The sequence below is a fragment of the Streptomyces physcomitrii genome, assembly GCF_012273655.1.
Taxonomy (GTDB): Bacteria; Actinomycetota; Actinomycetes; order Streptomycetales; family Streptomycetaceae; genus Streptomyces; species Streptomyces physcomitrii.
In genome coordinates this window covers 342,471-400,141 of sequence record NZ_JAAWWP010000001.1, presented here as the reverse complement: position 1 = coordinate 400,141, position 57,671 = coordinate 342,471, and the positions used below count along the sequence as shown (strand labels likewise).

Genomic DNA, 57,671 nt, shown 5'->3' with positions numbered 1-57,671 from the left:
CCACGGGGCGTCGCCCTCCTCCGGGCGGGCGTGCACGGTGAGTCCGCGCCGCCCGTCCTCGCCGGGTGCGCCGACCCTGACCTGCAACTGGAGCGCGCCCGCGGCGGGCAGCAACAGCGGTTCCTGGACGGTGAGTTCGTCGAGCGCGGTGCAGCCCAGCTCGTCACCGGCCCGGATCGCCAGCTCGGCGAGGACGGAGTGCGGCACCGGGGAGTCCGGCCCGCTCGCGCCCAGCCAGGGGTGGGTGCGCGGGGAGAGCCGTCCGGTCAGCAGGGCCTCGTCGCCGTCGCCGAGCAGCAGCGCGGTGCCGAGCAGCGGGTGTCCGGCCTCGGTGAGCCCGAGCCCGGCGGCGTCGGGCGCCGTGGTGGCGGCCGGGTCCACCCAGTACCGCGTGCGCTGGAAGGCGTAGGTGGGCAGTGGGACCTGACGGGCCCCGGTACCGGCGAAGAAGCGCGCCCAGTCCACCCGTACGCCCTTGTGGTGCAGTGCGGTGAGTCCTTCGACCAGGGTGGCGGCCTCGGGTCGGCCGCGCCGCTGGAGCGCGAGGTGGGTGTTGACCGGGCGTCCGGCGAGCACCGCGCGGGCGAGGGCGGTCAGGGTGCTGTCCGGGCCGATCTCGACGAAGTCGCGTACGCCCTGCTCGTACAGGCCGGTGACCGCGTCGGCGAAGCGGACCGGCTGCCGGATCTGCCGCACCCAGTAGTCCGCCGACCTCAGCTCCTCGCCTTCGGCGAGCCGTCCGGTCACCGTCGACACCACCGGCACACCCACCGACCCGTACGACACCCCCTTCGCCACCGAACGGAACTCCTCCAACACCGGCTCCATCAACGGCGAATGGAAAGCGTGCGAGACCGACAACCGCTTGGTCCGGTGGCCCGACTCGGCGAGCGCGTCGGTGAGTTGGAGGACGGCCGCCTCCTCACCGGAGACCACCACCGACTCGGGCCCGTTCACGGCCGCGATGTCCACCCGGCCCTCGAACTCCCCCATACGGGAACGGACTTCGGCCTCACCCGCGCCGACCGACACCATCGCGCCGCCGGCGGGCAGGGACTGCATCAACGCCCCTCGCGCCACCACCAACCGCGCCGCATCCTCCAGACTCAACACACCCGACACATACGCCGCCACCAACTCCCCCACCGAATGCCCCGCCACAAACCCCGGCACCACACCCCACGACTCCACCAACCGGAACAACGCCACCTCGAACACGAACAACCCCGGCTGCACGAACTCCGTCGCATCCACCAACTCCGCACCCACCGAACCCACTTCGGCCCACACCACCTCCCCCAACGACCGACCCAACAACGGATCCACCACCGCACACACCTCATCCCACGCAGCAGCGAACACCGGATACGAGACATACAACTCACGCCCCATCCCCAACCGCTGCGCCCCCTGACCCGAGAACACCAACCCCACCGAACCCACCGACCGCACACCGCCGGCCACACCGATCGGCGACTCGGCGGCAGCCAGCGCCGCCAAGCCCTCGGCCAACTCCGCGCCCGAACCGCCCGAGACCACACCCCGTACCTCGAACACCCCGCGCCCCGACAGCAGCGAGTAGGCGACATCGGCGGGGTCCAGCCCGGGACGGGCGGCGAGGTGGTCGAGCAGCCGCCGGGCCTGTGCACGCAACGCCTCCTCGCCCCGGGCGGAGAGGAACCAGGGGATGACCGGGAGCGCGCCGGTCCCGGCCGCGTCCCGGGTGTCCGAGGTGGCGGGAGCCGGGGTGCCTGCCGTGGCGAGGGCTGGGGTGCCCGACGTGGCGGGAGCCGAGGCATCCGCCAGGACAGGGGCTGGGGTCTCCTCGGGTGCTTCGAGGACGACATGGGCGTTGGTGCCGCTCACGCCGAAGGCGGAGACGGCGGCGCGGCGCGGGCCCGAGGGGCGCTCGGGCCAGGGGCGGGCCTCGGTCAGCAGTTCCACCGCGCCCGCCGACCAGTCCACCATCGGCGTCGGCTCGTCCACATGCAACGTCCTCGGCAGTACGCCGTGCCGCATCGCCTGCACCATCTTGATGACGCCGCCCACCCCGGCGGCGGCGACGGTGTGCCCGATGTTGGACTTCAACGAGCCCAGCCACAGGGGCTGTTCACGCTCCTGGCCGTACGTCGCCAGCAAGGCCTGCGCCTCGATGGGGTCACCCAGCTTCGTACCGGTGCCATGCGCCTCCACCGCGTCCACATCCGCCGCCGACAGCTCCGCAGCAGCCAACGCCTGCTGGATGACGCGCTCTTGAGCCGGACCGTTCGGCGCCGTCAGACCATTGCTCGCACCGTCCTGGTTCACCGCACTGCCCCGCACCACCGCCAGCACCCGATGCCCATGACGCCGCGCATCCGACAACCGCTCCACCAGCAGCAACCCCACACCCTCCGACCACGACGTACCGTCGGCGGCCGCCGCGAAGGACTTGATGCGGCCGTCGGGGGCCAGGCCCTTCTGGCGGGAGAAGTCCACGAAACCGCCGGGGGTGGCGGTGACGGTGGCGCCGCCCGCGAGCGCGAGGTCGCACTCGCCGCCCCGCAGCGCGTTCACCGCGAGGTGCAGGGCGACCAGGGAGGAGGAGCAGGCCGTGTCGACGGAGACCGCGGGGCCTTCGAGACCGAGGGTGTAGGCGATACGGCCGGAGGCGACGCTGCTGAGCTTGCCGGTCATCAGATAGCCCTCGAACTCCTCGGGGCCTTCGAGACCGAGGTAGCTCTGCTCCACGACCCCGGCGAAGACACCCGTACGGCTGCCCTTGAGGGTGGCCGGGTCGAGCCCCGCGTCCTCCAGGGCCTCCCAGGCGGTCTCCAGGAGGACGCGCTGCTGCGGGTCCATGGCCTGGGCCTCGCGGGGCGAGATGCCGAAGAAGTCGGCGTCGAAGAGGGCCGCGTCGTGGAGGAAGCCGCCCTCGCGGGTGTAGGAGGTGCCCGGGTCGGCGGGGTCGGAGCTGTAGAGCGCGTCGAGGTCCCAGCCGCGGTCGGTGGGGAAGGGGGTGATGGCGTCCCGGCCGTCCGCGACGAGCTGCCACAGGTCGTCCGGGGAGGCGACCCCGCCGGGGAAGCGGCAGGCCATGCCCACGATCGCGATCGGCTCGCCACCGGCCGACTCCAGCTCGCCGATGCGGGCGCGCGCCTTCTGCAGGTCCTCGGTCACCCACTTCAGATAGTCGACCAGCTTCTGTTCCCGGGACTGGGCCGGCTGCTGCGCGGAAGAAGTCTCAGCGGACATGCGGAATCAGTCTCTCCTCAGAGCGAAGGGGCCCGGTGGCGGAAGGTGCGGCGGGCAGGAGGTGCGGCGGGCAGGGACACACCGGGCGGGGCCTCGGGGGCTCCCGCCCGGCGCCGGGCCGGACGGGTCAGTCGGCGGTCCGGCCGAGCTGGGTGTCGATGAAGTCGAAGATCTCGTCGGCCGAGGTGGACGCGTCGAACTCCGTGACCTGCGGCGGCACTTGGGTCCCGTCGTCGGCCCCGGGGGTCCGCCGGGCGGGCCCGGCCAGCTCGGTCAGTTGCGCGAGGAGCCCGGCGAGGCGGGCCGAGTCGGCGCTGCCCGGTTCCCGTCCGGCCCAGAGCGCGGTGAGGGAGGCGGCGGAGGACTCCAGGCGGTCGAGTTCGGCGCGCCAGGAGTCGTCGGCCCCGGCTGCCCGCGCCGGGAAGGCGGCGGAGTGCACATACGCGGCGAGAGCGGCCGGCGTCGGATGGTCGAAGACGACGGTGGCGGGCAGCGGACTGCCCACCGCGGCGACCAGGCGGTTGCGGAGTTCGACGCCGGTCAGTGAGGTCAAACCCAGCTCCTGGAAGGGGCGTTCGGGCTCGACCTCCTCCTCTTCGGCGTGCCCGAGGACCTCGGCGACCAGGGCGGTCACCTCGGCGAGCAGCCGCTGCTCCCGCCGGGCGGGGGTGAGCGGGGCGAGCAGCTCGGCCAGCGGCCGCACCGCGGGGCTCTCCTCCTCGGGCTCCTCGGCGCTCGCCGCGGTGCGCGCGTTTCCGCCCCCTGCCGCGCCCTCGGCGGCCGGGTCGAGCCAGTAGCGCTTGCGCTGGAAGGCGTAGGTGGGCAGCGGGACCTGACGGGCCCCGGTACCGGCGAAGAAGCGCTCCCAGTCGACCGGCACGCCACGGCTGTGCAGTTCGCCCAGGGCGGCGACGAGCGCCTCGGCTTCGGTACGGTCCTCGCGGCCCGCGGGGACGACGGCGACCGCGTCCGGGTCGCGCAGGGCGCTCGCGGCGACGGCGGTGAGCACGCCCCGGGGCCCGATCTCCAGGAGCGCGGTGACACCCGCGGCCTCCATGGTGGCGACCGCGTCGGCGAAGCGGACCGGCTGCCGGATCTGCCGCACCCAGTAGTCCGCCGACCTCAACTCCTCCCCCTCGGCGAGCCGTCCGGTCACCGTCGACACCACCGGCACACCCACCGACCCGTACGACACCCCCTTCGCCACCGAACGGAACTCCTCCAACACCGGCTCCATCAACGGCGAATGGAAGGCATGCGAGACCGACAACCGCCGCACCCGGCGCCCTTGGGCCACGAAGCGCTCCACCACCTCCTCCACCGCGGCCCGCTCGCCCGAAACCACCACCGAGGACGCCCCGTTGACCGCCGCCACCCCCACCAGGCCCTCGCCGTCACCCAGGGACTCCGCGACCTCCGCCTCCGACGCCTCCACCGCGACCATCACCCCGCCCGCGGGCAGGGACTGCATCAACGCCCCGCGCGCCACCACCAACCGCGCCGCATCCTCCAGACTCAGCACACCCGACACATACGCCGCCACCAACTCCCCCACCGAATGCCCCGCCACCAACCCCGGCACCACACCCCACGACTCCACCAACCGGAACAACGCCACCTCGAACACGAACAACCCCGGCTGCACGAACTCCGTCTCATCCACCAACCCCGCACCCACCGACCCCACTTCGGCCCACACCACCTCCCCCAACGACCGACCCAACAACGGATCCACCACCGCACACACCTCATCCCACGCAGCCGCGAACACCGGATACGAGGCATACAACTCCCGCCCCATCCCCAACCGCTGCGCCCCCTGACCCGAGAACACCAACCCCACCGAACCCACCGACCGCACACCGGCACCCGCGGAACCACCCGCCAGGGCTCCCAGCCCGGCGACCAACTCCTCACGCGAACCTCCCGAGACCGCACCCCGCACCTCGAACACCCCGCGCCCCGAGGCCAGCGAGTAGGCGATGTCGAGGGGATCGGGGGCGTCCTCGGCGGCGGCGTAGGCGGCGAGGCGTTCGGCCTGGGCGGCGAGAGCGGCACGGGTGCGTCCGGAGAGCACCCAGGGCAGCACCGGGTGGGTCACCCCGGCGGCGGTGGCCGCCCCGGCGCCGGGCTCGGTGGTGTCCCGCGCGGGGTCCTCGGCGGGCTCGGGATCCTCGGTGGGCAGGGGCGGTTCCTCGACGATCACATGGGCGTTGGTGCCGCCGAAGCCGAAGGAGGAGACACCGGCACGGCGCGGGCGCTCACCCCGCGTCCACTCCCGCTCCTCGGTCAGCAGTTCCACCGCGCCCGCCGACCAGTCCACATGCGGCGAGCGCTCCCGCGCGTGCAGTGTCCGCGGCAGTACGCCGTGCTTCATGGCCTGCACCATCTTGATGACACCGCCGACACCCGCCGCCGCCTGCGCATGACCGATGTTCGACTTCAACGAGCCCAGCCACAGCGGCTGTTCACGCTCCTGGCCATACGTCGCAAGCAGCGCCTGCGCCTCGATCGGATCGCCCAGCTTCGTACCGGTGCCATGCGCCTCCACCGCGTCCACATCCGCCGCCGACAGCCCCGCGGTCGCCAACGCCTGCCGGATCACCCGCTCTTGAGCCGGACCGTTCGGCGCCGTCAGACCATTGCTCGCACCGTCCTGGTTCACCGCACTGCCCCGCACCACCGCCAGCACCCGATGCCCATGACGCCGCGCATCCGACAACCGCTCCACCAACAGCAGCCCCACACCCTCCGACCAGGACGTACCGTCCGCACCCGCCCCGAACGACTTGCAGCGGCCGTCCTCGGCGAGACCCCGCTGCCGCGAGAACTCGATGAAGGCGACGGGGGTGGACATCACGGTGACGCCGCCCGCGAGGGCGAGGTCGCACTCGCCGCCCCGCAGCGCGTTCACCGCCAGGTGCAGGGCGACCAGGGAGGAGGAGCAGGCGGTGTCGACGGTGACGGCCGGGCCCTCGAAGCCGTACGTGTAGGAGAGCCGCCCGGAGGCCACGCTTCCCGCGCTGCCGCTGAAGAGGAAACCCTCGGGTTCCGGGGGGAGTTGGGGGCGGGAGCCGTAGTCGTTGTACATGGCGCCGGTGAAGACGCCCGTACGTGAACCGCGCAGCCCGGCCGGGTCCATCCCGGCACTCTCGAAGGCCTCCCACGCCGTCTCCAGAAGAAGACGCTGCTGCGGATCGATCGCCATCGCCTCACGCGGCGAAATACCGAAGAACCCCGGATCGAAACGGTCCGCCTCGTGCAGGAAACCACCCTCCCGCACATACGAGGTCCCCGCCCGCGAAGGATCCGGATCGTACAGAGCCTCCAGATCCCACCCCCGATTCACCGGAAAACCACTGATCGCATCACGACCCTCCGCCACCAACCCCCACAACTCCTCCGGCGAGGACACACCCCCGGGATAGCGGCAGGCCATCCCCACGATCGCGATCGGCTCGCGTCGCTTCTCCTGGATCTCGCGCAGTTGCCGGCGTGCCTCCCGGGCGTCCGTGACCGCCTTCTTGAGGTAATCGCGCAGCTTGTCCTCGCCCGCCATGGTGGTGTCAACTCCTGGATGTCGTGTGGTGACGGCCTCGACGGCCGAGGTCGGCCGGGACGGGCCGGATCAGTCGAATTCGTCGACGAGGGCGAAGAGTTCCTCGTCGGTGGCGGCGGTCAGGTCCTCCGCCTCCTCCTCCGTGCCGGGGACACCGGCCGCCTCCTCGGCGGCGGTGAGGAGTTCCTGGAGCCGGGCGGCGATCCGTCCGCGGGAGTCCTCCTCCGCGGACCGGGCCACGATGTCCGCCTTGAGCCGGGCGAGTTCGGCGAGGAGCTGCTCGTCGGGGTCCCTCTCCTCGACGCTGAGGTGCTCCGAGAGATAGGCGGCGAGCGCCACCGGTGTCGGATGGTCGAAGACCAGGGTGGTCGGCAGCCGCAGTCCGGTGCCGGTGCCGAGCTGGTTGCGGAGTTCGACCGCGGTGAGCGAGTCGAAGCCGAGTTCCTGCAACGGCCGCCCCGCGTCGATCGCGGTGTGGTCGGCGTGGCCGAGGACGACGGCGACCCGGGCGCGTACGAAGTCGACCAGGAAGGTGCCGCGTTCGGCCGCGGAGAGCGGGGCGAGGCGTTCGGCGAGACCGGGGCCGCTCTCCCGGCGGGCGCGGAGCGGTTCGCGCCGCCGGGTGCCGCCCGGCGCCAAGGCCCGTAGCAGGGGCGGCACTTGAGCCTCGGGAGAGCGGAGCGCGCGCAGGTCGAGCCGGGTCACGGCGAGCACGCTCTCGGCCGCGCCGAGGGCGGCGTCGAAGAGCCCCATGGCGTCCCCGGTGGCGAGCGGGAGCAGTCCGGAGCGGGCGAGCCGCCGCAGATCCGTCTCGTCCAGCCGCGCGGAGAGGGTGCTCGCCTGCTCCCAGAGTCCCCAGGCGAGGGAGAGCCCGGGCAGACCCTCCGCCCGGCGATGCGCGGCCAAAGCGTCCAAGAACGCATTGCCCGCCGCGTAGTTGCCCTGCCCCGCCGTACCCAGCAGACCCGCCACCGACGAATACAACACAAACGCCTTCAGACCGAGATCACGCGTCAACTCATGCAGATACCAGGCCGCATCCACCTTCGGACGCAACACTCCCGCAAGACGCTCCTCCGACAGCCCCTCCACCGTCGCGTCGTCCAGCACACCCGCCGTATGCACCACACCCGACAGGGGCCGCTCCAACCGGCCCAGCAACGCGGCCAGTTCACCCCGATCCGCGACATCACAGGCCTCCACCCATACCGTGGCGCCCAACTCCTCCAACTCCCCACGCAACTCCTGAGCACCAGGCGCCTGTTCACCCCGCCGACTCACCAACACCAGACCCCGCACCCCGTGCTCCACCACCAGATGCCGCGCGAGCACGGCACCCAGGGCGCCGGTGGCTCCGGTGAGGAGCACGGCGCCGTCGCCCCACTGCCGCTCACCGCCGGGCAAGGGCTCCTCGGAGGGGCGATGGGAGGCCAGCCGGGGCACGAGGAGTGCCGACTCCCGTACCGCTGACTGGGGTTCACCGCTGTCCACGGCGCGGGCAAGGAGCGGTAGGGGGGTGCCGGAGAGGGAATTCCCGGACGGGGTAAGGGAGTTCACGCCGGGATCGGTGCCGCCAACCGCATCCGCATGCGGGGCCGCAGCTGTACCCGCCCCCGCGCCCGTATACGTGCCGGTGTCGATGTCCGTGCCGGTGTCGGTGTCGGTGTCGGTATCGATGTCCGCGTCGGTGTCGGTGTCCACGAGGACAAGGCGCCCCGGGTTCTCGGTCTGTGCCGAGCGCAGCAGTCCCCACAGCGCCGCCTGGGCGAGGCCGGGTACGTCCTCGTCCGGGGCCGTGGCGACGGCCCGCCGGGTGAGGGCGACCAGACGGGTGTCCGCCAGGCGTTCCTCGGCCAGCCAGAACTGAACGTCCGCGAGAGCCCGGCCCAGTGCGGTGTGCGCCGCCTCCGGGGTGCCGGCGCCGGGCAGCCCGTCGTCGAGGTGGCCGTACGGGACGAGCAGCACCCGCGGCGGTGCCTCGCCCGCGTCGAGGGCCCGGGTCAGGGCGGCCGGGTCCGCGTACGCCGGGAGGTGCGCCCCGAGGGGACCCGGTTCGGGGGCGCCCAGGAGGGCCCAGCCGGTGAGGTCGGCGGCGGTCTCCTCCTCGGGCAGCGCGGTCCAGTCGACGCGCAGCAGCCCGTCCGTGCTCTCGCCCCCGGCGGCGCGCAGGGCCGCGGCGGACATCGGCCGCAGGGCCAGTTCCGCCACCGAGGCGACGGGTGCGCCGGTGCTGTCGGCCACGGTCAGCGAGACCGCGGGGGCGTCCGGCTGGGTCCCGGTGACCGAGAGCCGCACCCGCAGGGCGCCCACGCCGGGGGTGCGCACCGTGGCGCCGGACCAGGAGAAGGGGAGCACCGCGGGGCCGCTCCCGTCGAGGAGGGGGTGCAGCAGCGGGTGCAGGGCGGCGTCGAGCAGCGCCGGGTGCAGGGCGAACTGGCCTGCCTGGGCGCGTAGTTCCTCGGGCAGCGACACCTCGGCCCAGATGTCACGGCCGGCGGTCCACATCCGGCGCAGACCGCGGAACCGGGGACCGTAGTCGTAGCCCTCCTCGGCCAACCGCTCGTAGAAACCGGTCAGTTCGGTCTCGGTCGCGGCGGGCGGCCAGACGGTGAGGTCGCCGCCCGCCGGGTCGCCGTCGTCCTCACGCAGCGTGCCGTGGGCGTGCAGGGTCCACTCCCCGGTGTCCTCCGGGCCGTGCCCGGCGCGGGAGTGGATCCGCAGGGTGCGCGTGCCGTCCTCGCCGGGGCCGACGGCGACCTGTAGCTGCCGGCTGCCCCCTTCCGGCAGGACCAGAGGCGCGGCGAGGGTGAGGTCGGCGACCTCGGTGGCGCCGAGCTCCCGGCCCGCGCGCAGGGCGAGTTCGAGCATGCCGGTGCCGGGCAGCAGGACGGTGTCCGCGACGGTGTGGTCCTCGATCCAGGGGTGGCTGCGGCGGCCGATCCGCCCGGTGAACACCTGCTCGTCCCGATCGGCCAGGCTGACCGCGGCGCCGAGCAGCGGATGGTCCGCGGCGGCCAGGCCGAAGCCCGCGGCGTCCCCGACGGTGGCCGGTCCCTCCAGCCAGTAGCCCTGCCGCTGGAAGGCGTAGGTGGGCAGGTCGGTCCTGCGGCCGCCGGGGAAGAAGGTCTCCCAGCGCAGTGCCGCGCCACGGGCGCCGAGCAGGCCGAGGGCGGCGGTGAAGCTCTGGGCCTCCGGGCGGTTTCCGCGCAGCGCGGGGACGACGAGCCCGGCGTCTTCGGTGAGGGACTCCCGGACCAGCGCGGTCAGCACCCCGTCGGGGCCGAACTCCACCCATTCGGTGACGCCCCGGGCCTCCAGGAGCCGTACCCCGTCGAGGAAGCGGACGGCCTCCCGGATGTGCGAGGCCCAGTAGGCGGGCGAGGCGAGTTCGCCGGGGGTCGCCAGCTCGCCGGTGAGGTTGGAGACCACCGGGATCCGCGGTGCGTGGTAGGTGAGTTCGGCGGCGAGGGCCTGGAACTCCTCCAGAACCTCTTCCATGTGCGGGGAGTGGAAGGCGTGGCTGACCGGCAGCCGCTTGGTCCTGCGCCCGCGTTCGCGCCAGTGCACGCCGAGAGCGTCGACGACCTCCGCGTCGCCCGAAATGACTGTGGAGCGGGGGCCGTTGACCCCGGCGACGCCCACCCGGTCGAGGTGGTCGGCGAGGCTTTCACGGACCTCGTCCTCGGTGGCCTCGATGGCCGCCATCGCGCCGTTCTCCCGGGCGGACTGCATCAGCCGTCCGCGTTCGGCGACCAGGACGCAGGCGTCCGGCAGGTCGAGCACCCCGGAGAGATGGGCCGCGGTGACCTCGCCGATGGAGTGGCCGAGGAGGTAGTCGGGGGTGAAGCCGTGGTGCTCGGCGAGGCGGAACAGCGCGGTCTCCAGGGCGAAGAGCGCCGCCTGGGTGAAGGCCGTCTGGTCGATCAGCGCCGAGTCGGCGGAGCCCTCGGGGGCGCAGAGGATGGTCTTGAGGGGGCGGACGAGTTCACGGTCCAGGTGGGTGCAGACCTCGTCGAGCGCGGCGGCGAAGACCGGTGAACTCCCGTACAGCTCACGGCCCATGCCGAGCCGCTGCGAGCCCTGACCGGTGAGCAGTACGGCGCTCTTGCCGCGCGGCGCGGGTCCCGCCGGGAACACCGCGGGCGCCGGTTCGCCGTCGGCCAGGGCCGCGAGGGATGCCAGGAGTGCCGGGCGGTCCTCGGCCACCAGGACGGCGCGGTGGTCGTGCCGGGCCCGGGTGGTCGCCAGTGACCAGCCGGTGTCGGTGAGGCTCTGCTCGGGATGGGCGTTCAGGTGCGCGTGCAGTCTCCCGGCCTGGTCGCGCAGGGCGTCCTCATCGGCGGCGGAGAGTACCCACGGCGCCGGACCGGTCAACTCGGCCTCGGTGGACGGCTGTTCCTCCGACTCGCCCTCCTCGATGATCACGTGCGCGTTCGTCCCGCTGATCCCGAAGGAAGAGACACCGGCACGGCGCGGACGCTCACCCCGCGCCCACTCCCGCTCCTGAATCAGCAACTCCACCGCACCCGCCGACCAGTCCACCATCGGCGTCGGCTCATCCACATGCAACGTCCTCGGCAACACACCGTGCCGCATCGCCTGCACCATCTTGATGACACCGCCGACACCCGCCGCCGCCTGCGCATGCCCGATGTTCGACTTCAACGAGCCGAGCCACAGCGGCTGTTCACGCTCCTGGCCATACGTCGCAAGCAGCGCCTGCGCCTCGATCGGATCGCCCAGCTTCGTACCGGTGCCATGCGCCTCCACCGCGTCCACCTCGGAGGGGGACAGGCCCGCGGTCGCCAACGCCTGCCGGATCACCCGCTCTTGAGCCGGACCGTTCGGCGCCGTCAGACCATTGCTCGCACCGTCCTGGTTCACCGCGCTGCCGCGTACCACCGCGAGCACCCGGTGCCCATGACGCCGCGCGTCCGACAACCGCTCCACCAGCAGCAGCCCCGCGCCCTCCGACCAGGACGTACCGTCCGCACCCGCTCCGAAGGACTTGATCCGCCCGTCGGGAGCGAGACCCCGCTGCCGCGAGAACTCCACGAAGACATGGGGTCCGGCCATCACGGCGACGCCACCGGCCAGGGCGAGGTCGCACTCGCCGCCCCGCAGCGCGTTCGCCGCCAGGTGCAGGGCGACCAGGGAGGAGGAGCAGGCGGTGTCGACGGTGACGGCCGGGCCTTCGAAGCCGTATGTGTAGGAGAGCCGCCCGGAGACGACGCTGGAGAGGTTGCCCGCGAGCAGCATGCCCTCGTACTCCTCGGGGCTGGCCGCCAGCCGGGAGACATAGTCGTCGTACATGGCGCCGGTGAAGACACCCGTACGCGAGCCGCGCAGCCCGGCCGGGTCCATCCCGGCACTCTCGAAAGCCTCCCACGCCGTCTCCAGAAGAAGACGCTGCTGCGGATCGATCGCCATCGCCTCACGCGGCGAAATACCGAAGAACCCCGGATCGAAACGGTCCGCCTCATGCAGGAAACCCCCCTCCCGCACATACGACGTCCCCGCCCGCGAAGGATCCGGATCGTACAGAGCCTCCAGATCCCACCCCCGATTCACCGGAAAACCACTGATCGCATCACGACCCTCCGACACCAACCCCCACAACTCCTCCGGCGAGGACACACCCCCCGGATAGCGGCAAGCCATCCCCACGATCGCGATCGGCTCGTCGGGGGCGACGGTGACCCGGGTGCCCTCGGTCCTGGCGGTGGCCGGGGCCAGCCGGGAGAGCAGGTACTCGGCGACGGCGACGGGCGAGGGGTGGTCGAAGACCACGGTGGTCGGCAGGCGCAGGCCGGTGGCCGCGTTGAGGCGGTTGCGCAGTTCGACCCCGGCCAGGGAGTCGAAGCCGATCTCCTTGAAGGCGCGGGCGGGGTCGAGGCGGTGGGGGTCGGCGTGGCCGAGCACCGAGGCGACCGTGGTGCGCACCAGGCCGACCACCGTCTCGCGGCGCTCCTCCGCGGGCAGTTCGGCGGTCCGCTGCGCCCACCCGGTGCCACCGTCCGCGGTGCGCGCGGCGCCGCCGGCGGCTCGCCGGGCGCGGGGCCTGACCAGTCCGCGCAGCAGGGCGTGCGGGTCGCGGTCGGCGGCGCGCAGGGACGGCAGGTCGAAGGCGGCGGGGACGCTCAACTCGGCTTCGGCGGCCAGCGCGGTGTCGAAGAGGGCGAGTCCCTGGGCGGGGGTGAGCGGCCGGAGTCCGGCCCGGGCCCAGCGGGCGAGGTCGGTGTCGCCGAGGGTGCCGCCCATGCCGTGGGTCGCGTCCCAGAGTCCCCAGGCGAGGGAGAGCCCGGGCAGACCCTCCGCCCGACGATGCGCGGCCAAAGCGTCCAAGAAGGCGTTGCCCGCCGCGTAGTTGCCCTGCCCCGCCGTACCCAGCAGACCCGCCACCGACGAATACAACACAAAGGCTTTCAGGCCGAGATCACGCGTCAACTCATGCAGATACCAGGCCGCATCCACCTTCGGACGCAACACTTCCGCAAGGCGCTCCTCCGAGAGCCCCTCCACCGTCGCGTCGTCCAGCACACCCGCCGTATGCACCACACCCGACAGGGGCTGCTCCAACCGGCCCAGGAGCGCGGCCAGTTCACCCCGGTCCGCGACATCACAGGCCTCCACCCACACCGTGGCGCCCAACTCCTCCAACTCCCCACGCAACTCCTGGGCACCAGGCGCCTGTTCACCCCGCCGGCTCACCAGCACCAGACCCCGCACCCCGTGCTCCACCACCAGATGCCGCGCGAAGAGCGCGCCGAGTCCGCCGGTGCCGCCGGTGATCAGTACGGATGCGTTCTCGCCGGTGAAGGGGCTCGGGGCGGTGTCCTCCGCCGTCTCCCCCTCCGTCTCCCCCGCCGTCCTCTCGGCCGTCTTCTCGACCGGCACCGCGCGCGCCAGCCGGGGGGCGCTGAACTGGCCTTCCCGTAAGGCGAGTTGGGGCTCGCCCAGGGCGAGGGCGGTGGTGAGCAGGGCGGTGCCGGGCTCCGTGGTGGCGTCCGGCTCCCCACCCGGGTCGGACCCGGCGACGTCGAGCAGGACCAGGCGCCCGGGGTGCTCGGACTGCACGGTCCGGGCGAGGCCGAGCAGCGGGGCGGTCTCGGGCGAGGGCAGTGCCTGTCCGGGCACGGTGGCCACGGCGCCCCGGGTGAGCAGCAGCAGCCGGGTCCCGGCGAAGCGCTCCTCGGCCAGGAAGCGCTGGACGAGGCCGAGGAAGGCGGCGGCTGCGGCGTGGGCGCGGGTCACCACGTCATCGGTACCGGTGGCGGTCTCCACCCCGGTCACGGCCGCGGTACCGGCGGCTGTCCCCTGCGGACTGCCGACCGCTGCCGCGCCCCCGGCCGCCGCCTCGGTCCCCGCCGCCTCTGTCCCGGCCGCCGCGTCGATCCCGGCCGCCGTCCCGCTCGTACTCCCGGCCAGCAGCTCCGCCCGTACGAGGACCGCGTCAAAATCCCCCTCCAGGCCTTCGCCCAGCGGGAGTTGGCCGTCCACGGCCTCCGCGATACGGGCCGGGGCGGCAGCCCCCGGAGCAGCCGGAACCGGCGTCCACTCCACCGTGTACAGGTGCTGCGGATGGCCCCCGGCAGGCGGGGCGAGCCGGTCCGCGGCGACCGGGCGCAGGGTGAGCGCGTCCACCTGGACGACCGTCTCGCCGCCCGGGTCCACGGCGGTCAGGCTGAACGTGTCCTCACCCGTGGCCGCGATGCGCACCCGCAGCGAGGTCGCGCCCCGGGCGTGCAGGGAGAGGCCGCCCCAGGCGAACGGGAGCCGGATGACCTCCCCGGCGGGCTCCTCCCCGGCGGGCTCCTCCCCGGCGGCCTCCGCCGCGGCGGCGTGCAGCACCACCGGGTGCAGCAGCGCGTCGAAGAGCGCGGGGTGCAGGCCGAATCCGGCGGCCTCGGTGGCCAGGGCCTCGGGCAGCGCGACCTCGGCATACAGGTCGCCGTCCTGTCGCCAGAGCCCGGTCAGGGCGCGGAAGGCCGGGCCGTACTGGTAGCCGAGGGCGGCGAGCCGCTCGTACACCCCGTCGAGGGACTGGGGCTCGGCCCCGGTGGGGGGCCACTGCCGGGGCACGGACAGGTCCGCGCCGGTGGGCACGGCGGCGCCGGAGAGGACGCCGGAGGCATGCCGGGTCCAGGTCTCCTCCTGGCCGTCCTCCTCGGGGCGGGCGTGGATACCGAAGCTCCGGGAACCGTCGGCCTCCGGCGCCCCCACGGCCACCTGCACCCGCACCGCGCGCTCCTCCGGCAGCACCAGCGGCGCCTCCAGGGTGAGTTCCTCGACCGCGGTACCGCCGAAGTGGGCTCCGGCGGTGAGCGCCAGCTCCAGGAAGGCGGTGGCGGGGACGAGGACGGTGCCGCCGATGGCGTGGTCGGCCAGCCACGGGTGCCCGGCCAGGGAGAGACGCCCGGTGAGCACCAGGTCCTCGCGCCCGGCCAGCTCCACCGTCGTGCCGAGCAGTGGGTGCCCGGCCGGGTCGAGACCGAGGCCCTGGGCGTCCAGCGGGCGGGCCGGGGACAGCCAGTAGTGCTCACGCTGGAAGGCGTACGGGGGCAGGGTGATCCGGCGCCCGCCGGGGTGGAAGGAGGCGGCGGCGAGGGCGGCGCCGTGGGCCAGCGCCGCGGCCAGCTGGGCGGTGAGCGTCTCGGCCTCGGGGCGGCCGGCCCGCAGCAGTGGTACGGCGGCGAGGTCCTCGCCGAGCGCGGCGCGGGCCAGCGCGGTCAGCACCGCGTCCGGGCCGAGTTCGACCAGGACGGTGGCACCGTGCCGTGCCAGGGTCCGGGCGGCGTCGAGGAAGCGGACCGTCGCCCTGATCTGCCCCACCCAGTAGTCCGGGGAGGTGAGTTCGGCGGTGGTGGCCGCTTCGCCGGTGACCGTGGAGACGAGGGGGATGCGCGGGGCGTGGTAGGTGAGCGAGGCCGCGACGGCACGGAAGTCGTCCAGGACGTCGTCCATGTGCGGGGAGTGGAAGGCGTGGCTGACCTGGAGCCGCCGGGTGCGCCGCCCGCGTTCCCGCCAGCGTCCGGCGAGTTCCTCGGCGGCGTCCGCGTCCCCGGAGAGCACCACCGAGGTGGGCCCGTTGACCGCGGCGAGCGACAACCGGCCCTCGTACGCGTTGAGTTCGGCGGTCAGCTCGGACTCCTCCGCCTCCACCGCGATCATCGCGCCGCCGTCCCGGGCGGACTCCATCAGCCGTCCGCGGGCGGCGACCAGCCGGGCCGCGTCGTCCAGCGAGAGCACCCCCGCCGCGTGGGCGGCGGACAGCTCGCCGATGGAGTGCCCGGCCAGCAACTCCGGTGCCGCGCCGTGGTGTTCGAGCAGCCGGAAGAGCGCGGTCTCCAGGGCGAAGAGGGCGGGCTGGGTGTAGGCGGTACGGTGCAGCAGCCGCCCGTCCTCACTGTCCTCGGCGGCGAACAGGACGGTGCGCAGCGGGCGTTCGAGGTGCGGGTCGAGGGCGGCGCAGACCTCGTCGAGCGCGGCGGCGAAGACCGGTGAACTCCCGTACAGCTCACGGCCCATGCCGGAGCGCTGGGCCCCCTGCCCGGTGAACAGGAAGGCGGTCCGTCCGCCCGCGGGGGCGCGTCCGGTGGTCAGGTGCGGGGCCGCTTCGCCGCGGGCGAGCGCGTCGAGCCCGGTGCGCAGGTCCTCGGTGGTAGTACCGGTGACCACGGCGCGGTGGCCGAGTCCGGTACGGGCGGCGAGGGAGACCCCGACATCGGCGGGGTGCGCCCCGGTGTCCGCGAGGAACCGGCGCAGCCGCTCGGCCTGGTCGCGCAGGGCGCCCTCGTCGGCGGCAGAGACGACCCACGGCGCCGGACCCGTCAACTCGCCATCCGGGGCGGGCAGTTCTTCCGGCTCGCCCTCCTCGATGATCACGTGCGCGTTCGTCCCGCTGATCCCGAACGAGGACACACCCGCACGGCGCGGACGCTCACCCCGCACCCACTCCCGCTCCTCAATCAGCAACTCCACCGCGCCCGCCGACCAATCCACCATCGGCGTCGGCTCATCCACATGCAACGTCCGCGGCAACACACCGTGCCTCATGGCCTGCACCATCTTGATGACACCACCGACACCCGCGGCCGCCTGCGCATGACCGATGTTCGACTTCAACGAGCCCAGCCACAAAGGCCGTTCACGCTCCTGGCCATACGTCGCAAGCAGCGCCTGCGCCTCGATCGGATCGCCCAGCTTCGTACCGGTGCCGTGCGCCTCCACCGCGTCCACCTCGGAGGGGGACAGCCCCGCGGTCGCCAACGCCTGCCGGATCACCCGCTCTTGAGCCGGACCGTTCGGCGCCGTCAGACCGTTCGACGCACCGTCCTGGTTGATCGCGCTGCCGCGTACCACCGCCAGCACCCGGTGCCCACGACGCCGCGCGTCCGACAACCGCTCCACCAACAGCAGCCCCACACCCTCCGACCACGACGTACCGTCCGCACCCGCCCCGAAGGACTTGATCCGCCCGTCGGGAGCGAGACCCCGCTGCCGCGAGAACTCCACGAACATGCCGGGCGAGGACATCACGGTGGCGCCGCCCGCGAGGGCGAGGGTGGTCTCGCCGGAGCGCAGCGACTGGACCGCGAGGTGCAGGGCGACCAGGGAGGAGGAGCAGGCCGTGTCGACGGAGACCGCGGGGCCCATCAGGCCCAGCTGGTAGGCGATCCGGCCGGAGAGGACGCTCGGGGTGGTGCCCGTGAGGACGTGTCCCTCGACGCTGTCGGGGGCCTCGTGCATCCGGGGCCCGTAGTCGAGGGTGGTGGCTCCGACGAAGACGCCGGTGCGGGTGCCCTTGAGTTCGCTCACGCTCAGCCCGGCGTCCTCCACGGCCTCCCAGGCGGTCTCCAGGAGCAGCCGCTGCTGCGGATCCATGGCGAGCGCCTCGCGCGGCGAGATGCCGAAGAAGCCGTTGTCGAAGAGGGCGGCGCCGGTGAGGAACCCGCCCTCGCGGACCGCGCTGCGACCGCTGCTCGCGGGGTCGCTGTCGAAGAGGTCGAGGTCCCAGCCGCGGTCGGCGGGGAAGCCGGAGATGGCGTCGGTGCCCTCGGCGACCAGCCGCCACAGCTCCTCGGGGGTGTCGGCCCGGCCGGGGTAGCGGCAGGCCATGCCCACGATCGCGATCGGCTCGTCCGGCTCCGCGCGGCGCACGTCCGCCCCGGGCGTCTCCTGGCTCCCGCCCGGGGAGCCCGCGAGCAGGGAGTCGAGGTGGTCCCGCAGGGCGGCCGGGGTCGGGTGGTCGAAGAGCAGCCCGCCGGCGAGCCGCAGACCGGTGGCCTCGGCGAGGGTGTTGCGCAGTTCGACCGACATCAGGGAGTCGTAGCCGAGGTCCTTGAAGGTGGCGTGCGGTTCCACCCGGTGGGCGCCGTCGAGCCCCAGTACGGCGGCGACGCTGTCCAGGACGAGGGCGGTGGTGTCGCCGCCGGCGGTCGGCAGGGGCGCCGGGGGCGCGGCGTCGGTGTCCCGCGCGAGGGGGGCCGCGGTGCGGGCGGTGCCGCCGATCCAGTGGCGCTCGCGCTGGAAGGCGTAGGTCGGCAGCGGGATCCGCGCACCCCCGCGCCCGGCGTGCACGGCCGCCCAGTCGAGGTCCGTGCCGCGGACGAAGACGGTGGCGAGGGAGGCGAGCAGCCGGGCGGTCTCCGGGCGGTCGGCCCGCAGCGAGGCCAGCGGCAGCAGGGCCTCGGGGTCGCGCAGGCAGTCGGCGGCCATGGCGGCGCAGACGCCGTCGGGGCCGAGTTCCCAAAGGGTGGTGGTGCCCTGGGCCTCCAGGGCGCGTACGGCGTCCAGGAACCGGACGGGGCGGCGGACCTGCTCCACCCAGTACTCGGGCGAGGACCACTGGTCGTCGGCGACCGGCTCACCGGTCACCGTGGAGACCGCGGCGATCGTCGGCTCGGCGAAGCGCAGTTCGGCCAGGACCGCGCGGAAGTCCGCGAGCATCGGGTCCATCAGCGGGGAGTGGAAGGCGTGCGAGACGGTGAGGCGGCGGGTCTTGCGGCCCCGCTCGGCGAACTGCCCGGCGAGCGCGGCGACTTCGGCCTCCGCGCCGGAGACCACGGTCGCCCGGGGCCCGTTGACCGCCGCGATCGCGACCCGGCCGGTGCCGCCGAGCAGGGCGAGCACCTCCTCCTCGGCCGCCTCCACGGCGAACATCGCGCCGCCGGAGGGGAGTTGCTGCATCAGCCGCCCCCGGGCCGCGACCAGCCGGGCGGCGTCCGGGAGGGAGAGCACACCCGCGACATGGGCGGCGGCGATCTCCCCGATGGAGTGCCCGCCGACCCGGTCGGCCACCACGCCCCAGGAGGTGACGAGGCGGTACAGCGCCACCTCCACCGCGAACAGGGCGGGTTGGGTGTACGCGGTCTCGTCCAGGCCCTCCCCGGAGTCGATCACCTCGCTCAGCGGGCGGTCGAGGAGCGGGTCGAGGTGGGCGCAGACCTCGGCGAAGGCCTGGGCGAACACCGGGAAGTCCGCGCGGAGTCCGCGTCCCATGGCGATCCGCTGCGCGCCCTGGCCGGTGAAGAAGAGGGCGAGCCGCGCGGGGCGCGCCACTCCGGTGACCAGGCCCCCGGCGCGCTCGCCCCGGGCCAGGGCGCCGAGCCCGGCGACCATGGCCTCCCGGTCCTCGGCGAGGACCACGGCCCGGTGCGGGAAGACGGTACGGGTGGTGGCCAGCGAGAAGCCGACGTCCTGCGCGCGGGGAGTTCGGGCGGCCGTCGCGCCGTGCGGTGCCGCCGCCGGGTCCGCGTCCGCCTCGGGTCCCGCGTCCGGGTCGGCCTCGGGTCCCGCGTCCGGGTCGGCCTTGGGTCCCGCGTCCGCGTCCGGGTCGTCCGCGTCCGCCGTGAGGGCCGTGTGCAGCCGCGCCGCCTGGGCCCGTAGCGCCTGGGCGCCGTGGCCGGAGACCACCCAGGGCATCAGGGGGCCCCGGTCCGCCGTGCCGTCCTGGCCGGGCGCCGCCTGCCGCGCCTCCTCCCCGGTGGCCGCCGGGCCCTCGGCGAGGACGATATGGGCGTTGGTGCCGCCCATGCCGAAGGAGGAGACCCCGGCGAGCAGTCCGCGGTCCGGCTCGGGCCAGTCGGTGAGCTCCCGCTGCACCTCAAGTCCCAGCTCGGCCAGGGGGATTGCGGGCCCCGCCGCGCTGAAGTTGAGGGTCGCCGGTATCCGGCGGTGCCACAGTGCGAGCAGGGTCTTGAGGAGGCCGACGACACCGGCCGCGCCCTCCAGGTGGCCCACGTTGGTCTTCGCCGAGCCGACCCGCAGCGGGCGTCCCCCGGCCCGGGCCGCCCCGAGCACGGCACCGAGCGCCGCCGCCTCGACGGGGTCGCCGACGGGCGTACCGGTGCCGTGCAGTTCCACGTACTGCACCGCCTCGGGGGCGACCCCGGCCTTCTCGTACGCCTCCCTGAGGACCCGCTCCTGGGAGTCCCGGCCGGGGACGGTGAGGGAGGGGGTGGCGCCGTCGTTGTTCACGGCGCTGCCGCGGATCACCCCGTAGACGCGGTCGCCGTCGGCCCGGGCGTACGACAGGGGCTTGAGGAGGAGGGCGACGCCGCCCTCGCCGCGTACGAAGCCGTTGGCGCGGGCGTCGAAGGCGTAGGTGGTGCCGTCCGGTGACAGGCCCCCGAAGCGCTCCTCGGTGACGGCCCCCTCGGCGAGGATGTTCAGGTTGACGCCCGCCACGATCGCGGAGCGGGACTCCCCGGTGCGCAGCGATTCGCAGGCGAGGTGGACGGCCACCAGGGAGGACGACTGGGCGGAGTCCACCGTCAGGCTCGGCCCGTGCAGGCCCAGGTGGTAGGAGACCCGGTTCGCCAGCACACCCCGGTTGAGCCCGGCCATGGTGTGCTGGGTGACGGCCGCGGCGCCGTGCTGGTAGAGCAGCGCGGTGTAGTCGTCGCGCAGGGCGCCCACGAAGACGGCGGTGGAGCTGCCGCGCAGGGCGGCGGGCAGGGTACCGGCGTCCTCCAGGGCCTCCCAGGCGAGTTCGAGCACCAGCCGCTGCTGCGGGTCCATGGTCTGGGCCTCGCGCGGTGAGATGCCGAAGAAGGCGGCGTCGAAGGTGTCGACCCGGTCGAGGAAGCCGCCGCGGCGCATGCCCGGCTCGGCGCTCCCGGGCAGCGGCTCACCGCTCGCGGGCTCCCAACGCCCCCGCGGCACACCGGTGATCGCGTCCTTCCCGGTGCGCAGCAGCTCCCAGAACGCGGCCGGACCGTCCGCGCCCGGCAGCCGGCAGGACATCCCGACGACCGCGATCGCCTCGTGGTGACCGTCGTGCGTCACGGCTTCCTCGGACTGGTTCTGATTCGTCATCGCGCTCGAGTGCCTTTCCGGCCGAATTACCCAAGACTCCTGAGTATTTGGGCGAACCTGTGCCCCGATAGTAGGCAGGCGTTTCTCTTGCACACCCCAGCGTCCGGCCTTTGAACGGTAATTGGAGAGCACTCTCCGCGGAGAGCATCCAATTACCGTGCGATGGATGGGGTGTTGCACCGCACCGAATAGCGTTCGCCTCGGAATTCCGACCGACACCAGAGCAGCAGAAGGCAGGTTGAGGCCACCCATGTCACAGCTCATCGAGAGCCTTGAAAAGCACACCGATCTTTATGTCGAGGCGTTCAACGCGGGCGACTTCGACGCACTCGACGCCTTCTACACCGAAGAGGCGGTCGCCGTCTGGGAGCCGGGCAAGCCGCTCACCGGCGAGGCCCGCCGGGAGTACCAGCGGGCCTTCCTGGCGAGCAAGCCGAAGATCACCGCCAAGCAGCGCCAGCGGTTCGTCACCGGTGACACCGCGCTGCTGATCGTCGACTGGGTGATCGACACCGTCGACGAGCAGGGCGAGCCCGAGCGACTGGAGGGCATCGGCGTCGACGTACTGCGCCTGGGCGAGGACGGCATCTGGCGCTACGCCGTCGACGACCCGTACGGCCAGAAGGACTGAGCGGCCCGGCCGCCCACCCCGCGCATCCCCCTCCCCCACAGTCACCCGTCGTCGCAGAGATCCGGAAGAAGCACATGAACACCCAGCACGGCACGCACCCGGAGGCGGTGGGGACCCGTCGGCCCAGCCGGCGGACCCTGCTCAAGGCGGCGGGTGCCACGGCGCTGGCCGCGGGACCGGCGGCGGCCGGGAGCGCGGCGGCCGCGGCACCGGCCGGGGACCGCGGCGCCGAGGAGGAGTACGACGTCCTCGTCGTCGGCGCCGGTTATACGGGCGTCACGGCGGCGCGGGAACTGCGCGCCCGGGGCAAGCGGGTCCTCGTCCTGGAGGCCCGCGACCGGATCGGCGGCCGCACCTGGGGGACCGCTTTCGCCGGGCACCAGGTGGAGATGGGCGGCACCTGGGTCGAGCCCGCGCAGCCGCACATCGGCGCGGAGCTGAAGCGCTACGGCATCGCCCTGGAGGAGGAGCAGCCGGTCGACCGGGTGTTCCTGCCGACCCCCGAGGGCCCGCGGGAGTTCACTCCCGAGGACGGCTTCGGACGGATCGGCACCCTCCTTGAGCGGCTGTTCGAAGGGTCCGAGGAATACTTCCCCAAGCCCTTCGAGCCGCTGCACCGCGCGGATCTGCTCCAGCACCTCGACACCCTGTCGCTGCGCGACCGGCTGGACGGACTCGGCCTGACCGAGGCCGAGGAGCTGCTGATCAACGGGCAGACCTCGGTCTACTCGGGCGGCTCCAGCAGCCGGGGCGCCCTGACCATGCTGGCGCACTGGTGGTCGCTGGCCGGCTGGAGCAACGAGGGGTGGAACGACACCCAGCGCTACCGCATGAAGACCGGCACGGCCGGCCTGCTGCACCGCATGCTCGACGAGGCGCAGCCCACCGTGCGTCTGAACTCCCCGGTCACCTCGGTCACCGACACCGGGACCGGGGTGCATGTCACCCTGCGCACGGGCGAGCGGTTCAGCGCCCCGCACGCGGTGGTGACGGTGCCGGTCAACGTCCTGTCCACCATCGCCTTCTCACCCGCGCTGCCCGCCGCGCTCACCACGGCGGCGAGCCAGGGCATCGCCGTCCCGAACGCCACCAAGCTCTACATCCACGCCCGGGGGAGCGCCGCCGGCCGCTTCTACGGGCAGGGCGCCGAGGGCGGCACCGCGATACCGATGATGATGCCGTTCGAGGAGACCCCCGAGGGCCTGCTCTACATGGCCTTCAGCACCGACACCGCCCTCGATCCGACCGACCCGGCGCAGGTCGCCCAGGCCGTGCGCGCACTCGGCGCGGAGCTGGACGTCCTCGGTGTGCACGCGCACGACTGGGGCCGGGACCCGTACGCGCGCGGCGGCTGGGCCTTCCGGCGGCCGCGCCAGCTCACCTCGCTGTACCCGGCCGTCCACGAGCCCAGCGGGCGGCTGTTCTTCGCCAGCGGCGATCTCGCCGACGGCTGGTCCGGCTTCCTCGACGGAGCGGTCGAGTCCGGGCTGCGCGCGGCCGCACAGGTCGCCGCGGCACGGTGAGCGGCCCCCTCTCCCCTGCCGGCGGCAGCACTTCCTGACGCACCTCCCAACCGACAAGTCCTCTTCACGGAAAGGCGGGCCGGATCACCATGGCCTACAACTTCAGCGTCGACTTCGACCCGGCGAAGCCGGACCTCACCGACGACACCGAGATCCAGAACGAGGTCTTCCTGCAGGCCTTCAACACCGGCGACGGCGCGGTGTTCGACAGCCTCTACCGGGAGGACTCCATCTCGAACTTCTCCGGTGAGCCGCTGACCGGCGCCGACCGGCTGACCTTCTTCAAGGAGTTCCTGAGCGCCAAGCCCTCGCTGCACGCCGCCGTGACGCACTCCTATGTCGCCGGTGACGTGGCCCTGGTCGGCGTCGAGTACTCCATCGACACCACGGGGCCCGACGGGGAGCCGGTCCACCTCGAAGGCGTCTGCACGGATGTGCTGCGGCGCGGCGACGACGGCCGGTGGCTGATGGCGATCGATCGTCCGGTGGCCTCCTCGGGTCTCGTGGCCGACTGATCGCGGCCGGGTGCGGGAGATCCCGGGAGCGGGGTCTCCCGCACCCTCCGGCGACCGCTTCGGCGGCCTTCCGGAATGCGGCGCCAACTCGGCAGTAATTCCCCGGTAATCACCGGGGAACCGTCCCGATGACCGGCGGGAGAACACGGGTTTCCCGGGGTTGAATTACGGACCGCAGCGCAGGACATGAGCGCGGTTTCGCACGCGAGGAAAGAGAAGGTTCATGGCCACCCGAGAAGAGCTTGACGCGGTACTGGACGGCGTACGGAGTGCCGTTCCCGTACTGCGCCGCAATGGAAAGCAGAGCGAGGAGCGGCGCTGGATCGTCGAGGAGAACATCCAGCTCCTGGAGAAGGCGGGCGTGTTCCGTGCGGCCGTGCCGCGCAAGTACGGCGGGCTCGACCTGGACGCCGCCCAGCAGGCGGAGGTGATCTCCGAGGTGGCCCGCGGCTGCCCCTCCACGGGCTGGCTGACCATGGTGTGGCTGACCAGCGCCTGGGCCGGGACCCTCTACCCGGACGAGACCCAGGACGAGCTGTTCGCCTCGGGCTCCACCCGGGTGTCGATCGTCTTCGCGCCGACGGGCACCCTGAAGCGGGTCGGCGGCGGCTACCGGCTCAACGGCACCTGGCGCTTCAACTCCGGTGTCCGCGGCGCCGATTGGGACATGCTCGCGGCGGCCGTGGAGCGGGAGGACGGCGAGCACGAGGAGCTGGTCGCCCTGGTGCCCACCACCGACCTCGCCGTCGCGGACGACTGGCATGTCTCCGCGGGGGCCGGCACCGGCAGCTCCACGGTCACCGCCACCGATCTGTTCGTCCCCGCCCACCGCACCGTCGCCCTGGAGGAGGCGATGGTCAGCGGCACCGGCCGACGCTCCAACACCGGTGCCACCGGCCGTAATTACGGCCTGCTCGGCTACATCCTGTCCTCGGTGGCCGCGGCGCTGACCGGCATCGCCCGGGGCGCCCACGAACTGTTTCTGGAGCGGCTGCCGGGACGCGGCATCACCTACACGGACTGGACCGAGCAGCGGCTGCACCCGGTCACCCAGCAGCATGTCGCCACGGCCGCCAACAAGATCGACGCGGCGATCGCCCTGTCGGGGCAGTGGCTGGAGGTCCTGCAGCGGGCCGCGGACGCCGGTGAGCAGCCGACCGACGAGCAGAAGGCGGTCATCCGCGGCCAGACGGCCTACGCGGGGCAGCTCGCCAAGGAGGCCGTCGAGCTGCTCTACAGCGAGAGCGGCGGCTCGGTCATCCGCTCCGATGTGGACCTGCAGCGCTTCCACCGCGACATCCAGGGCTTCTCGCTGCACGCGCTGGTCCAGCTCGGCGCCAACCTGGAGGTGCAGGGCCGCGTCCTGATGGGCCTGGAGCCGGGCACGTACTTCCTCTGAACTCCCCGCCGCAGGGGGCGTGTTCAGAGTCCCCTCGCGCGGACGCCGGGCCCGGACCGTGAGACGGTCCGGGCCCGGCGCGTGGGTGCGGCGGCGGCGCGGGGGCTACTTCCGCGGGGTGCGGAACAGCTCGCTCATGCTGGCGTAGCTGTTCTGGCCGAAGCCCTCGGCGACGGTGCGCTCCATGAGTCCGTGCACAAAGCGCGGCAGTTCGGCGTTGACGCCCTGGGCCTCGCTCTCGTGGAGCAGGTGCTGTACGGCGCCCAGGTGCACCTCCATGGTGGCGTCGTTGGCCGGGAAGGCACCGTCCTTCCGGTCGATCTGGGCCGCGTAGTCGGTGGCGAACAGCTTGACCGTGTCGATCCACCTGAGCGCCAGCGGCAGGAAGTCGGCGGCCTTGACCTCGGCGGTGGACAGCAGCGCGGCGCCCTGGAGGAAGCTGTTCAGGGTGCCCCACATGACGCCGAGCAGCGAGACGTCGTAGAGGGCGGACAGGGCGTGGTCCTCACCGAGGTGGGTGGTGCCGCCGCCGAGCAGGCGCAGGGTGTCGCCGTGCCGGTCGTAGGCCTCCCGGGGCCCGCTGTAGAAGACCACCGACTCGGGGGCGCCGACGGCCGCGGGCACCGTCATGATGGCGGCGTCCAGATAGCTGAAGCCCACCTCCTCGGCCCAGGCGGCGTTCTCCCTGGCCTGGTCCGAGGAGCCGGAGGTCAGATTGGCCACCACCCGGCCCGCGAGGGAGCCGGCGACCGGGTCGAGCACGGCGTGCACCGCGTCGTTGTCGAGCAGGCAGACCACGAGCAGCTCGCTCGCGGCCACCGCCTCGGCCGGGGTGTCCGCGAGCACCGCGCCCTGCTCCACCACGGCGGCGGCCTTGTCCGCCGAACGGTTCCAGACGGTGGTCGGATGCCCCGCCGCGACGAACGCGGAGGCAAGTGCCTGTCCCATCAGCCCCAGGCCGATGACTGTTACCGGGGTACGGTCGGTGCCCGCCATGGAAACTCCATTTGCTCTCGCTTCTCGGTCTGGCAGAGCCCATTAGACCAAGCGGCACCGCGATCGCTCCGCAGCCGCGGAATCCGCCGGTAATCGACGGGTAATCACCGGGTCACCCCCGGGGAACCTCCGGCTTTCCGAACTTGCCGTCGACAAAGAGCAGACCACTTCCGGCCGGGTTCCGGTGCGCCCCGATCACGGTGCCGATGAAGATGGTGTGATCGCCGAAGGAATGGGCGGCCGACAGTTCGCATTCCAGCCAGCCGAGCGAGCCGCCGAGCAGCGGGGCGCCGGTCAGCTCGCCCGGCCGCCAGGCGACCTGCTCGAACTGCGCGGCCCCGAGAACGCGCTTCTTGTCTGCGAAATGGCGTGCGAGCGACTCCTGTTCGGTGCCGAGTATGTTGACGGCGAAGCGTCCGGCCGAGGTCAGCGCCCCGTGCATGACGGCGGAGTGACCGACGCCGCACAGCACCGAGGCCGGCTCCAGGGAGACCGAGCTGAAGGCGTTGGCGGTCATGGCGTGCGGGTGCTCCCCGCCGACCGTGAGCACCGTGACGCCGGTGGCGAAGCGGGCCATCACCTCCCTCAGTTCGGCGGGCTTCACCGGCTCGCGCGCGGCGGCGTTCGCGGAGTCGGAATCGATTTCAGCGGGCGCGGAATTCATGCGGAATTCTCCGATCTATTTCGCGGGCGCGCGCTCAGAGGTGCCAGCCGCGCGGAAGAGCGATCTTCCTCAACCTACCGCCGCCTTTCCGGGCCCTACCCATCTTCCGGTAACCGCCTTTTCCCGCGTACGGGCCCTTCGCCCATGAACCTCCAGTGACCCGGTATTGACCACGGTGCAGCAATCTGTGCGCCATGGAGACCAAGAACTCTGCATCTGACGCACCGGAACTCGCCGAGCCGTACCTCCGCGCCGTCCTGGACACCGCGGGACTCGCCGTCGAGTACGTACGCGCCGAGGGCAACACCCTGTTCCAGCGAGGCGAGGACGGCGGCGAAATCCCGGTCGCCGACTTCGCCGGGGGCTACGGTTCCGTGCTGCTCGGGCACAACCACCCCGCGATCGTCGCCCGGGCCCGGGAACTGCTCGCCGCGGGCTCCCCCGTGCACGCGCAGTTCTCCCGGCACCCGTACGCCAATGAACTGGCGGCAGAGCTCAACCGGATCATCCACCGTGAACTCGGCGACCAGGAGCCCTATTTCGCGATCTTCGCGAACACCGGGGCGGAGGCCGTCGAGGCCGCGATCAAACACGCCGAGCTGGACCGGGGCATGCGCGTGGCCGCGCTCGGCGCGCGGGTGGCCGAGGAGATCGGGGCGGCGCGCGCGGCCGTGGCCGAGGGAACGGCGGCCCTCTCCGCGCGGACCCGGGCGCGGTTCGGCGCGGCGGCCGGGGAGGGGCGGCCCGCGGCCCTGGAGGCCGTGCTGGCCGGGCTGGAGCGCGCCAACGCCGGACAGCTCGAACGGCCCCCGCTCTTCCTCGCCCTGGAGCGGGGCTTCCACGGCAAGCTCGGCACCAGCGTGCAGCTCACCCACAACGAGCACTACCGCACGCCCTTCAAGTCCCTCGGCGCCCAGGCCCGGTTCGTCCCGCACGGCAGGCCGGACGTGCTCAAGGAGGTCTACGCGCAGGAGCGGGGCGTACTGCTCTCCCTGGAGCTGACGGACGGTCAGGTCGAGGTGGTGGAGCGCGAGTTCCCGGTCTTCTGCGCCTTCCTCGTCGAGCCGGTGCAGGGCGAGGGCGGGATCCATGTGCTCGGCGCGGAGTTCGCGCAGGAGATCCAGCGGTTCTGCGCGGAGATCGACTGCCCGGTCGTCGTCGACGAGATCCAGAGCGGCATGGGCCGCACCGGCGCGCTGCTCTCCTCCTCCCAGGTGGGACTGCGCGGCGACTACTACACCCTGGCCAAGGCGCTGGGCGGCGGGATCGCGAAGACCTCGGTGATGCTGGTGCGCGAGGCGCGCTACCGCCGCGAGTTCGAGATCGTGCACAGCTCCACCTTCGCCAAGGACAGCTTCTCCTGCGAGATCGCGCGCACCGTCCTCGCGCTCCTGGAGGCGGACGGCCAGGCGGCCTACCGCCGGGCCACCGAACGCGGCCGGGCGCTGCGGGCCGAACTGGAGTCCGTACAGGCGGAGTTCCCGGACCAGGTCCTCGCCGTACGCGGCAGGGGGCTGATGCTCGGCATGGAGTTCCGGGACCAGTCCCAGGCGGATTCGGAGATCCTGCGGGAGCTCGCCACCAGCGGACTCTTCGGCTACTTCCTGGCCGGACTGCTGCTGCGCGAGTACCGGGTACGGACCTTCCCGACCGCCAGCGCGGTGAACACCCTGCGGTTCGAACCCTCGCTCCAGCTCGCCGACGACGAGATCGCCCTGCTCGGGGCGGGACTGCGCGAACTGTGCCGGGTGCTGCGCGCCCAGGACGGAGCGCGGCTCACCGTCCCGGCCGCCCCCTGACCCCACCCCGGCCGGCACGTCCCCGTCCTCCCCGTCCGCCGCCCGCTTGTTCCGTACCGCCTGCTCTACGCGCGTTTCCCCCGCACGCGCCCCCCGGGGCGGCTCCGGCCGCCCCGGGGATGTCACACCGCTCGAACCGCGGCCCTCGGGGCGCGGGTCCTGGCAACCGTCACACGTGGTCAGCGAACTGGCCGAAGCCGATGCGGGGGGATACATGGAATTCCGGCTCCTGGGACCACTGGAAGTGGAGGACGGGCGCGGCCTGGTGACGCTCGGCGGCACCCGGCAGCGCGCCGCCCTGGCCTTCCTGCTGCTGCACACCAACCAGGTGGTGCCGACCAGCCAGCTCCTGAACGCCATGTATCCCGTCGACGGGGTGCCGCTGACCGCGCGCAAGATCCTGCAGAACGCCGTCTGGCGGCTGCGCAGGATGCTCGGCCGCAGGACCGGCACCGGCGAGGCCGCCGAGCTGCTGACCCGGCCGCCCGGCTACATGGTGCGGGTGCCCGCCGAACACGTGGACCTGCTCCGCTTCCAGCAGTTGGCCTCCCGCGGCCGGGCCGCCCTCTCGGCGGGTGACGCGCGCGCGGCGGGGGCGATCCTGCGCGAGGCGCTCGGCATGTGGCGCGGGCCCGCCCTCGCCGATCTCGCCGAAGAGGGCCTGCTCTGGCCGGAGTTGACCGCCCTGGAGCAGAAGCGCCTGGACCTGACGGAGGATCACTTCGAGGCCGAACTCGTCTGCGGGGCACACCAGTCGGCGCTGCGGGACCTGGAGGCCTTCGTCGCCGCCGAGCCGCTGCGCGAACGGGCCGCCCAGCAGCTGATGCTCGCCCTCTACCGCTCCGGGCGCCAGGCCGACGCGCTCGGGGTCTATGCGCGTACCCGTGCGGCCCTGGTGGAGGGGCTAGGCCTGGAGCCCGGCCGCCAGATGCAGCGCTTGCAGCAGTCCATCCTCGGCCACGACCCGGACCTCGACCTCGCCCCGGAGCCCGCCCCGGCGGCGGAGACCCCCCTCTGGCAGGGCCTGCCCGCCCCGGCACCGGCGGCGTCCCGCGCCTGGTCCCCCACGCCTCAGAACCAAGTCCCGCCAGCCGCACGGGAGTTCACGGCACCGGAACCGCCCGCGCCGCACGGGCGGGTCACCGGGGCGGCCGGGGAACCCCGGGAGAGCGGGGCCCCGGCCCCGCAGGTCCAGGCGAACCGGCACAGCAGCGTGCTGATGCTGCGCTTCGGTCTCGGCCCCGAGTTCGACGACCTCCCGGCCGAGGACATCGACCGGGCGCTCGACACCGTCTGCGAGCTCGCCCGCGAGGAGATCACCCGGGCGGGCGGCCAGGCCGCGGCCTCGGTCGGCTCGGTCCTGCTCGGCCTCTTCGAGCCCGACCCCTCGCGGCCGGACAGCGCGGACCGAGCGGTGCGCACCGGCGCCGCCGTACGCGACTGCCTCACCATCCCCGCGGGGCCGCTCACCCCGCCGGCACCGGCGGTCGGCGGACTCTCCGTGCACGCCGCGGTGGCCACCGGGGCCGAGGTGGTCTGCCACTGGCCCGACGCGCGGTCCGGCTCCTGCGGGCAGCCCTGGATAGGCGGCGAGACGGTGGACCTCTGCGAGACCATGCTCCTCGGGACGCCGCCCGGGGAGATCCACGTCTGCGACGAGACCCGCCGCCGCACCGAGTGCCGCATCACCTACCACCGGCTCCCGGGCGCCCCCGCGAAGTGGCAGGTCCGTACGGTCCCCGAGCGGGCGGAGGGCTGCGCCTCGGCCGCCGACGAGCGGGAGTGCGAACTCGCCCTGATGACCGCCCTCCTGGGCCGCACGGCGAGCCGCTCGGCCGCCCATATGATCACCGTCCTCGGCGACTCCGGGCTCGGCAGGACCCGGCTGCTCATGGAGTTCCAGCGGCGGATCACGGCCGGGGGCCCGGACGGGCTCAAGGTGCTCACGGGCGCCGTCTCCGGCTCCGGCGACCCGCTCTCCGCACCGGCCGAGATGCTCGCCGGGTACTGCGGGGTCACCGACCAGGACAGCGCGGACGGCGCGTACCGCAAGGTCGCCGGATCGCTGACGGAGCTGACCGGACAGGCGCGCGGAGCCGGTCCCGACCCGCTGCTGGCCGCGCTCGGCCCGCTGGTGACCGGCGGGCGCCCGCCGAGGACGGCCGCGGAGACCCGCCGGATCCTCGCCGCCTGGCGGGAGTTCGTGACCCGGGCCGCGCACGCCCAGCCCCTCGTCCTGGTCTGGGACGACCTGCACCGGGCCGAGGAGGCGCTGCTGGACACCGTCGAGCAGCTCCCCGGTTCCTGCTCCGGCGCGCCCTTCCTCAACGTGGTCGGCGCCCATCTCGCCCTGGTCAGCCGCCGGCCCGCCTGGTCCGGCGGCCACCAGCACGCCATGACCCTGCGGCTCACACCGAGGACCGGGGACGCCCTCGACCAGCTCCTGCGGGACCTGTTCACACCGCAGGGCAGGCCGGTCTGAGCACTGGGGCCTTCCTCTCGGATCGGGATCGGGTTCCTCGGACCGGGATCGGGTCCCTCGGATCGGGATCGGGTCGGGCTGGATCGGGGAGTCAAGCTCGACCCAGTCCGGCCCAGCCCGATCCGGTCGGGCCCAGTCCGGCCCAGTCCGATCCAGCCCGATCCGGCAGAAGGCCTGGCCGTCAGACGCCCTGCTGGACCAGCAGATGGGCCCGCAGTGCTCGGGTCGCCTCGGTCAGGGCGCGCAGGGCCTCGGCACCGGCCGGGTGGCCCGGCGGCAGGGTGGCGACCGCCGTTTCGAGGAGCCTGCTGGAGGCGACGATCTGCTCGTAGGCGGGCTCCGCGGCGGTGCGCGCGGGGCCGGGACCGGTCTGCCGCGGGGCCGCCGCCGGGAGCCGGGGCCCGGCCGCCGGGTCTGCGGGCCGGGCGGCCGGGCGGAATCCGGTGAGCACCGAGCGCCGCAGTCCGGCGTCCAGGGCCTCGGCGAACCTTCTGCCGACCAGTTCGGTGTAGGTGAGCGCGGATTCGGGAGTGACCTGCGAACCCGGGTCCGGTACGAGAGCGGGAGAGTCATCCATACCGGACAGCGAACCAAGTCCCTCACTCAGCCGCGCCATTCGGCGGTCACTGCCGGACCGGTCCGCGGTCATCACCGGGCCGGACCCGCGTCCGCACCCGCACCCGCACCCGCACCCGCCCGACGCCTGCCTCTGCCCCTGCCCAGCCCGGACCCGTTGCCGCTCTCCCGGCGGATCCCCGCCCCGGCACAGCGGGACGGGGGCCGCCGTCTCACGGCAGCCCCCGTCCTGGGCCAGGTGCGGAGCCGCAGGGCCTCGGCGGGCGCCCCGAGTCCCCTTGCGGGCGCCGCTCTCAGGCCCGGGTGACCTCCGGGTCCCGGGCGGTCAGGGTCAGTTCCCCGTCGGGCCCCCGGCCCCGGGCGGGCTCCAGGGTCAGGGTGACGCCGTGCCGCAGCCCGCAGCCCCACAGGGGGCGCCGCTCCAAGAGCTCGGGGCGGGCCGAGACGACCAGGAACAGCGGTACGTCCCGGGCCGTCGCCGCCAGCCGCTCCACGCTGTCCAGGACGGCGTCGGGCACCCCATGCGCGTCGTCCAGGAAGACCACCACCGGCTGCTCCCGGGCGAGCAGCAGCAGCGAACCGCACCAGGCGTCCACGAGTTCGCGGGAGATGCCGCCGCGGGCGCCGGTACCGCCGTACGGGAAACGCAGTCGCGTCAGCAGCCGCTCGGCGGTCTCGCCCCGGCCCGCGACCCGCCGTACGGCCTCGTGCAGCCGGTAGTCGGAGGAGCCGTCGGGGGCCGGGGCGAGGACGGCGCCGCTGTCCCCCGCGCGGGCGCCCGGGGCGGTGGGGCCGAGGCGGACCACGAGCAGCGGCTCGGCGGCGATGCTCTGCGCCAGCTCCACGAGGAACCGGGTCTTGCCGGCGCCCGGGTCGCCGAGCAGGGTGACCAGATGCGGCGCCGCGTGGCGGCGTGAACGCTCCAACAGGCTCTGGAGCAGGGTGAGTTCGAAGGAGTGCCGGGAGGGCTCGGCGCGCCGCGGCGCCGGCATGCCGCCCAGCGGATACATGCCGTCGAGGCGCAGCACCCCGTCCCGCCCCACCGGGTGCGTGAGCACGGTGTGCCGGGTCGGCCCGAGCGCGGCGCGGGCCGCCTCCCCGCAGAGATGGATCTCGCCCTGCGGCACCTCGGTGAGCAGTGCGCGGGCCTGGTCGACCAGGCGCCCCGAGACGGAGGCGCCCCGCGCCGGGTGCCGGGCGTCGATCCGGACCACCGCGTCCCCCGCGGTCACCACCAGGTGGCAGGTGGCACCGGGGAAGGCCGCGAGCCGCTCCCGTACGGCGAGCGAGGCGCGGAGGGCGTCCAGCGAGGAGGCGGCCCGGTCCGGGCCGAAGAGGGCCACGCAGACATGGCCGACCGAGCCCGCCATGGTGCCGCCGAACTCCCGTACGCAGGAGGCGACCGCGCGTACCGTCTCGTGCGGCGAGAGCGGCCCCGCCGCCTCCCCCGGCGACTTCGCCGGGACGGCGGCGGCCCGCGCCCGCACCAACAGCACCGCGACCGCGCGCCGTTCGGCCGCCGGTCCCCGGGCGCCCTCCCCGGCCGCGGCCCCGGCGGGCACGCTCCCCCGGGCCGTGGGCGGCCGGTCCCGCAGGGCGGCGGACGGGCCCGGGAGGCTCCCGGGACGCGCGGCCGACTGCGGGCCGGTCTCCTGCCGCGGGCCGGTCCCCTGCTGCCCGGCCACCGTGCGGGCGGCCACCGTGCCGGAGGCGCCCCCCTCGGCTCGGGCACCGGTCGTCGGAGCGCCTTCGCCACGGGAATCCGCAGGGAAGTCTTCGGTACGGGAACCCGCAAGGAAGTCTTCCGTACGGGAACCCGCGGGTAAGTCTTCCGTACGAGAATCGGCGGGGGCGGCGCCGATACGGGAATCCGCGGGAGCACTCCCCGTACGGAAGCCCTCGGGGCCGCCCTCGTCGTGGAAACCTGCCTGAGCCCGCTCGGTACGGAGATCCACCGGAGCCCGCTCGGCGCGGGGATCCACCGCGGCCCCCTCGGCGCGGGGATCCACCGGAGCACTCTCCGCACGGGGACCCACCGGACCCCCCTCCGCGCGGAAACCCGCCCGCGCGCCCCCGGCGCGCGAATCCGCCGCCTCGGCACGGAAACCCGCCGCGGCGCCCGCCGTTCGGAAACCGGCCAAGGCTCCTTCGGCACCCGCCCCGCCCGGGCCGTCCTCCGGCGGCCCCGCCTGAGCGGCGGCCCGTCCGGTGCCGTTCACCCGCTCCTCCCGGGCCGGAGCCTGCGAGGTCCCGCCGCCCTGCGGCTGCGAGGTCCCGGCGCTCGCGGGCGCGGGCGGCGACGGGGGCACCCCGGGGGCGAGCGAGGCGTCGTGGGTGAGGATGTTCTGCTGGAGCAGCTGCAGCTCGCGCGAGGGCTCCAGGCCGTACTCCTCGACGAGGGCCTGCCGCACCCGGCTGAAGACGCTCAGCGCCTCGGCCTGCCGCCCGCAGCGGTACAGGGCCAGCATCAGCTGGCCGCACAGCCGCTCGCGCAGCGGCTCCTCGTCGGCCAGCGAGACGAGTTCGCCGAGGATCGAATGGTGCTGCCCGCTGCGGAGTTCGGCCTCGAAGCGGTCCTCCAGCACGTCCAGGCGCAGCTGGCGCAGGGCGGTCAGCTCCGGCCAGTCGATGCCCTCCTCCGCGAGGTCGGAGAGGGCGGGGCCGTGCCACTCGCCGAGCGCCTGCGCCAGGAACCGGGCGGCCTCGCCGAAGTCGCCGGCGCCGATCCGGCGGCGGCCCTCGGCCACCCGCCGGTGGAAGCGGTGCACATCGATCCGGTCGGGGTCCACCCGCAGCACGTATCCCGGTGTCTGGGTGAGCAGTTCGGCCGCCGCGGGACCCTGGGCCGGGCCCGCGAGCAGTGCCCGCAGGCCCCAGACCGCGTTCTGCACGATCTTCCGCGCGGTGGCCGGGCGCTGCTCCTCGGGCCACAGGGCGGTCAGCAGCTCGCTCGTCGCCACCACCCGGTTCGCGCGGAGCAGCAGGAGGCCGAGTACGGCGCGCTGCTTGAATCCCCCCAGCGGCAGGCTGCGTCCCCCCGCGGTAGCGGCCAGCGGACCAAGAACTCTGAATTCCACGTCATCCCCCATGAAGTGTCTCAGCCGGACGAGGCCCTCGCGCCCGGACGGGGCGAGTGCCGATGGTCGGTTGGTGCGCTTTCGGGTACGTGCCGGACGGCGTCGTCCGGCGCGGTGGACCGCTCCCTTCGGTCGGGCGACCGGGACTCGCGCGGCAGGCCGCCGCCCGGCGCGGGAGCGGGACCGCCGCCGGACGCCGCGGGAGGGGGCCGGGCCCCGTTCCCGCCGCCGGAGGTGCCGGGGAGTGCCCGCGGCTCCGGTGCGCTCTTCTCGCCGGGCGTGCGGGGTGCCCGCGCCTCAGCCGGGTCCGGCGTGCTCCGCGGACCCGGTGGCGGCACCTCGGTCAGCCGCTCCCCCGGTCGCCCGGGGCCATGGTCCCGGCGGCCGTGCCCCGGGGCGGCCGGGCGCTCGGCGGAACGGCGGCCGTACACCCGGGCAGACGCGGGTGGATCCCCAGGGCGCTGGTCGTGGCGGCAGTTGGCGTGGACAAGCTCTCAGTCCTCCAATCCGGAGTGCTTCGTGCTCTCGTACGGTTCGCGTGCGCGTGCCTCCCGCAGGGCGCGGGCCCACCAGCCGAGCCGGTCCAGCATGTGCAGGGCGCCCTCGCGGCCCTCGGCGGGGTCGAGGGCCTGTCCGCCCGCGTGGTCCTCGCCCGGACACTCCGGGAAGCTGACCGTCTCCCGCACCGTCACGGCGTCCACCTCGGCGAAGACCTGCCGCAACTGGGAGACCGCGCAGTGCCCGCCCGAGGCGCCCCCGAAGGACAGGAAGGCGACGGGTTTCGCCTGCCACTCCCGGTCGTACCAGTCGATCGTGTTCTTCAGCGAGGCCGGATAGCTGTGCCGGTACTCCGTCGTCACCACGGCGAAGGCGTCCGCGGCGTCCAGCCAGGGTGCGAGGTCGCGCACCGCGGAGGGCCGGGAGACGACCGTGTCCGCGGTCGCCAGATCCGGCAGCCAGGCCGTGGCGAGGTCGATCACGTCGACCTCGAAGTCCGCCCCGGAACGGGCGTGCGCGGCCAGCCACTCCGCGGCGGTCAGGCCGAAGCGCCCCTGCCTGGTGGCGCCGACGAGGATCACCAGGCGCAGCCGGTCGCGGTCGTCCATCGATCCTCCTCGGGGCCTGCCGTCACCAGTGGGCCCACAGGGACACCGATCACTGTGCGGTATGCCCCTTCGGAAGCGCTTCGGGAATCTTTAGGGTCTGCTTCAGAAGGATCTCGGCGGGACACAAGGGCCTGCTCACGGGCGCGCGCACGCCGAAGGGCCCGTGGCAGGCGGATGCCTTCCACGGGCCCTTCGGGGCGGGCGGGGGCCCGTTCAGCCCTGGGACTTACCGGTCTCCTGGCCCTCGGCGGCGGCCTGGTGGGCCTCCTCCAGGGCGGCCAGCGCCGGGTCCATGACGATCTCCTTGTCCCGCTCGACCGTGGGGTCCTCGGGGAAATGGCAGGCCGTCAGGTGGCCCTGGCGGTTGCCCTCGATGTGCACCAGCGGGGGCTCCTCGGTCGCGCACTTGTCCTGGGCCTTCCAGCAGCGGGTGCGGAAGCGGCAGCCGGACGGCGGCGAGATCGGCGAGGGCACGTCGCCCTCCAGGCGGATGCGCTCCTTCTTGTCCGCGTCGATGTCCGCGTCCGGCACGGCCGAGAGCAGCGCGTGCGTGTACGGGTGGCGCGGGCGGGTGTAGAGCGAGTCCCGGTCGGCGATCTCCACGATCTTGCCCAGGTACATCACCGCGACGCGCTGCGAGAAGTGGCGTACCACCGCGAGGTCGTGGGCGATGAAGACGAAGGCGATGCCCATCTCCCGCTGGACCTCCTGGAGCAGGTTCACGACCTGCGCCTGGATGGAGACGTCCAGCGCGGACACCGGCTCGTCCGCGATGATCAGCTTCGGCTGGAGGGCGACCGCGCGGGCCACCCCGATGCGCTGGCGCTGACCGCCGGAGAACTCGTGCGGGAAGCGGTTGTAGTGCTCCGGGTTGAGGCCGACGATCTCCAGGAGCTCGCGGACCCGGGCCTCGCGGCCGCCGGGCGGGTCGATGTCGTTGATCTCCATCGGCCCGGAGATGATCTTGCCGACCGTCTGCCGCGGGTTCAGCGAGGCGTACGGGTCCTGGAAGATCATCTGGATCTCGGACCGGATCGGCGCCATCTGCCGGCGGTTGGCCTTGGAGATGTCCTTGCCGCGGTAGGAGATGGTGCCCGCGCTCGGCTCGTGGAGCCGGGTGAGCAGGCGGCCGGTGGTCGACTTCCCGCAGCCCGACTCGCCGACGAGGCCGAGGCTCTCGCCCGCGAACACGTCGAAGTCGAGCCCGTCGACGGCCTTGACGGCGCCGACGGTGCGCTTGATCGGGAAGCCGCCCTTGATCGGGAAGTGCTTCTTCAGGCCGCGGACGCTCATCAGCGGCGTACCGGACTCCGCGGCGTCGCGCGGCTCGGGCACCGTGGCGGCGACCGCCGTCGGTGTGGTGGATTTCTCGGTCATGGTCCTCGTCCCCAGTCGCTGGTCGGTCAGCCCAGCCGGGGCTGAATCGTCTCGATGTACACCTGCTGCTTCTGCTCCGCCGACAGGTGGCAGGCGGCCGCGCGTCCGGTCGGCAGGACGGGGCGTTCCGTCGCACAGGCGTCGCCCGGCACCTTGTCGGTGAAGGCGCAGCGCGGGTGGAAGGCGCAGCCGGTGGGCGGGTTGAGCAGCGAGGGCGGCGAGCCGGGGATGGGCAGCAGCGGTTCGTCCACGTCGCCGGAGAGCCGCGGCATCGAGCCGAGCAGACCCCAGGTGTACGGGTGCTGCGGGGCCTTGAGGACCTCGCGCACCGAACCGCGCTCCACGGCGCGGCCCGCGTACATCACCAGGATGTCGTCGGCCATGTTGGCGACGACGCCCAGGTCGTGCGTGATCATGACGATCGCGGAGCCGAACTCCTGCTGGAGGTCCTTGAGCAGGTCGAGGATCTGCGCCTGCACGGTGACGTCGAGCGCGGTGGTCGGCTCGTCCGCGATGAGCAGCGAGGGGTTGCAGACCAGCGACATGGCGATCATGGCGCGCTGGCGCATACCGCCGGAGAACTGGTGCGGATAGTCGTCGACCCGCTGCTTGGCGTGCGGGATGCCGACCTTGGTCAGCATCTCGATGGCGCGGTCGCGGGCCTCCTTCTTGCTCGCGCCGGTGTGTTTGCGGAAGGGCTCGGAGATCTGCCGGCCGACCGTGTAGTACGGCGAGAGCGCGGTCAGCGAGTCCTGGAAGATCATCGCCATCTTGTTGCCGCGGAGCCGTTCCATCTCCGACTCGGTGGCGTTGACCAGTTCCTTGCCGTCGAGCAGGATCTCGCCGTCGATGCTGGTCGACTTCTTGTTGTGCAGTCCGAGGATGGACAGGTTGGTCACGGACTTGCCGGAGCCGGACTCGCCGACGATGCCCAGCGTCTGGCCGCGCTCCAGGTCGAAGGAGAGCCCGTCGACGGCCTTGACGATGCCGTCCTCGGTGGTGAAGTGGACGAAGAGGTCGCGCACGGAGAGGAAGGAGTCCGACCCCGTCGTGGCCGGGGAGCCCTCGGTCTTGGTGAGTGTGGTCACGGTCGGTCTCCTAGGACAGGCGCACGCGCGGGTCGATCACGGCGTAGAGCGCGTCCACGATGATGTTGCAGACGATGATGAAGGCCGCGCTGACGAGCATGACGCCCATGGTCAGCGGGAGGTCCTTGAAGTTGACGGAGTCGATCGCGAGGCGTCCGATCCCGGAGAGCCCGAAGGTGAGTTCGGTGACCATGCCGCCGCCGAGCAGGGCGGAGATGTCCATGCCGAGGATGGTGACGATCGGGATCAGCGAGCCCCGCCAGGCGTAGCGGAAGAAGACGTACCGCTTGGGCATGCCCTTGGCTCTGGCGGCCCGTACGTGCTCCTCCTGGAGCTGCTCGATCATCGTCGAGCGCGACATACGGGTGTAGTTGGCGGTGAAGATCACCGACATCACGACCCAGGGGATCAGCAGGCCCATGAACCATGCCGCCGCGTCGTCGGTGAAGGGCACGTACTTGGGCTTGTCCAGCCAGCCGGTGCTGTAGACGAACAGGCCGAGGCAGACCGGGCCGAGGAAGTAGATCTGCATCGAGCTGAGGACCAGCGAGGCGGAGGAGAAGCCCTTGTCCAGCCAGGTGCCGCGCTTCGCGGCGGCGAGCAGACCGGTGCCGAGTCCGACGAAGAGGAAGACGACGAGTCCGCCGATGGTCAGCGAGAGCGTGGTCGGGAAGCGGTCGACGATCGTGTCCCAGACCATCTCGTCGGTACGGAAGGAGACGCCGAAGCAGGGGGCCGAGCAGTGGCCGACCGCGAAGTCGCGGCCCTGGAAGATGCCGATCAGGAAGTTCCAGTACTGCACCGGTACCGGATCGTCGAGGCCCAGGTTCTTGTGGATGATCGCCAGCGCGTCCGGTGTGCAGTTCTTGCCGCACGCCAGCATCGCCGGGTCCTGGGGGATGGCGAAGAACATGAAGAACGTGAAGGCGCTGATCAACAAGAGGATCAGGCTGGCGCCGAGCGTCCGGCGAAGAAGAAATCGAAGCATGGCAGATCGCTGCTCTCAGGACGGCGGCGGATCGAGGGGAGTGGCAGGTCCGGTCCCGGGGGCGTGCGCTCCGCCGCGCACACGCCCCCGGGACCCGGTCCTTACTTCTTCAGGTACACCCGGGTGACGTCGGTGTAGCTGGTGGTGGTCGAGTAGCGCAGGCCACCGACGTTGGAACCGGCGATCTGGAAGACCTTCGAGTTGTACACCGGGGAGGCCGGGTTGACCTTCGTGATGATGTACTCGTTCAGCTCACCCCACGCCTTGGCGGCGTCCTTGGGGTCGGTGATCTTCTGGATCCGCACGATCTCCGCGTTCACGTGCTTGTCGTTGATGTGCGAGTAGTTCGAGGCACCGTCCTGGATCTGGGTGCCGTCGTACACCGGCGGGATCACCGTGCTGGCGGAGGCCCAGTCCTGGCCCCAGCCGGTCAGGTAGATGTCGTAGTCGTTCTTGACCTTGCCGACCTGCTCGTAGAAGGTCGCGGAGTCGATCTGCTTCTTCTGCGGGCTCAGACCGATCTTCTTCAGGGCGTTCTCGATGAGGACGGCCTGCTCCTGGCGGTTCTGCTCGCTGCCGTGCGCGAAGACGACCTTCTTGCCCTTGGCGCCGGCCTCTTCGACGAGCTTCTTGGCCTTGGCGATGTCGCCGTTCGGCTTCGACTTCCGGTTGAACGGGTCGAAGGCGTCGTCGTAGCCCGGGGTGGTCGGCGAGAGCAGGTTGTTCGCGACCTCACCGCCGTAGGCGCCACCGTCGGCCTTGAAGACCGCGTCGGCGGGCATCGCGTAGGAGATGGCGTCACGCAGCTTCTTGTCCTTCACCCGGTCCAGGTTGAAGTTCAGCTGCCACACGTACGGGGCGTAGCCCTGGATGGTGCGCTTCATGGCCGCGGAGTCGCCGAGGACCTTGCGCAGCTGCGTGGTGGAGACCTGACCGGTGAACATGACCGCGTCCTTGGCCTCACCGCGGTCGGCGAGGATGGTCTTGGTCTGGTCGTCGTCGTTGTGGTTGAACTCGATGTCGAAGCCGTCGACGTACGCGTGGCGCATGGCGTCGGTCTTCGGGTCCCAGTTCGGGTTCTTGACGAGCTTCATGCTCTTGCCCGGCTTGTAGTCCGCGATCTTGTACGGACCGAGCGCGACCGGGGCCTTGTCGTACTTCTTCTTCGTGTCCGTGGCCTTGGGCACGATGTTGTAGCCGACCATCGCCAGCGCCTGCGGGAGGTCCGGCTTGGCCTCCTTGAACTTGAAGATGACGGTCTTCTTGTCCGGGGTCTCCAGGACCGAGTCGGGCAGGTGCTTGCCCTTCGAGGGACCCGCGTAGGCCTTGCGGTAGCTGGTGCCCGAACCGGACAGCCACTGCTGGATGTAGCTCGGGCCGTCGGTGATGTACGTGTCGTACATCCGCTCGATGGTGTGGCGGACGTCGGCCGAGTCGATGACGTGGCCCTTCTCGTCCTTGACGCCGTCCTTGAGCGTGTACTTCCAGGTCTTGCCGCCGTCCGTGGTGGTACCGGAGTCCGTGGCGAGGTCGCCGACGACGGTCTGGTTGCCCTTCTCGTTCTCCTTGTTCGTGGTCAGACCACGGAAGAGGAGCTTGCCGAGCATGCCCGCGTCGGAGACGTAGATCTGGCCCGGGTCGAGGTGCGAGAAGTCGGTGGCGTTGTACACCTTCATGGTGCCGCCGGGCTTCGCGCCGGGAACCGGCTCGGCCGGCCCGGTGGACGCCTTCGCGTCGCCGAGCTGGACGGAGACCGCCTGGGCCGCGGCGTCCTTCTTCTGCTTGCTGTTGTCCTTGGACTTGCCGCTGCCGCCGCCGCAACCGGTGAGCGCAAGGGCGCCCGCGGTCACCGCCACGACCGCGGCCTGAGCCGAGCGTGATCGGAAGATGCTCATGGAGTTCAGTCCACCTGCCTGTGAGTAGTGATGGGTGCTGCCTGGCACATCCGGTGTCAGCCGGCGCCCGGGTGTGGCAGCGGCCCCCCTCGTGTGGGGGTCAGCGCCCCGTCTTGGGATCGAAGGCATCCCGTACGGAGTCACCGAGGAGGTTGAACGCCACGACGAAGACGACCATGGCGACACCCGGGAAGAGCATGAAGGTCGGGTCCTGCTCGTAGATGTCGGAGCCGGTGGCGAACATGCGCCCCCAGTCCGGGGTGGTCGCGTCGTAGCCGACGCCCACGAACGAGAGGAAGGCGACCGAGAGGATGGTGCTGGGAAGCATGTAGGTGCCCTGGACCAGGATCGGCGTGACCAGGTTGGGCAGCAGTTCCTTGCGGATGATCCGCCAGGGGGAGGCGCCCGCGACCTTCGCCGCCTCGACGAACTCCCGCTCACGCAGGGAGAGGGTCACGGCGCGGATCAGCCGGGCGAGGCCCATCCAGCCGAGGAACCAGAGCACGCCCATGATGGCGCAGGCCTTGACGTAGGTCGGGGTGGCCTCGTCCGGGGCGACGAAGATGGTCGTGATGACCGGCATCGAGGCCACGAAGAAGAGCTGGCTCGGGAAGGCGAGCAGGAAGTCGGTGATCCGGCCGAGCCAGTAGTCGACCTTGCCGCCCATGTAGCCGCCGACGATGCCGATGAGGACACCGGTGAGCACCATGAGCAGGGTGGCGAGCAGGGCCGTGTACAGCGAGGTCCGCATGCCGTAGATGAGCTGGGTGAAGACGTCGCGGCCGAGCTTGGGCTCGATGCCGAACCAGAAGTCCCCGGAGATACCGCCGTTGGCCCCGGCAGGGAAGTTGAACTCGTCGAAGAGCGTCGGGTCGTCCTGCGCGTAGAGGGTGTACGGGTTCTTGCCGTACACCTTCGCGATCAAGGGAGCGGCCGCGGCGACCACGAAGAAGAAGACGACTATGCAGGCCGATATGACGCCGGCCTTGTCCCGCTTGAAGCGGCGCCACATCAGCTGGCCGGGCGAGCGCCCTTCCAGCTTCTTCTCCTCCGGAGCGGCCTTCGGATCGGGGGCCTTGTCCAAGACAGGGGTCTCGGTGCCCTTGATCTCGATTGGACTCGTCATGATTCGTCCATTTCACAGGTATCGGTGGCCGACAGCCGAAGCGGCGCCCCCGGACGGGGACTTCGCCTGACAGCTGGCCGTCGCACGGTCTCCACGAACACCGCCTGGGTACGGGAGTACGGCGCCGGGCGGCCGGAGAGCACGAGTGCGGGCTTCCGGCCCGGCATGCAGGTCTGGGCTACTACAGGGGGATGCCGGTCCGGCCGGAGACACCGCTCCTCAGTTCACCGGCCGCAGCGCTGGGCCCGTGGGCCCGGATGGCGTGCATCTGGGGTGACGCGACCCATCTGGTGCGTGTGGCACCGCGCATGGGGTCCTCCTCATGAGTCCACTCGTCCACTACGAAGGAGGGCACAGGAGGATTCACCGCCACCCCTGACGGCCAAGTCCGTGTGCCCCAGTGTGCTCGTGAGCCCGCGCTCCCCACAGCGCGTAAACCCATTGACCCGAGCTCTACGCGGACAACTATCAGCCATGGGGTTCTGCCCGACCACCGTCTTTTGGTCTCGATTCGATCACACCTCTCCCTCACTTCTTCCGAAATCCGGACAAAGCGATCCTAGATAGATGCTCGCGAAACGGACTTGTTACCTATCTATCGGTCAACAACGTCCGCATAACGGACCCTTGGACCAGAGAATTCGCTTGCGCCGGGCGCCCCGGCATGACGCCCCCTCCGGGGCCCGCCGGACCGCTCGTCCGGGGCCGCGCCGAAGACCGTGCACGCGTGCGCTCGGCACCCGCACATCGTGGGCTCGCCCCTGGAGGGTATCCAATGAGCTCCGCGCGTAGAACAGCATCCTGACAGCAGCTTGTTACAGCGGTGCGTCACGATCCCGAAAAGTATCCGGCAAAACTTTGGGAAAACCGGACCGGGCCCGTATCCCCCGTGCGGCAGGGGATACGGGCCCGGTCCTGAGGCTCAAGTGGCGGGCGGCCAGGGGCAGTTGAGAGCCGCCCAGAGGCCGCCTGCGGCGCCTCAGCCGTGCTTGGCGCGGGAGGCGGCGCGGGCGCGCTCGCGGGCGTCCAGGTTCACCTTGCGGATGCGGACGGCCTCCGGGGTGACCTCGACGCACTCGTCGTCGCGGCAGAACTCCAGGGACTGCTCCAGGGAGAGCTTGCGCGGCGGCACGATCGACTCCGCGACATCGGCCGTGGAGGAGCGCATGTTGGTGAGCTTCTTCTCCTTGGTGATGTTCACGTCCATGTCGTCCGAGCGGGAGTTCTCGCCGACGATCATGCCCTCGTAGACCTCGGTGCCGGGCTCGGTGAAGAGCACCCCGCGCTCCTGCAGGTTGGTCATCGCGAAGGCGGTCACCGCGCCCGAACGGTCCGCCACCAGCGAGCCGTTGTTCCGGGTCGTCAGGGTGCCGAACCACGGCTCGTGCCCCTCGTGGATCGAGTGCCCGATGCCGGTGCCGCGGGTGCTGGTGAGGAACTCCGTACGGAAGCCGATCAGGCCGCGCGAGGGCACCACGAACTCCATGCGCACCCAGCCGGAGCCGTGGTTGGACATGTTGTCCATCCGGCCCTTGCGGACGCCCATCAGCTGCGTGACCGCGCCCATGTGCTCCTCGGGCACGTCGATCGTCATGCGCTCGACCGGCTCGTGCACCTTGCCGTCGATCTCCTTGGTGACCACCTGCGGCTTGCCGATGGTCAGCTCGAAGCCCTCCCGGCGCATGGTCTCCACCAGGATGGCGAGCGCCAGCTCACCGCGGCCCTGCACCTCCCAGGCGTCGGGGCGCTCGGTGTCCAGGACCCGCAGCGAGACATTGCCGACCAGCTCGCGGTCGAGGCGGTCCTTCACCTGGCGGGCGGTGACCTTGCGGTCCTTGACGGCGGACTTGGCGTCCGCGCCCTTTCCGGTGCCGCCGCGGCCGACCAGCGGCGAGGTGTTGGTGCCGATGACCATGGAGATCGCGGGCTCGTCGACCGTGATCAGCGGCAGCGCGACCGGGTTCTCGGGGTCGGCGAGGGTCTCGCCGATCATGATGTCCGGGATACCGGCGACCGCGCAGATGTCACCGGGGCCCGCCATCTCCGCGGGCTTGCGGGTGAGCGCCTCGGTCATCATCAGCTCGCTGATGCGGACGTTGGCGATGGTGCCGTCCCGCTTGATCCAGGCGACGGTCTGGCCCTTGCGCAGCTCGCCCTGCTCGACGCGGAGCAGCGCGATACGGCCGAGGAAGTTGTCCGCGTCCAGGTTGGTCACATGCGCCTGGAGCGGGGCGCCCTCCTCGTAGGAGGGAGCCGGGACGCTCTCCAGGAGCGTGGTGAAGAAAGGTTCCAGGCTGTCGCTGTCGGCCGGGACGGTGCCGTCCTCCGGCTTGGTCAGCGAGGCGACGCCGTCGCGCGCGCAGGCGTAGACGATCGGGAACTCGATCTGGTCCTCGTCGGCGTCCAGGTCGAGGAAGAGGTCGTAGGCCTCGTTGACGACCTCGTCGATACGCGAGTCCGGGCGGTCCGTCTTGTTGATGCACAGGATGACGGGCAGCCGGGCCTGGAGCGCCTTGCGCAGCACGAAGCGGGTCTGCGGCAGCGGGCCCTCGGAGGCGTCGACCAGGAGGACCACGGCGTCCACCATCGACAGGCCGCGCTCGACCTCACCGCCGAAGTCGGCGTGGCCGGGGGTGTCGATGATGTTGATGGTGATCGGGTCGCCGCCCGCCTTGGGGTGGTACTTCACCGCCGTGTTCTTGGCGAGGATCGTGATGCCCTTCTCACGCTCCAGGTCGTTCGAGTCCATGACCCGGTCGTCGACCGACTCGAGCTGGTGGGCCGCGAAGGCGCCGGCCTGCTTCAGCATGGCGTCGACGAGGGTGGTCTTGCCATGGTCGACATGGGCGACGATGGCGACATTGCGGATGTCGTGACGCTCAACAGTTGCAGCCATAACGTGCGGCGCTTCTCCCGGGATGAGTGGACGGCTGCGCGTACAGATCCGTACGCGGCCCTGCCGGGCTGGACACGCCACGGCCTCACCCCATCGTACGGGGCGCTGCGGGCACCGGCCTCCGCGGGGCAGGCGGAGCCCCCGGCGGACCGGTCGGGGCGCCGGGGGGACGGTGCTCTCGGGCACCGCCGCGGGGCGGTGCAGGGCGCCGGGGAGGCGCCGGGATGTCGGGGTCTCGGGGACGGGGTCGGGGGCGGTGCACGGGGTCGCTGCGCAGGGACAAGAGGCCGGGTCGGCAGGGCCCGAGGGGGTCGGCGGGCCCGGGGATCACGGGGCAGTCAGGAGACTGCCCGCCCGGGCCGCCCGGCGGCAAGGCCCCCGCCCGCCCTCGCCACAAGTTCCCCATCAGGGCGCCAAACCTTCACTCCTTGTCCGACTCCCGGCCGTCGGCCGCGCCGGACTCCTTGTCCGAGGCCTTGGGGGACTCCTCGGCGGAGGGCTTCCCCGACTTCTTGTCCGGCCCCGTGCCGCCCTTCTCCTCGGCGGAGGGCTCGGCGGAGGGCTTCCCCGACTCCCGGCCGGAGTCCTTCTCGCCGCCGGTGGCCTTCTCCTTGTCGGCGGCCTTCTCCTTGCCGGACCCGGCGCTCTCGTCCTCCTTCGCGCGGTCCTGGTCCTTCCCCGGCTCACCGGCGCCCGGCGTACCCCGGTGGGCGGCCGGACCGCCGTGACCCGCGGACTTCAGGAAGCCGATGTCCTCGTACCGCGGGGACTCGAAGCCGTAGGCGCCGACGTTCGCGAGGTCCTTGCGCACCGCGACGAGCTGGGGGCGCTGGTAGAGCGGGAGCGATCCGGCGGCGGCCCAGATGCGGGCGTCGGCCTTGCGCATCAGGCCCGCCACGTCGCCGGAGTCCAGCTCGGTGGTCGCCTTGTCGAAGAGCTGGTCGATGTAGTCGGTGCCGACCCGGGTGTAGTTCTGCTCGACATTGAGCGAGCCGTCGGCCGCCGGGACCGGCTTCGCGTAGATCGGCCGGGCGTCGGTGGCCGGGAAGGCGGTGGCGGGCCAGGAGTAGAGCGCCATGTCGTACTCACCGGCGGCGATGTGGTCCTTGAAGTAGTCCTCGTCGGCGACCTTCACCAGCTGGGTACGGATGCCGATCCGGCCGAGCATCTTCGAGATGTCCGCCCCGACCTCGCGCAGCGACCGGGAGCCGGGCCCGGAGGGCAGGACGAAGCGGAGGGTGAGCGCCTTGCCGTCCTTGGCGAGCAGCCCGGCCGTCGAGCCGCCGGGGGCCGCGGTGCCCTTGGGGGCGTAGGCGCCGGGTGCACCGCCGGGCTGGGAGTGCGGCTTGTCCTGGGCGGCCTTGCCGTCGTCCGGGGCGCCCGCCTCACCGCTGGGCCTCGCGGTCTTCTTCCCCTCGTCCCCGCCGTCCGAGCCGGGGGCCTCGGCCTCGCTCTTCTTCGTGTCCTTCGTGCCCTTCTCGGTCCCGGTGTCCGCGCGGGCGTCGGTCTCCTCGTCCTTCTTGCCGCCCTTGCGCAGCGGCCCGCCGGGCACCCATCCGGCGTCGGCGAGCAGTGCCTGCGCCTCGTCGGTGTCCTGGGCGCCGAGGGCACCGCTGCCGTCCGCGTAGCCGAGCTGACCGGCGAGCGCGAGGTGGCTGCCCACCGGCTTCGCGGGCAGTCCGAGCGGGCCGAGCACCGAGCGGGCGATCCGCCCCCGGTCGATCGCGCGGGCGACGGCCCGGCGCACCCGGTCGTCGGTGAGCGGTCCTGAGGCGCCGTTCAGGGCGAGCTGGGTGAAGGCGGGTTCCAGGGACTTGCGGATCTCGTAGCGGCCGAGGCCCTGCTGCTCCTCGGCGAAGGCCTGCCGGGCGCGTTCGGCCTTCGCCCGGACCTCCTTCTCCTTGTCCGCGGCCTGTTCGTCGGAGCCGTGGACCACCGCCCAGGAGCGCAGCGCCTGGGCCGGTCCGCGGGCCGCGCCGGGGCCCGCCGCGGGGGCGCCACCGGCGGCCTGGCCCTCGGCGGCGCCGGAGATCCGCCGGGCGTCGCCGGGTTCGAGGGCGGCGATGTCGATCTCGCCCTTGCGCAGGGCGTCGAGGCGCCGAGCGGCCGGGACCGCGCGCAGCACCAGCTTGTCGAGCTTGGCGCGCTCGCCCCACCAGCGCGGGTTGCGCACCAGCGTCAGCCGGTCCTCGGAGGCCTTGGCGCCCTTCTTGCGCTGCTCGGGGGCGAAGGGGCCCGCGGTGATCTTCAGGGCCTTGCGGGCGTCCTCGTTGAAGGCGTCCGGGCTGCCCATCACCTGCTTCGGGTAGAGCGGCGAGAAGAGCGAGCGCCAGTCCGCGTACTTCTTCTTGAAGGTGACCCGGACCTGGAGGTCGTTGTCGCCGCGCTCGATCTTGGCGATGCGGTTGTAGCCCGCGTTGCGCGCGGTCCAGTACGCGCTGTTCTTCCCGGAGAGGGCGTGCCACTGGGCCACGAAGTCGGCGGCGCCGATCTCCCGGCCGTCGCTCCACACCGCCCGCTGGTCGAGCTTGTAGAGGACGACCTGGGGGTCGGTCTCGACGACCTTGGCGGACTCCAGGAAGTCGGCGTCCCGGGCGGGCCGCCCCTGCGCGTCGAGGCGGAACATCGAGGGCAGTACGGCCCCGGCCACCCGGGAGGTCGCCTCGTCGGCGTCGGACTGGTAGGCGTTGAGGGTCTTGGGCAGGGCGTCGACCGCCCAGCGCGCGGTGGCGCCGTCGGCGAGCTTCGCCCGGGAGGCGGAGCCGAGGTCCTGGCGCGCGGTGGGCGGCGCCTCCTTCTCCTCGGAACTGCAGGCGGCGAGGGCGGGCACCGCGAGGACACCCGTCGTCAGAAACGCGACCGAACGCATCACCGAGCGCCGGCCGGCGCCTTCGTGCGACATCTGTGGACCTCCGGGGCTCGCCCGCCGGCCCGGGGGCCGGAGAGCTGGTGCGGGACTGCTCCCGTTCGGGGGAATCAGCAGCTGATCAGACGTGATCCCCCACTGAAGGCGAGCGCCCCGGGGGCGAGTGGGAGCCACGGCGCCGCACCCGGCGAAGGCCACCCGGGCGGCCGAACCCGGGGCGCGGGGGCACGGGCGGCGGGGGCGCGGGCGGGCGAGGGAAGAAGCCGGGCAGGCAGCAGCCCCGTGGTCAGAAGGGCCCGTAGTCAGAAGGGCCCGTAGTCAGAACGACCCGCGGTCAGAACGACCCGCGATCGGAACAGCCCGCGGTCAGAACAGGCTGAGCAGTGCCTCGGTCGGGTCCGTGGTGCCGCCGCCGTTCTTCGGCAGGTCGAGTTCGAACCAGACGGTCTTGCCGCGGGGGGTGCGGCGCGAGCCCCAGCCCGTGCTGAGCAGGCCGACGAGCTGGAGGCCACGGCCGCCCTCGTCGGTGTCCCGGGCCCGGCGCCTGCGCGGCTGAACCAGGCCGCCGTCCCAGACCTCGCAGACCAGGGTGCGGTCGAGCAGCAGCCGCAGCCGGATGTCGCCCTCGCCGTAGCGCAGCGCGTTGGTGACCAGCTCGCTCACCAGCAACTCGGTGGTGTCGACGAGGAGTTCGAGGTCCCAGGACTCCAGCTGGGTGCGGGCCAGCTCCCGGGCGCGGCCCACGCTGCGCGGCTCGCGGGGCAGCGCCCAGTCCCCCACCGACTCGGCGGGCAGCCCCTGCACCCGCGCCATGAGCAGGGCGATGTCGTCCTCCCCGTGGTGGGTGTCGAGGGACTCCAGGACGTGGTCGCAGAGGTCCTCCAGGGAGCGGGCGGGCGTCCCGGAGGCGGCGGGCGGCTGCCCGGCCTTCTCCTCGCCGCCGGGCGGGGGCACCGGCACGTCGAGGGAGGCGCGGAGGGCTTCGAGTCCCTCGTCGAGGGGGTGGTCCCGGGACTCGACGAGTCCGTCGGTGTAGAGGGCGAGCACGGCGCCCTCCGGCAGTTCTATCTCCACGTCCTCGAAGGGCTCGTCGCCGACGCCGAGCGGCAGCCCGGGCGGTACGTCGAGCATGACGGCCCGCTCCTCCGCGGGGTCGACGAGGACCGGGGGCAGGTGCCCGGCGTTGGCGAAGGTGCAGCGCCGGGTGACCGAGTCGTAGACGGCGTAGACGCAGGTGGCGAGGTAGACCTCGGAGAGGTTCTCGTCCTGGGCGCCGCGGGCGCCGCGGCGGCCGGACTTGCGGGCCCCGCTGCCGGGGCCGAAGGCGGCGGAGGGCCCGCCGGGGGTGCCGAGTCCGCGGGCGGTCTCGTCCAGGGCGGTGAGCACCTCGGCCGGTTCCAGGTCGAGCAGGGCCAGGGTCCGTACGGCGGTGCGCAGTTCGCCCATGGCGACGGCGGCGCGCAGTCCGCGGCCCATGACGTCGCCGACCACCAGGGCGGTGCGGTGGCCGGGGAGTTCGATGACGTCGAACCAGTCGCCGCCGACCTCGGTGGCGGCGGTGCCCGGCAGATAGCGGCAGGCGATGTCGAGACCGGCGGCCTCGGGGTCGCCGGGCGGCAGCAGGGAGCGCTGGAGGATGAGCGCGCGCTCGTGTTCGCGCCGGTAGAGGCGGGCGTTGTCGATGCAGACGGCGGCGCGGGCGGCCAGTTCGACGGCGAGCGCGCGGTCGCGTTCGCCGAAGGGCTCGCTGCCCTTGGCCCGGGCGAACTGGGCGAGGCCGACCACGGTGTCGTGCGCGACCATCGGCACCACCAGGGTCGACTGTACGAGGCCGGGCCCCTGGGCCGGTACGAGCTGGGGCCGGGCGCTGCGCAGGGCCTCGGCGCAGGGCGAGTCCGGGGCGTAGCGGTGCACGGCGCCGACGGCGACGGGCGTGGGCCCGCCGGTGAGCGGGGCGTCCGAGACCGCGCTGGCGAAGCCCACCCGGCGCATCTCGGCACCGGCGGTGCCGGACCGGCTGCCCGAGCCGCCGCCGTGCGGGTTCTCGTCGCCGAGCAGCAGCCCCTGGTAGAGGTCGACGGTGGCGACGTCGCAGAAGCCGGGCACCGTCACGTCGAGGAGTTCGCGGGCGGTGGTCTCCAGGTCGAGGGAGTTGCCGATCCGGGCGCCGGCCTCGTTGAGCAGGGCGAGGTTGCGCCGGGCGTGCGCGGCCTCGCGGGCGGCGGCGTGGCGGCGGGTGACGTCCACGCCGAGTCCGGCGACGCCGAGCGGGCGGCCGGAGGGGCTGTGCACCCGGTAGAGGTTGATCGACCAGTGGCGGCGCTCGTCGGAACCGGGCGGTGTACCGACGATCTGCATGTCGGTGACGGACTCCCCGGTGTCCAGGACGCGCTGGAGCACGGCGGTGACGCGGTCGGCCTCGTTGGGCGGCAGGTAGTCGTGGACGGTGCGGCCGCGGTGGGTGTCCAGGCTCCCGCCGAAGGCGGCGGCGAGGCGCTCGTTGGCGCGCTGCACCCGCAGGTCGGTGCCGAAGAGCAGGAAGCCGAAGGGGGAGTCGCCGAAGATGGCCTGGGAGGCGGCGAGGTCGCTCTCGATACGGCGCAGGGTGCGGACGTCCACGACGATGCAGACGGCGGCCTGCTCCCCGGCGGCGGTGCCGGTGGGCATCACATAGATCTCGGCGATGCCGTCCTTGGCGGCCTGGCCCGGGCGCACCGGCGCGTGGAAGGGGACGATCCCGGTCCACTCGCGGCCGTCGAGGATCTCCGCCATCTTGCGGTGGCCGCGCGGGCGCAGGTGCTCGGGGACGAACTCCTCGACCGGGTCCTTGCCCAGGATGTCGGCGGCGGGCACGCCGAAGAGCTCCTCCGCGCGCGAACTCCACTGCTCCACGAGCCCGTCCGGGCCGATCGAGAAGGACGCGACCTGGATGTACTCGTACATGGAGCCGGGCGTGGTGTGGTGCCACATGGCATTGCCTCGCGAGGGCCCCTCGGAGACCGAGGCCTTCGCCGGTGTCTCGCTCACGCGAACCGTCCCCTCCAGCTCACCGTGTCCACCACCGGAACCGGCATCCCGAAGTATCCAGCACCCGGGCTCCCGGCGACACGGCGTACACGATCACAGCACGGTCTCGACGCAATCGGTACCGTCCGGACCGCTACTCGCCTGTCTTCTGTCCCGGTGGGGCCAGCTCGAACCACACGGTCTTGCCGGTGCCTGCCTGCCGGATCCCCCAGCGCCGGGAGGCACGTGCCACCAGCTGGATGCCGCGGCCGTGCTCGTCCCCCGGGTCCGCGCTCCGCTCGCACGGCGGGTCGGGAAGCGGGTCCGAGACCTCCACGAGCAGGGCGCCCGGCGCTGTGGCGGGACGCATCAACCGTACGCCGATGGGGGCGGAGGCGTAGCAGAGCGAGTTGGTGACCAGTTCGCTGACCAGCAGTTCAGCGAGGTCGGCGAGGCCTTCGAGACCCCAGTCGTGAAGCTGCTGCCGGACGCGGAGCCGGGCGGTGCGCACCGCCGTCGGGTCCGCCGGGAAGCTCCACTCGGCGCACGTGCTCTCGGTGTCGATCAAGCCGACCACTTCCCAGACCAACAGACCAGCAGAAGGGGCAATTCCTCCATAACGGATAAGAGGCCCATACCCCCTGTACGGTTCCCGTTACCGGGTCACGGGGACCTCTCGGCACGAATGGCGCAGGCGCGGTGACGCCGCGTAGGCGTCTCGCCGGGTCGTACGGAGTCCCGCGGAGCCCCCTGGAAACGCAGGGAACAGGGAGACGCGGGGAGACTCAGGGAAACCCGGGGAGACCGTGGGACTCACGGTGCGGGGAGCCACTCCCCGGCCAGGTGGTGCAGCACCGCGGTGACGGCGGGGCGGTCGACATCGAGCCAGTCGACCGACCAGATCTCGCCGGGGGTCAGCCAGCGCAGCGCGTCGTGATCCTCGAGCGGCCGGGGCTCGCCCGCGCACAGGCGGGCCGTCCAGACCTCCAGGACGTATCCCGGCCTGAGCGGGAAGGTACCGGGGACCCGGGTGAGCGCCTCGGTCTCGACGCCCAGCTCCTCGCGCAGCTCGCGGACGAGCGCCTGCTCGGGCGACTCCCCCGGCTCGACCTTGCCGCCGGGCAGCTCCCAGCCTCCGGCCAGCTCGGGCGGGGCGCTGCGGCGGGCGGCGAGCAGGCGTCCGCCGTCGCAGAGCGCGGCGCCGACGACCAGGATGGGTGCGGTCATGCGGGGGAGCCTACGGGAGCCGGGCCGGCCGCCGGACAGCCGCCGGGCACCCCGCCGCCCGCGACCGCTCAGGCGCCGCCGGTGGTCGACTCGACCCAGTAGAGCTGCTGGTGACCGCGGGAGCCGAGGCGCTCGGCGACGCGCTGCGCCTCCGCCTCGGTCGCATAGCGGGCCACCCGGTACCGGTTGCCGTTGTCGTCCTGGCGCACCACGACCCAGGTGAGTGTGGCCGTACCTTCACTCATCACGCGTCCCTTCCCCCTGCACGTCCCCCGGTGCGCGACCCGGCTCCGCCCCCAGCGGAAACCGCATCCCGCATATGCCTGACCCTACGCCCGGCCTTCACTGTACGGATACGGCTTTTTACGAAGAGGTACGCTTCCGGACAGTTTTCGCCCCTGACCTGCACCTCCCGAGGGGGCGCACACGCGGCCTCGCGCCCCCCGAGAGGCGCGCGAGGCCCACACCCGGCGCACCGGGGGACCCTCCGGCCGAGCACGGCCGCGGACGCCACACGCTGGGACGGAGGCACCACACGCTGGGACGGAACGGCGACTCCGCCCCTTCCGCCGGACTCCGCGGATCCGGCACCGACTCCCATAGGACCCGGCGCGGGACACAGCCACCGGATCAGTCCGAAATGCACCGGACGGGCCTCGGGGATGCACCGAGGACCCGTCCGGTCCCGGTCCCGGGCCGGTCAGGACAGCACCCGGCGAGCGGAGGCCTCGGCGTGCAGACAGCCGACGCGCGAACAGATACGCAAACAGTCGGCTTGCAAACAGTCGTCGTGCAGATGGTTGGCATGCAGGCGGTCGGCGCGCAGACGGTCCGCACACGGCAGGCCGCGCACAGAAGGTGATCCGTGGACCGGCCCGTGGACCGGCCCGTGGACCGTCAGCGCACCGGCAGGTGGTACGCGATCTGGTAGCGGTCGGCCGGGACGACGACATCGGCCGTCTCCACCGGCCGGCCGGAGGCGTAGTACGTCCGCTGGATCACCAGGACCACATGGCCGGGCACACCGCCGAGGGCGAGGAGTTCCTCGGCGAGACCGGGGCGGGCGCCGACCTCCTCGGTGACGTTGTCCACGATCACGTCGATGGCGGCCATCCGCTCGACCACACCCATCCCGCCGAGCGGGCCCTCCTCGGGCAGCATCACCGGGGTGCGGCCGGTGAGCGCGAGCGGCTCCCAGGAGGTGGAGAGCATCATGGCCTCGCCCGCGTCTCGGTAGAGGTAGCTGGTGCACATCACGCGCTCCCCCGCCTCGATGCCGAGCCGCTGCGCGACGGCGGCCCCGGCCGGCACCTGCTCGCTGCGCGACTCCCAGCTGCCGTAGGCACCGTCCTCGGCCTGCTCCTGGCGGAAGGAGGTGGCGCCGCCCGCGGGCCGGTACCCGGAGCGCGCGACCCGGCGCGGCACCGGTCGCTCGCGGACGTACGTCCCCGAGCCGGAGCGGCCCTCCACGAGACCCTCGGCCATCAGGACCTTGCGCGCCTCCAGGGCGACGGTGTCCGAGACCCCGTACTCCTCGCGGATTCGCGCCTGCGAGGGGAGTCGGGTGTGCGGCGGCAGTGAGCCATCGACGATCTTCTTGCGCAGATCACCCGCGACGCGGAGATACGCCGGCTGCCCACCGAATACCACTGGCCACTCCCCTCCGTTTAACAGACGGCAACAGACTGACAACCGTGGGTTGTTGACCGCAAGTCAAGGCCTGGGAATCACTCGATGTGATGACATGCCTTTCCCCGGACCTCTTGCGACCGGTAAAGGACCTTCCTCCTGGACCGTCCCCAACGGGCGGCAGCGCGCGCCGAGTTGATCACTGTCCAGCGCCCGGCCTTCCTACACCGGCCCGGACCGGAACCGCCCCGCGGACGGCACCTCGAACACCTGCCCGGCGCTCAGATCGCGGTGCCCGCCCCGCCGGAGCCGGAACCCGAGCCGCCCGTACCACCGGAGCCGCCCCCGTCGCCCTCGCCGCCGTCCTCCCGCTCGGGCGGGGTGGTGGTCAGGCCGAGGGCCTTGCGCGCGGGGATCTGCTCGCGGTCGGCGTAGGCCTCGTCGGCGGCACCGTAGGCCTCGTAGAAGGTGTCCGCGTCGGTGGCCCCGGCCGCCTTGGCCCACTGGGTGCGGGCGGCCTTGACGGCGCGCAGCTCGGCGGCGATCGCCCCGGCGGACCGGCTCGGCCAGCGGTGGTCCCGCAGGGCGCGCTCCTGGTCGCCGAGGGCGGAGGCGACCGCGCGGGCCCAGCGCCGGTGGCCGGGCAGGTCGTCCTCGACGTACTCCTCCGCCGGAGGGTTCTCCAGGGCCTCCTCGGTCGCCCGGAGCGCCTTCAGATAGGCGGTCTGGTCGGCGTCGAGGCTGCCCTCGTCGTTGCGCAGCGGGCCGGTGAGCCGCCCGGTGGCGTCGGAGTTGCCGAACAGGCAGGTGATCTCGCGGTCGCCGTAGTCCCAGCTCTCCCGGCTCGGCGTGAAGTGGTAGACATCACTGTCCGCGGGCAGCGCCCAGCTGTCCATCGCGTAACCGCGGCGCAGGGCGAAGCACTTGTCGTCGGCGGTCGCGTCGAGGCGCTTCTCGCCGGGCCAAGGGCCTCCGGGCAGCGTGAAGTTGGCGAAGACCTCGCCGTCGTGCGCCCCGGAGCAGGGCACCCGGTCCACGTCGTAGGCGAGCCCTTCGAGGGAGCGGCCCTGGCTGTCGAAGCACTCGCCGACGTCCAGCGAGAAGGTGACCTCCTCGCCGCCGGGGCCGCCGCCCGCGCTCCCGCCGCCGTCCCGGTCGTCCCCCACCAGGAAGCCGAACAGGCCGAGCGCGAGCACCATCAGCCCGAGCGAGGACATCACGATCCCGGCGACCGCCATGCCCCGGCCGCGCTCGCCCCGCCGGCTGATCTGGGAGAGCCCCACCGCGCCGAGCACCAGGCCGAGTCCGGGCACGAAGCACAGGATGCCGAGCACGAGCGAGGCGATGGCGAGCCCGTTGACCGGCGGCTGGACATACGGCTGGTACCCGCCGGGCCAGGCCTGGTACGGGTGCCCGGCCGGACCGCCGGGATAGCCGCCCGGCTGCGTGTACGCCCCCGGGTACGTCTCGTAGGGCTGGTACGGACCCGGCTGCGGGGCGCCGCCCGGCGAGGGCTGCTGCGGGGCGCCGCCCGGCGGGGGCTGCTGGGGGCCGGGCGGGGGCGGTATGTCCACGGGGTGCTGGCTCCTGGTGCGGGGTCATGGTGCGCCGCCGCCTGCGCGGTTCCGGCAGCCCGCATCGTATGCCGAGCCGCCGACAGCGCCCCGTGCGGGACGGGCGCGGGGCCGCGCACGCGCCTCGCCCCCGCGACGCCTCCGTTTCAGGCGGCTGCCGGTCGGGAGCGGAGCCGGACGAGGAGTGCGGCGGCCCGGAGGAAGAGCGCGGGAGCCCGGGGGAAGTGTGCGGGAGCCGGAGGAGGAGCACGGACGCGGGAGCCGGAGGAGGAGTGCGGACGCGGGAGCCGGAGGAGGAGTGCGGACGCGGGAGCCGCGCCGGGACAGGTGCGGGCGTGCGGCCTAGCCTCCCCTCATGAGCAATTCACCGTCCGCGGCCGATCCCCCCGCACCCGCCGCTTCCGGCCGACTGCCCTCGCCGCCTCCGCCCGGCCGAGGGCCCGGCGCCCTGCCCGGCCCGCTGCCCGACTCGGTCTGCCCGGTGGACGGAACCCGGGTGCCGGCGGCCTCCCTCGACTGGTGCTGCCCGCGCTGCCGCGGACCGCTCGACCTCGACTTCCACGGCAGGCCCGCGGGCCTCGACGCCCTCACCGGCAGGGTCAACTCCCTCTGGCGGTACGCGGAAACGCTGCCGCTCGCCGCGCCCGCGGTCTCCCTCGGCGAGGGCCGGACCCCGCTGGTGGCGCTCACCGACACGGTTTCGGCCAAGCTCGACTTCCTGATGCCCACCCTCTCCTTCAAGGACCGCGGCGCCGTCCTGCTCGCCGAACTCGCCCGCCGCCTCGGCCCGGAACGCGTCCTCGCCGACAGCAGCGGCAACGCCGGTACCGCCATCGCCGCGTACTGCGCCCGGGCCGGACTGCCCTGCACGGTGTACGTCCCCGCCGCGACCTCCGCGAAGAAGCTGGAGCAGATCGCCGCCCACGGCGCACGGCTGGAAACCGTCGACGGCGACCGCCAGGCCACCGCCCTCGCGGCCCGCGCGGCGGCGGACGCCCCCGGCACCTTCTACGCCAGCCACGTCCACAACCCGTACTTCCTGCACGGCACCAAGACCTACGTCCACGAACTCTGGGAGGACCTCGGCGGCCACCTCCCCGAGCGCCTCGTGGTCCCGGTCGGCAACGGCACCCTCCTCCTGGGCGCCGCCCTGGCCCTCACCGAACTCCACACCGCGGGCCTGCTCCCCCGCCGCCCCCGCCTGATCGCCGTCCAGTCCGCGGCGGTGGCCCCCCTCGCCCGCGCCTGGCAGGAGGGCGCCGACGACCTCCTCGACGACACCCCCGCGTCCCCCACCCTCGCCGAGGGCATCGCCATCCCGCGTCCACCGCGGGCCCGCCAGATCCTCCGCGCGGTACGGGAGTCCGGCGGCGAATTCCGCACGGTGACCGAACCCCAGATCCGCACCGCCCAACGCGACCTCGCGGCCCGCGGCTTCTACGTGGAGACGACCGGCGTCGCCTGCTGGGCCGCGGTACGGGAGGAGGCCCGGGGACCGAGCACGGTGGTGCCGTTGTGCGGGGCGGGGGTGAAGACGGGGGTGGGGGTGTAGGAGCTCGGACCCGCGATGCGCTGACTGACGGGCGGCTTCAGCGAGTTGTGCCGGATTCAAAGCTAGTTACCGAGATCAGGGGCGCGGCGTAGTAAAGCCCCAGTTCAGTTCGTGTGCTCCCCGCGCGTGCGGGGGTGGTCCCGGCCGGTGCGCTGTCTGCCCAACCCCGAAAGCGTGCTCCCCGCGCGTGCGGGGGTGGTCCCCGCCCCCACCTCGGCGCCCTGGCGCTCGCCCTGTGCTCCCCGCGCGTGCGGGGGTGGCCCCGGACGCATCGCCGTGTACGACAAGGACGGCGAGTGCTCCCCGCACGAGCAGGAATTCCCCTCCCATACGTCACAATCAACCCACCCCCTCCGCTCCCTACGGAAAGACCCCCTATGGACACCGGAAAGCTCGAACTCGCCGCCCAGCGCTACCGCGAGGCCAAGGCCGCCCTGGACGGTGCCTTTGCCGATCTGCAGGTCGAGGCGATTGCCGCGTTGCAGAAGGGGAGCGACGAGACCGGCGACCACGCCGAGGTCGCCCGGATCACCGGGTGGTCCGAGGAGCAGGTGCAGCAGCTGATGC

At 72.8% G+C, this 57,671-nt stretch carries 28 protein-coding genes and 1 pseudogene (2 of these 29 cut by a window edge); 8 read left to right on the top strand and 21 right to left on the bottom strand.

What is annotated here, in order from left to right:
- From HFV08_RS01615 to HFV08_RS01605, 3 genes and pseudogenes are all read right to left on the bottom strand, one after another.
- Positions 1-3,234, bottom strand: partial view of a type I polyketide synthase gene (locus tag HFV08_RS01615; RefSeq protein WP_168535045.1) — the 5' portion only. 3,348 nt of this gene lie to the left of the window's left edge; 3,234 of the gene's 6,582 nt are visible here — the first part of the coding sequence; the start codon lies at positions 3,232-3,234; its stop codon lies beyond the left edge, outside the window.
- Between the two features lie 127 nt (positions 3,235-3,361).
- Positions 3,362-6,760 (bottom strand): annotated as a pseudogene (locus HFV08_RS01610) (type I polyketide synthase); the annotation flags it as partial.
- 102 nt (positions 6,761-6,862) lie between these two features.
- Positions 6,863-21,112 (bottom strand): type I polyketide synthase, encoded by a 14,250-nt coding sequence (locus HFV08_RS01605; RefSeq protein WP_168535038.1) that lies wholly within the window; start codon positions 21,110-21,112, stop codon positions 6,863-6,865.
- 250 nt (positions 21,113-21,362) lie between these two features.
- Here HFV08_RS01605 and HFV08_RS01600 point away from each other — a divergent pair, with 250 nt between their 5' ends.
- The 4 genes from HFV08_RS01600 to HFV08_RS01585 all read left to right on the top strand — a co-directional run bounded on the left by HFV08_RS01600 (position 21,363) and on the right by HFV08_RS01585 (position 25,180).
- Positions 21,363-21,743: a YybH family protein gene (locus HFV08_RS01600; protein WP_040248736.1), complete on the top strand. Its 381-nt coding sequence runs from the start codon at positions 21,363-21,365 to the stop codon at positions 21,741-21,743.
- A gap of 74 nt (positions 21,744-21,817) precedes the next feature.
- Positions 21,818-23,266 carry a flavin monoamine oxidase family protein gene (locus tag HFV08_RS01595; protein ID WP_168535033.1) on the top strand — a complete coding sequence of 483 codons (1,449 nt, stop codon included), beginning with the start codon at positions 21,818-21,820 and terminating at the stop codon, positions 23,264-23,266.
- A gap of 89 nt (positions 23,267-23,355) precedes the next feature.
- Positions 23,356-23,781, top strand: a complete 426-nt coding sequence (locus HFV08_RS01590; RefSeq protein WP_168535031.1) for a YybH family protein — start codon at positions 23,356-23,358, stop codon at positions 23,779-23,781.
- 223 nt (positions 23,782-24,004) lie between these two features.
- Complete coding sequence (locus tag HFV08_RS01585; RefSeq protein ID WP_168535029.1) at positions 24,005-25,180, top strand: acyl-CoA dehydrogenase family protein; 1,176 nt, start codon at positions 24,005-24,007, stop codon at positions 25,178-25,180.
- Between the two features lie 105 nt (positions 25,181-25,285).
- On the opposite strand, the gene HFV08_RS01580 is transcribed toward HFV08_RS01585, so the two are convergent.
- Both HFV08_RS01580 and HFV08_RS01575 read right to left on the bottom strand, forming a co-directional pair.
- On the bottom strand, positions 25,286-26,176 hold the full coding sequence (locus HFV08_RS01580; protein WP_168535027.1) for an NAD(P)-dependent oxidoreductase: 891 nt from the start codon (positions 26,174-26,176) through the stop codon (positions 25,286-25,288).
- A 112-nt stretch (positions 26,177-26,288) separates the two neighbouring features.
- Positions 26,289-26,840 carry a flavin reductase family protein gene (locus tag HFV08_RS01575; RefSeq protein WP_168535025.1) on the bottom strand — a complete coding sequence of 184 codons (552 nt, stop codon included), beginning with the start codon at positions 26,838-26,840 and terminating at the stop codon, positions 26,289-26,291.
- A 194-nt stretch (positions 26,841-27,034) separates the two neighbouring features.
- On the opposite strand from HFV08_RS01575, the gene HFV08_RS01570 reads away from it, so the two are divergent.
- A complete protein-coding gene (locus tag HFV08_RS01570; RefSeq protein ID WP_168535023.1) occupies positions 27,035-28,639 on the top strand; it encodes an aspartate aminotransferase family protein in 1,605 nt (534 codons plus the stop codon).
- A 214-nt stretch (positions 28,640-28,853) separates the two neighbouring features.
- On the top strand, positions 28,854-31,121 hold the full coding sequence (locus HFV08_RS01565; protein ID WP_168535021.1) for an ATP-binding protein: 2,268 nt from the start codon (positions 28,854-28,856) through the stop codon (positions 31,119-31,121).
- 181 nt (positions 31,122-31,302) lie between these two features.
- On the opposite strand, the gene HFV08_RS01560 is transcribed toward HFV08_RS01565, so the two are convergent.
- The 16 genes from HFV08_RS01560 to HFV08_RS01485 form a co-directional block, all read right to left on the bottom strand.
- The gene (locus tag HFV08_RS01560) at positions 31,303-31,698 is read right to left on the bottom strand and encodes a hypothetical protein (protein WP_168535019.1); all 396 of its coding nucleotides are present in this window, start codon (positions 31,696-31,698) and stop codon (positions 31,303-31,305) included.
- A gap of 292 nt (positions 31,699-31,990) precedes the next feature.
- Positions 31,991-34,774 carry a BTAD domain-containing putative transcriptional regulator gene (locus tag HFV08_RS01555; protein WP_168535017.1) on the bottom strand — a complete coding sequence of 928 codons (2,784 nt, stop codon included), beginning with the start codon at positions 34,772-34,774 and terminating at the stop codon, positions 31,991-31,993.
- A gap of 494 nt (positions 34,775-35,268) precedes the next feature.
- Entirely contained in the window at positions 35,269-35,880 is a 612-nt protein-coding gene (locus tag HFV08_RS01550; RefSeq protein WP_040248758.1) for an NADPH-dependent FMN reductase, read from the bottom strand.
- 213 nt (positions 35,881-36,093) lie between these two features.
- Positions 36,094-37,257, bottom strand: a complete 1,164-nt coding sequence (locus HFV08_RS01545; RefSeq protein ID WP_168535015.1) for an ABC transporter ATP-binding protein — start codon at positions 37,255-37,257, stop codon at positions 36,094-36,096.
- A 26-nt stretch (positions 37,258-37,283) separates the two neighbouring features.
- Entirely contained in the window at positions 37,284-38,345 is a 1,062-nt protein-coding gene (locus HFV08_RS01540; protein WP_168535013.1) for an ABC transporter ATP-binding protein, read from the bottom strand.
- A gap of 10 nt (positions 38,346-38,355) precedes the next feature.
- On the bottom strand, positions 38,356-39,333 hold the full coding sequence (locus HFV08_RS01535; RefSeq protein WP_168535011.1) for an ABC transporter permease: 978 nt from the start codon (positions 39,331-39,333) through the stop codon (positions 38,356-38,358).
- A gap of 101 nt (positions 39,334-39,434) precedes the next feature.
- Positions 39,435-41,228 carry an ABC transporter substrate-binding protein gene (locus HFV08_RS01530; RefSeq protein WP_168535009.1) on the bottom strand — a complete coding sequence of 598 codons (1,794 nt, stop codon included), beginning with the start codon at positions 41,226-41,228 and terminating at the stop codon, positions 39,435-39,437.
- Between the two features lie 100 nt (positions 41,229-41,328).
- Positions 41,329-42,354 (bottom strand): ABC transporter permease, encoded by a 1,026-nt coding sequence (locus HFV08_RS01525; protein WP_168535007.1) that lies wholly within the window; start codon positions 42,352-42,354, stop codon positions 41,329-41,331.
- A gap of 979 nt (positions 42,355-43,333) precedes the next feature.
- Entirely contained in the window at positions 43,334-45,250 is a 1,917-nt protein-coding gene (gene typA, locus HFV08_RS01520; RefSeq protein ID WP_168535005.1) for a translational GTPase TypA, read from the bottom strand.
- Positions 45,251-45,671: 421 nt separating this feature from the next.
- Positions 45,672-48,152 (bottom strand): ABC transporter substrate-binding protein, encoded by a 2,481-nt coding sequence (locus tag HFV08_RS01515; protein ID WP_168535003.1) that lies wholly within the window; start codon positions 48,150-48,152, stop codon positions 45,672-45,674.
- Between the two features lie 330 nt (positions 48,153-48,482).
- Entirely contained in the window at positions 48,483-51,143 is a 2,661-nt protein-coding gene (locus HFV08_RS01510; protein ID WP_168535001.1) for a SpoIIE family protein phosphatase, read from the bottom strand.
- A 133-nt stretch (positions 51,144-51,276) separates the two neighbouring features.
- Positions 51,277-51,699, bottom strand: a complete 423-nt coding sequence (locus tag HFV08_RS01505) for an ATP-binding protein (RefSeq protein WP_168535639.1) — start codon at positions 51,697-51,699, stop codon at positions 51,277-51,279.
- Between the two features lie 236 nt (positions 51,700-51,935).
- Positions 51,936-52,349, bottom strand: coding sequence for a (deoxy)nucleoside triphosphate pyrophosphohydrolase (locus HFV08_RS01500; protein WP_168534996.1), 414 nt, complete (start codon positions 52,347-52,349; stop codon positions 51,936-51,938).
- Positions 52,350-52,417: 68 nt separating this feature from the next.
- A complete protein-coding gene (locus HFV08_RS01495) occupies positions 52,418-52,594 on the bottom strand; it encodes an SPOR domain-containing protein (RefSeq protein WP_168534994.1) in 177 nt (58 codons plus the stop codon).
- Between the two features lie 652 nt (positions 52,595-53,246).
- A complete protein-coding gene (locus tag HFV08_RS01490; protein ID WP_168534992.1) occupies positions 53,247-53,999 on the bottom strand; it encodes a GntR family transcriptional regulator in 753 nt (250 codons plus the stop codon).
- A 260-nt stretch (positions 54,000-54,259) separates the two neighbouring features.
- Positions 54,260-55,552, bottom strand: a complete 1,293-nt coding sequence (locus HFV08_RS01485; RefSeq protein ID WP_168534990.1) for a DUF4190 domain-containing protein — start codon at positions 55,550-55,552, stop codon at positions 54,260-54,262.
- A gap of 355 nt (positions 55,553-55,907) precedes the next feature.
- Here HFV08_RS01485 and HFV08_RS01480 point away from each other — a divergent pair, with 355 nt between their 5' ends.
- Positions 55,908-57,104, top strand: coding sequence for a threonine synthase (locus HFV08_RS01480; RefSeq protein ID WP_168534988.1), 1,197 nt, complete (start codon positions 55,908-55,910; stop codon positions 57,102-57,104).
- Between the two features lie 377 nt (positions 57,105-57,481).
- A protein-coding gene (locus HFV08_RS01475) for a hypothetical protein (RefSeq protein ID WP_168534986.1) crosses the window boundary here: on the top strand, positions 57,482-57,671 show its 5' portion. It continues 35 nt past the right edge of the window; the window shows 190 of its 225 coding nt (coding positions 1-190); the start codon lies at positions 57,482-57,484; its stop codon lies off the right edge, out of view.

What these genes read in the sequence shown, in the direction of transcription:
- HFV08_RS01605 (WP_168535038.1), bottom strand. Translation starts at nt 21,112, where the DNA reads ATGACGAATCAGAACCAGTCCGAGGAAGCCGTGACGCACGACGGTCAC.
- HFV08_RS01600 (WP_040248736.1), top strand. Translation starts at nt 21,363, where the DNA reads ATGTCACAGCTCATCGAGAGCCTTGAAAAGCACACCGATCTTTATGTC.
- HFV08_RS01595 (WP_168535033.1), top strand. Translation starts at nt 21,818, where the DNA reads ATGAACACCCAGCACGGCACGCACCCGGAGGCGGTGGGGACCCGTCGG.
- HFV08_RS01590 (WP_168535031.1), top strand. Translation starts at nt 23,356, where the DNA reads ATGGCCTACAACTTCAGCGTCGACTTCGACCCGGCGAAGCCGGACCTC.
- HFV08_RS01585 (WP_168535029.1), top strand. Translation starts at nt 24,005, where the DNA reads ATGGCCACCCGAGAAGAGCTTGACGCGGTACTGGACGGCGTACGGAGT.
- HFV08_RS01580 (WP_168535027.1), bottom strand. Translation starts at nt 26,176, where the DNA reads ATGGCGGGCACCGACCGTACCCCGGTAACAGTCATCGGCCTGGGGCTG.
- HFV08_RS01575 (WP_168535025.1), bottom strand. Translation starts at nt 26,840, where the DNA reads ATGAATTCCGCGCCCGCTGAAATCGATTCCGACTCCGCGAACGCCGCC.
- HFV08_RS01570 (WP_168535023.1), top strand. Translation starts at nt 27,035, where the DNA reads ATGGAGACCAAGAACTCTGCATCTGACGCACCGGAACTCGCCGAGCCG.
- HFV08_RS01565 (WP_168535021.1), top strand. Translation starts at nt 28,854, where the DNA reads ATGGAATTCCGGCTCCTGGGACCACTGGAAGTGGAGGACGGGCGCGGC.
- HFV08_RS01560 (WP_168535019.1), bottom strand. Translation starts at nt 31,698, where the DNA reads ATGGATGACTCTCCCGCTCTCGTACCGGACCCGGGTTCGCAGGTCACT.
- HFV08_RS01550 (WP_040248758.1), bottom strand. Translation starts at nt 35,880, where the DNA reads ATGGACGACCGCGACCGGCTGCGCCTGGTGATCCTCGTCGGCGCCACC.
- HFV08_RS01545 (WP_168535015.1), bottom strand. Translation starts at nt 37,257, where the DNA reads ATGACCGAGAAATCCACCACACCGACGGCGGTCGCCGCCACGGTGCCC.
- HFV08_RS01535 (WP_168535011.1), bottom strand. Translation starts at nt 39,333, where the DNA reads ATGCTTCGATTTCTTCTTCGCCGGACGCTCGGCGCCAGCCTGATCCTC.
- HFV08_RS01530 (WP_168535009.1), bottom strand. Translation starts at nt 41,228, where the DNA reads ATGAGCATCTTCCGATCACGCTCGGCTCAGGCCGCGGTCGTGGCGGTG.
- HFV08_RS01525 (WP_168535007.1), bottom strand. Translation starts at nt 42,354, where the DNA reads ATGACGAGTCCAATCGAGATCAAGGGCACCGAGACCCCTGTCTTGGAC.
- typA (WP_168535005.1), bottom strand. Translation starts at nt 45,250, where the DNA reads ATGGCTGCAACTGTTGAGCGTCACGACATCCGCAATGTCGCCATCGTC.
- HFV08_RS01515 (WP_168535003.1), bottom strand. Translation starts at nt 48,152, where the DNA reads ATGTCGCACGAAGGCGCCGGCCGGCGCTCGGTGATGCGTTCGGTCGCG.
- HFV08_RS01500 (WP_168534996.1), bottom strand. Translation starts at nt 52,349, where the DNA reads ATGACCGCACCCATCCTGGTCGTCGGCGCCGCGCTCTGCGACGGCGGA.
- HFV08_RS01495 (WP_168534994.1), bottom strand. Translation starts at nt 52,594, where the DNA reads ATGAGTGAAGGTACGGCCACACTCACCTGGGTCGTGGTGCGCCAGGAC.
- HFV08_RS01480 (WP_168534988.1), top strand. Translation starts at nt 55,908, where the DNA reads ATGAGCAATTCACCGTCCGCGGCCGATCCCCCCGCACCCGCCGCTTCC.